Below are 45,952 nucleotides of genomic sequence, written 5' to 3'. Positions count from 1 at the left end.
TATTATCGCAATATATTCTCTCCAGATTATTTAGCGCACAAACAATTAGCACCCCAAAACCTGAACGAGGCTTTACACCATGCAGACTCTCTATACCGCAGTTGCAACCGCCACCGGTGGCCGTGACGGCCGTGCCGTTTCCAGCGACAACATCCTCGACGTCAAGTTGGCCACTCCCAAGGAGCTGGGTGGTGCGGGTGGACAGGCAACCAATCCGGAGCAGCTGTTCGCCGCCGGCTACTCGGCGTGCTTCATCGGCGCCTTGAAGTTCGTCGCCAGCCAGAGCAAGCGCAAGATTCCGGACAACGCCTCGATCACCGCCCATGTCGGCATCGGCCAGATCCCGGGCGGCTTCGGCCTGGACATCGACCTGCACGTCAATCTGCCCGGCCTGGCCCGGGACGAGGCAAAAAGCCTGGTAGATGCCGCTCACCAGGTCTGCCCCTACTCCAACGCCACCCGCGGCAATGTCGATGTTCGCCTGCACGTAAGCGTCTGAAACGACGAATTGCAGGCACAAAAAAGCCCGACTCAAGGCCGGGCTTTTTCATCTACAAGAACGGGCCAGGTTTAAACCTTGGCGCGGCCTTTGTAAGAACCGCCTTCGCGGGTATCGATCTCGATCCAGTCGCCGATCTCGATGAAGTCGGCAACGCTCAGCTCGGTGCCGTTCTTCAGTTTGGCAGGCTTCATCACCTTGCCCGAAGTGTCGCCGCGAGCGGAACCTTCGGTGTAATCGATCTGGCGCACGATGGTGGTCGGCAGGTCGACGGAAACCAGGCGGCCTTCGAAGAACACGGCTTCGCAGACGTCGGTCATGCCTTCTTCGATGAACGGCAGAACGGCCTCGATGTCCTCGGAGTTCAGCTCGTACATGGTGTAGTCAGTGGTGTCCATGAAGGTGTAGGAGTCACCGCTGATGAACGACAGGGTCGCTTCTTTGCGATCCAGGATCACGTCGTCCAGTTTGTCGTCCGCACCGTAAACGGTTTCGGTCTTGTAACCGGTCAGCAGGTTCTTCAGCTTGGTCTTCATGATCGCGCTGTTACGACCGGACTTGGTGAATTCAGCTTTCTGAACCAGCCAAGGATCGTTGTCGATACGGATCACGGTACCGGGTTTGAGTTCTTTACCAGTTTTCATTGCGAATATCCGAATTTGGATGGGATTTACAAAAATCTAGGCCGCGTATCATATCCAATTTAGGTAAAACTGAGCAATGAAAGAGCCGGGAGGCCATCCTATTGATTCTATTGGGCCCGGTAAAGCCCCTTGTGACAGCCTTGGTTCGTGCTTGGCACAGTCTTGTCCCGAGCTTGTCTCAGTTTGTGACACCGACATCCAGAGGCGCGCATGTACGCGATAAGGACCCCAGGAGGCCCCACGGGGGGAACTTTGGAAATCTGTTCCATTGAGGTGGTCATTCAGATTTTTGTGCCATTTTCCCATTGGCCCCTCTACGCCTCCTGACCGCTATCCCCACGATGTCACTCAGTACAGCCACCGAGTAAAACGCAAAGGACATCCCCAAAGGCTTCTGACAGTTCAGCACCTTGACCAACTCCGAGAGCCACAACGAGCAGACCAAGAAATCGGTAGGTGACACGGTGGGTCAGCAGGAGCCGAATGGTTGGCCACAAGGCCCTACGTCTTTCCTTCATACCAAGATGCTCCTATATGTGCCTCTTTGGGAGGTGATGCTTATCAGCATTAATCACCAACCTCTGAGGTCCTTAAAGATGGCCTTTAAGGGAGTATCTTTAGGCCCCCCTATCCTAATAGTGAGGACTTTTGGAGGCCCCGGCCTGCAAGGGCTCCAGGGCGATCAGAAAGTAACCAGCACGGACGAAATAAAGGGCCCTTTCGGACCCTTCAAGGTTGTTGATACGAATCACTTCGTGGTGTCGATGCCCCACCGCTCAAACATCTCAACGGTAGCTCGCTGACTTACTGGGTCGTTAGGGACCAGCCCACGGAACCCGTTGAAGATGCCCGTTCGATACTGCTGGGCCATGTCTGGGCTATTGGTAGTTCCTGCGAGACCTGCGAGGTTGTATCCGACCTGGGCCGCACTGCTCAGCAAACCAGCGGCTGGGACCTGCTTCAATGCGTCCGTGAAAACCTCACCCGGCTTATCGAGGTCGCTCAGCCCATATAGCCACGCCTTTTCCTTAGGATCTTTCTTGCGGGCAGCCTCTGGCAGAATCGAAGTTCGTACCATTGCAGCCTGATCGTATCCGAGAGGTGCCGCAACAATGTTAGCCAAACCGAAAGGGGTCCCGAGGTACGACCCGCGTGTCAGCGATGCATAGGCAATCATGTTGGGGTCGAGTGCGTCATTCAGGTACTTCTTGCGCTGGTGTTCTGGCAGCATTTGGGCCTTCAGGTACGCCGAAGAAACATAGAAGCTACCGCCTGCTAATGCTGAGAGTGCTGCTGTGTAGGTCTGATCCATAACCCGACCATTTAGCCGAGCCTCGTTAATGCCCCGCAACAAGCGTTCATTGAGTGACTTAACGAGAAAGCTCTTGAACTGCATCAGCATCTTGACCCCTACGCCGTAAGCCTTGGTGTCGAGGTTCGAGACTTTGTGTGGTCGAATTACCACCTCGTCAGCCATGCGGTCAGCAAGCCGCCACAGGTCCATCGAGCGGGGGTCAGCCTGGAATGCGGCCATATCACGAACTGAGTATTTACCGTCAGCATCACGAACCATGGAGCTATTGATAAGGTCCTTGATGCCGCCCCATTGAGCCGGTGTGATGCCCGCAGAACGCAGTAATGCAGGCTCAGAGATAAGAAGGTTATCCAATGGGCTCTTCCCACCTGCCACGGTGTGCCGCACGATGTCCCCAAGGATGCCTTTACGGCCAGCGTCCAGGAGGTGGTTAGTTGTCTCCGGTAGCATGTAGCCCGCAGGGGATCGACGAGCCATCGCACCAGTTGCCCATTTCAGCGACCCCACGGTTTGAGCAACCATCTCATTAGAACCCTGCTCCCTGAGACGCTCCACGATGTCCAGACGTGCCGGTCTAATAGAGTCGTCCAGCTCCCGGCCAAAGAGGCCCGCATGGAGGTCATTGAGGCTGCCAGCAGTCATCTTGTACTTCCCTGCAATCAGCTCCTTGTAGGCCGGTATGTTGTGACCGAGCATGTGTACATAACCACGGGAAACCAGTCCGGCCATCTCTGTGAAGTTCTGAAAGGGCATGAAGAAAGACTTGAGCGTGAAGGCTGTATCGTTAAGAGCGCGCCCGACTGTCGCTAAGGCACCCTCAGGGGTGTCCCTGCGCGCTTGGCCTGTAAGGACTCTTAACGCCTGATCCAAGGCGGCACGTTCATCGGGCTTCACGTCATCAGGCAGGGCCTTAATCTGGGCCTCCAGCTCTCCCACGGTTCGGCCTGTTGATCCCATTACGGCCACGTCCCCATTAACGCGGCGGTCATAGGCTTGCAGAATGCGGCCCACTGAGAAATCACGTAAATCGTTAATAGAGAAAGGGCCTGCCGGTGTGTCTATCCGAATGTCAGTGTCAAAGAGGTGCCGGCCTTTCAGGAAGTTGTTGTCCGCGACGTTTCCACCGAACTGCCCCTGATTAACATCAAAAGCTTGAGCGGTCAAAGCATTGTCCTGAGACATCCCGTAAGCCTTACCGCTCGCATATTCGCGGACCCGTTGAGCGATAGCCTGTGGAGTCACTGGCACGCCCTCAGCGTTCAGCAGGTCCGTAACATGCGCCTTCACACGGGCCATGGTGGCTGGTCTACTTCTCAGCATCGCCTGAATGATCACTTCTTGCAGCGCGTCCTTGCCCCCGAGCGCTTGAGTCCACAAAGTCTTGGCCGCACGATCCTGAACGAATGGAAAATAACGCCCCTGGTAACGTGTAGAGTCCAGCAGAGAGACAGCGTTTTGATTTCCATACTTTGATGGGTTCTTAAGGCTGTCATCTTTACGGGCCGTATGGGACACCACAGCATCCATGTAAGCCCTTTCCTCTGGACGTAACGCCTGTACAAGTGCCCTATCTGGATCTTCAAGAGCCTCAACGGCTCGCCGGTCCAGTATCTGTTGGGCCTCAGTACGTGACCCAGGCAGCGCCGAGTACCACTTAGACCCAATAGCTTCATCGGCAAGATTCGTTAGAGACTGGTAGCTCAAATGGTCCTGGCCCCTCTCCCTCTCCACGATGTCACTTGCGGTCGATGCGAAGCGGCCATTAGATCCCGAGACGGTCCCTGTAGGTGGTCGGAACAGTTGCCCCCCAATCTCACGCACCGCTTCGTTTTCACTGCGATTCAGGGTATGTCCAATCTCAGTAAAGCCACCCATGCGAGCCCCTGCCGCTGCCTGCTCGAACTGCTCCATACGGGCAACAGTAACCGGGTTCAACGGGTTAGGGCCGCTGAGAATCGTGCCGTTAGGGAGACGCACCGCCCCCTCTTCAAAAGGAACAAGTTGAAGGTCAACCCCGTTTACATTGGCAGTCGGTGTGTCGTCTGTATGAGGCATTAGGGTCGGGTCGGGGCTTCCATCTTGTGCAGCACGAACACGAGCCTCAGCGCGTATCGTTGGACCCGTAAAGGGGTCTTGGATGTGTTCAGCCGCATCATTGCCACGAGTGACCACAATGTTTTTCCCGAAGACTCCCGACAGGGCACCTCCAAGGATTACACCACCGGCCGCCGAAGCGGCTAAGTGAGACTCACCGCCGACCACACGGGATCTTAAGTGGTCACCTGTAACAGCCGTGGCGACACCATAAGCCGCACCTTTGGCAACACGAGCGCCAAGAGAACCTGTAAGACCGGCTACAGGGACATAGCTCGTTGGGTCCCCTGCTGCCCCGACAAGTCCCCCAGTTACTTGAGCCGCCCAACCAGCAGAATCAAAGTTCTGTTGATAGTCCTGTGAATCAAGGACCACCGGCAAAATGTGCTTCCACTCTTCACGCTCGGCTGAAGCAAACTGACGGTAATACTCAGGCTGTACACCGAGCTTATCGAGGGTCTCAAAGTCTTCTTCAGTCATCGGGTTGTGCTGCATACGGTTCACCGGGCGCATCATCTGAATTACTGTGCCAAGGTCTGCACCTTCTTCAGCGTAACCACGATAAGCAGCACCAATCACGGACGTAGCTAAAGCGGCCTTTGAGGCATCCCCGGTTCCGTCCCAAGCACCTACCTCCAAGTCACCGGATAGTGGCTTTCCCTGGATGGCAGCCAATTCGCCAACAGAGAGTTCCCTACCCGATGCCGGCGCAGTGAGATTAAGAGAGCCTGCTCGGGAGCTGATAGTAGGCGCACCACCTTTAAGGCCCTTGAAGTAATCGCGGTGCGGACTTACGGCAACATCCGTTAGTTTCGCCATGTAACCCCGACCCTCTTCGGAAATCTTGGAGAAGTCTCCCGCTTGCATTGCGGCAATCTGAGGGGCTCCCAGCTTCCCCCCGCCCTGGTTGTACGCCAAGGCCGCTACCAGTTCATCGCCGTCATACTTGTCTATCAACTCGCGCATGTGGCGGGCCATAGCAGGAACGGCCTTAGTGGGGTCCATACGATCCTCAGGAGTCATAAGGCCGTATGCCTTGCCAGTCGCCTCTGTGAACTGAGCGAGCCCCAGGGGGCCTGTAGGGGACTTGGCTTTGGGCTCAAAGGAAGATTCGTTGTAAATCTGCTTATGCAGAAGTTCGTAACGGACCCCCTCGGACTCTGCCGCTGAGCGGATCAGGTTGTCGTATGGGGTCCCTGCGGCTTTGATTCGTTCGTAATCTTTGGACATTTGGGGCCTCCTTTTATGGTTCTTTGAGGGAAAGCCCGTGGGCCTCCTTATGGTTTGTCTTGGCGCGGATAGTCCCGCACCTTACGGGCGCGCTCTTCTCGCTCAGTTTCGTAAGGCTTGAAGCCCTCTTGAGTGCGCTTGATGTCGTCTTGCTGGCGCCGCTTGGCGTCCTCTCGTTCCTGAGCGACCTTACGGGCGTGTTCTTCGCGGATGTCCTGCATATAAATAGGCTCCCCTGGCCCCAAGAACGTCTGGATATAAAGCTGGCCATTCCGAGACATGATGAATGGGGGGCTGTTGGCAACCAGTCCAGGGTTGGCCTGTGCGAAAGCATCAAGCTTTGCCTGAACGGCTGCCTGGCCAGGCTTCCACGAGGTGATATCGTTAGGGTCCATGAGGATGGCAGTCTTGGGGACCAGGCCCACAGGCCCACCCTCTGATTTGAACTGAACCGTATTATCATCAACAAAATCAGCCACAGCCTTTGTCGCCAAGTCTGCATTGCGTGTTACCGACATGGACGCCTTGTAGACCGTAAGCATCATCCCTTCCATATCCGCAGGCATATATTGCATAGCGCTTCGAGACCTACGAATCTCTGACAAGTAGTCTTTGTCATTCGCCATGCGCGCCTCAGGTGTAAGGTTCTTATCGAGTTGCTCAGCCTCTACAAGAACAGACGAATCGAAGCCACCACGCTCCAACACGACCATCTTCGCAATGAGTGGGGCCTTCTCTGGGAACAACATTGCAATGCCTGCCGGATTGGCTTTTACAAGGTCCCGTAGCTTTCTCATATGCGGGTAATCCCGTCCGGTATCCCCACTTACGATTGCGCCCTGCAATTCGGACTCAGCAGGGTCTATTACGGACTCAGCAAATATTTTTCGGAATGGACCGTCCTTGCGGTCGGCCATAACGTGCTGGAGCATTAGGTTAGTCTTATCGCTTTCGGGTATCTCGTAGTTCGCAATCTCACCCATAAGCAAGTTCGCTATGTCGGCTTCATCCGCCTGAGCGGACCACTTTCCGGTCTCTTCAGTCGTCGGCATAAGACTTGGATCAACAGAGACCATTTCCCCGTTCAGCTTGCGGCTCCAAGCATCGCGCAGCATCGCCATGCGCACCTGCTTCTGCCCGATCTTCACGGCCTCTGTTTGAAGCTTTACGGTCTCTGCACGTTGACGGTTTAGAAGCTGGTCCCGTGCGCTCAGAATTGCCTGACGCTCTGGGGTCATAACATCAGTTGGGGTTGCGCCCACTGTCTGAGAGTGGAGCGTATCGAGGGCCGAGAGTGCCGACACGGTGTCAGTGCGCGCCATGATTCCCGAGAGCTGCCCTTGGAACCTTTCGGCCCTGTCGGCTTTTGTGGATTGCTCGAAGTGTGCAGCCTTGGCCTTAAGGTTTTCCAAGGTGTCCGCGCCAACGTGGTCAATAACATCAACGCCAAGGATCTTTTGGTTCGCTATATTGGACAGCAACGAGACACCACCGGGACGCGCTGTAACATCCTGTAGGGCCCATCTGAGCAGCTCACCGGCTTTTTCGGCGCCTGAAATGAACCCCGACTCCACCCCGCTGTTAATGTGAGCAGCTAACGCAGGTGCCGCCTCCGGGCTCTGTAGGAAGCTCTGGTCTGAAAGCAGTGAGCCTATGTTGCTCCGGTTCTGAATGTCCGCGTTAGCCATCAAGTCCTGGGACCTCTTGCGCCCCAAAGAATCCACGAGAGCCGCATTACGTTCTGTGATGTTGCTATTGAACCCCCGCTGAAACTCTGGGTCATCGAACGACAGCCCGTTCATCTCCGCGAAGGTCTTACCGCCCTTGTCCAAGCGTTCCTGCCGAAACTCTTCGTAGGCTTTACGGTCCTTGATTTCCCCCCGAGCAATCATGCCACTGACCTCTTGGTCAATCTCATGGGCCGCGTTGAATCCTGTTGCCTGCGCAAGGTGCCTCATTGCGTATGGATCATCTTGATACAGGAGGATGCCCTGCTCTCGGGCCTCCCTGCGCTGCTCTGGCGTGAACTTGCGGATAATCTCGTCTGAGCGCTCTTTGCCCCGTCGATTCGCAAAATCATCATGGGCGCCATATGCGGCCCCTGCGCTTTGCACGAAGCTGGACATTGCAGCCGCAAGGCCTGAATCCCCTTGGTATTCGCTTTGATAGCTCCCAGGCCGTAGATTCAGCCCGCCGCCCGAGGTGCTAAACGCCTTGCGCCTGCCGGTTGTTTGGGACGCTTGTTGCAAAGCCTGCTGGATTGCGTTCTGCGCCATTTACTGACCTCCTTTTGGCTGCGGTTTAGGGGCTCCCTTAGTAGCGGAATAGCCAGACGCAACACCGCCCATTCCGGCACTAACGATATCCAGTGCGTTAGCCAGGTTATTGATCTTCATCCCCTGACCACCTCCACCACGGACCGCCGAGCGGGCGTTCTCAACGGCACCCACACGGTTCTGAAAGATTGCCGCGTAGTCCCTCTCGTAGTTATCAAGGACGTTCATTTTCTCGGCGGATGCTTCGTTATCTGCTGAGCGCCGTACCCGGTCCATGGTGTTGCCGGATAGACCCGACTCACCCACAGCGGCACTAATAAGCCCCTTGTTTCGCAGCGCCTGAAGGTTCACTTCAGTCAGTTGTCGTCGGGCCTCGTCGGCCTTATTCACCGTCTCAAGCTTTGCATCTGCATCAGCGGCGTTTGCTGCCTTGATCATTTCTTGTTGGCTCTTACGCTGGGCATCTATCTGCATACCTCGGGCTTTCGCTTGCTCAGATGCCCCCATAGCTGCACTACTCGCGGCCATAGCCCCCATAATCGCCATGGTGGCAATACCTCCTGTAGGGTCACACATTGCGACTACCTCCTATATCCAAAATTGACGAAACCTAAACCCGGCTGGGCTCATGTAATGCACCTCGCTGAAACGCGCACCGAGAGACTCCAAGAGCCTGATATGGGCGTAGTTTTCATCAGAGACGAAGTTAGTTCGTGACACGTCCGGAGCGGCCTCCTTGATGCCTCTCAGGTGGTCCTTGAGAATCCTGTAGAACCGGAATCGCTCGCCCTTCGGGAGCATCTCTACGACATTCGTAGTCACAAACCAGATAACCCCTTGAGCATGCCCACCGACAGCCAGGACGAGAGACCCGCACTTAATCGCATGGGTCGTTTCGTCGAGATACTTAGGGATAACGTCGAGGGGGTTCCGGCCTGATTGGAGCGAGTGGAATTCCGTGAGATCTCCTCGGGAGAGGTCCGCAGCGGCGGCGTATAGATCACCTTGTGTTGCCTTTACTTTTTCAATAATAAGTGCCACCTCCCTATGATTAGTAACAGCAGAGAAATTTTGCGCATTTTCCCAAACACACAGCCGATTAGACTAAAGAGGCATAGCGCTTTCTGGTTGAATCACAAGCGACATGACTCAGCACCACCTCAAAGAAGTCCTTAGCAAGGTAAAGCGCCACCCTCTTAGAGTTATGTGAATTAAGATATTGAAACTCGCCAGCTACCCAGTAAGAGCGGGTATTAACTGACTTTTGGAACCACCGCTTCAGGCCACCATCGCCGACTTCCTTACCAACAAGACCAGAGAATGTCAGTTCTTCAAGTATCACCTCTATGTCGCGATGGACGAAGTAGTGGGGGCGATTGACAAGTGCGCTTGCTTCCAGAGTCGTGACGATATTTAGCGCTGGCTGGGTCATTAGATTCCTCCATGTGGTTTCTGGGTTTCTAATAGTGAGGAGTTTTAAATCTCCGGGGCTCTCCAGGTCCAACGTTTAGCCGATTGATACGCTTAACAGTAGACGCTCAGTTCCTGGCAAACTCACCGTGGTGGCGCTTTCTGACTTGATCCAAGTAGCTCCCTGCCGTAGATAAGGATGCAAAGTCAAAATAATGCACCCCACTGTCCAGTGTCACTTGGGCACGGTACATGCCATTAGGTAGCTTGCTGATGCCTTTGGGCAGATCGCCCTTCCCTCGCTTACGGGCATTACGTAAGTTTTCCACATGAGAACACCGTCGAAGGTTTTCAACACAGTTGTTGGAAATGTCGCCATCAGCATGATCCACCACCCAATGCGAAGGATCTTCACCCGTGTGCATGAAGTAGATAATGCGGTGCGTGCGGTAATGCACACCTTTAAACTTAACTCGGTAATAGCCTTCCCGGTCTTTACTTAAGACAGGACCGACTTTTCCATTCCTGCCGCGTGACGCTTTAATACGCAAGAGCCCCGAAGGGCTACTCTGATCGATTTTGAAATAGGTATGCAGCTTATTCAATGCAGGCATCGAGAGATGCTGTTGCGGTTTGCTCGCTTGGTCCATGGAGTATCCTCATTAATGCGCGGACGGGATGTCGTTGCTAATAGTGAGGGTCTATATGTAGTTAGCCTTCCTCAGGTAATACACAACATGCAGTGTAGAAAACCAATACGCCGCCCAGCTTCGGTTAAGGGCTCGGTACGCCACATTGAGGTACTTGTCTGAAGGACCTGCCCGTATCCCCCCGCCCCCGCGAGCCTTGGGAAGCCGGAGCGTGGCCCCGTAGGAGCATCTGGTATGTGGTGGATTCGGGGGTAAGCCAGATGTCCCGCCAGCGGCGGAACTGGGCCGACTTCGGAGTGTTAATGTCTATTTTTGATAGACACTTAATCGCCTCGCCTAACTTCAGTGCCGCCTCGCTCTCAGCACGTTTCAGGATGTACTGGGAGACCGACTTACGTGGTTCCTTCAGTCCTGCCGCTTGGGCTACCTGAGTCGCTACAAAAAGCAGGTCGTGCTCAGCGCGGTAATGCCTTTAAAACAGCGTCCTGCGGGATCTGTAGGAACTGTGATGGGGCAATCACCCATGGCACTTTCAAGGTGGCGCCCGTCCTCTTCGTCCCAAAGCTTCTTAACGATCTCTTCCAGGGCCACCACGACCCGAGGAGTCGCCTTGTCGGCTGCTGGAGTGTTCAATCCCGCGAGGTCCATTAGCTCCCGTCCGAGGGCCTTTTGATAATGGAAGGGAACAGTTGTGGCCTCGGTCCCAATGTACGGACTTGGCGGCGCAATGGAATGTAAGGGAGCTGTAAGGCTCATTCCTACAAGGAGGGCTTTGAGTTCGGCAATCTCCAAGCTATGGCGCTGGTCACGCTCGGCAATCTCCTGGCGCAGGGTCTTCAGTTCGTCTATGACGCCCACAGCGATTGGGTTAGTGGACTCCTCAGCGTCGTAGCGTCCGGTCTTGCGGATGGTCGGTAAGACTTCCTCTGTGACCCACTTGCGGAATGGCTCGGAGGCCGGAGCGTGGCTGCGCAAGAGCATCTGGTAGACCATGGATTCATTCAGTAGCGCAGTATTGGCGGTGTAGGCCCGGCCGCTCGCTGCTTTAGGGACCGACCCTACAAGATTGTTGTAGGGTTCAATGGTGTCCCCAAGGGTCCGGTGCATAGCGCAAGCCTTGCTGACCTTGAAACTGCCAACCGTACTACTCGGATTCTTAAGGCCAGCTGCGCGGGCTACTTGAGTCGCTATAAAAAGCAGCTCATGCCCAGGATGGCCGGTCAGCACGTCCAGCTCTACGCCCATGAAATTACGCTTCTCGAATTGCATCGTTGCGGTCATTGCTTGTTGCTCCGTTGTGGTGGTCATTTGGTGTCTCTCTATCAGTGACCCATTTACGGAATGGCTCTGTCAGTGGCGAGTTGCCCCGTAGGACATGGTGAAGAGGAATTGCTCAGGCATAAGCCATAGCGCGGCCCAACTCCGAGTGTCCTTGCGAGAGGGCAGATTAAGAGCGGACTTTTTGTCTCCCCTACCAGCTCCCCCAGCTTGAACGACTCAGGTGCTTGGCGCTTGATTTACTTGGTAACGTTGTCTTTGGCATGTGGCAGGCCAGCCGCATAAGCATTCGGTAACCTCACCTCGGTGAACATGACTGCCACCTTTTCAGCGCCCTTCCGGCCAAGTCGGTCGGTAGTTTCATGGAGGAATCCTCCACCACACTGCCTAAACTGCGGCCCAGTTGGCCTGCAAGCTTGCACGTCTCTCGTACCGATCCTGCGGGGTCCTTATGGGCTTCTTTGATAGGTAAGTTTCCCATGACACTCAGAAGGGCTCGGCCCGGCGATCCCTAACTAATTCCGTTAGGGTAGGTCGCGGACCTTCAACAACTGAGTTAGGTTCTTTGGGACCTTAAGCCAGGTGAATGGGCTAACTGAGGCTACAAAGAACGACAGAGGTGTTCAAGGTAGCCAACCAGCAGGTCCAGCGCTATTCTCATGAATAGTAACCGTCCCGAGTTGTATTGGAATCATTGTTTACTGCCCAGATGTGGCAGATGTTCTCAACCACTCAAAAGATGGCTTTCAGTAATTGGGTGTGTAACATCCACTCTGGTACGGAAGCGCTTGTCCACAAAATATTAGCCTATACCCCAAGATCTCAACAGAAACACCAGAATTAACCAAACACAGTTAAATTCGTCTCTGAACAATCCAAAACAAGAGGGAACCATGCGAATTGAAAGCGGCATAAAACGTCCCGGTCAGTTCTGGCTGCCTGAAAGCCCAGAGGAAAAATACGCAGGAATACTAACCATTTCAGATGGAGGCGAGATAGGGCTTGAAATAACATCAAACAAGCCCCCTTTAACAAATTTTGACACAATAAAGGTCGGAAGAATTATTGGAGAATTGGAAAAAGAAGGACCCGTTACTCTTGAGGGGGGGTTCTTCAAGACGAAGAACCTTAGTTTCGGCGCACCTGCAACGTCAACCTTGAGGATTCAGAAAGCCTTTTTCGGCATGACATGCGATTCCCAGGAGCAAAACCTATTCACAAACTTCAGCTTCCATCTTGATGGACTTGATGAATGGCTTTCAGTCACTGGAATAAAAGTCGACTACAGTGAGGACTACAAAAAAGCAACGATCACATACGAGCCACTCCAGCAAATAGAAGCAACTCTTGAAACTGGAGAAAATATAAATATTGGCTTTATTCATACCTTACCAACAGCACGTTCAACCACAGAGGCAAAAATAACACAAAAAGCCTATTTTTCGATTTCCTCAGAAAAGCCCGAGCCAATAGAGCATTTCATTAAAATCACTTACAGGGTGGTAAGTCTTCTTTGTTTCGCTACTGCCCAGACTCTTTCAATCCGAGATGCAGAAGCAACATTATCTGAAATATCTTGTGATAACGGCATACCCTTTTCCGTAAAAGTTTATTATCAGAGCTTACCATTTAGCAAAAAAGATTCCAAAACACGGACACCCGAAGGACTATTCAGCTACAAAATCATAGCCCATCGCTGGGAAGAAATATTAAAAAAATGGTTCAACCTACATGAAACCATATCTCCTGCACTGAACCTATATTTCTCAACCAAAAACGGGACTCATAAATATCTGGATAGCAGATTCTTATCGCTTGCTCAAGGAGCGGAGACTCTTAGCAGACGAACAAACAGCGAACAACTGATGGATGATAATATCTTCCAAGAATTACAGAAATCACTACTAACAGCTTGCCCTCAAGAGCATAAAAAATGGCTCGAAGGGAGATTGATGTATGGAAACGAGATAAGTCTATCCAAAAGACTTCAGGCACTAACAAAGCCCTTCGCAGAGAAACTTGGGAGCTCAAAAGAAATAAAATCAATAGTCAGGAGAATCGTTGAAACACGAAACTACCTAACACACTACGATGACACTAAAAAAGAAACAATGACAGACCCATTAAAACTATGGGAACTTTGCCAAAAGCTCGAATCAATAATAGAACTAAACATATTAAGCCTATTGAATTTTGACAGTGAATCGATAGATTTAATATGCAAGCCACCGAGCGCCTTACATAGAAAACTAAATGAGACACAAACATTTAGGTGACCCACACCCCCATAACTGTAACGCTACCGGAGACCCAAATAAATTATGCAAAAGCGAAGTCAGACTTCAGGATCTGGGTGATATCCAAGGAGCCCTGAGCGGGGACCTCAGGCATATCCTCAAGCTGAGTCTCGTGGAGCTGGTCAAGGAACTGATCTCGGAAATCAGCGAGAACGTTCGTGGTCTCGTAGGTCTCTACCATGGTCTCGCGCACGGCCCGGAACATCGCCCCGGCCTTCGCTGGGATCGTCCCAAAGCTGTCATGAATGAGGCTAAAGAAACTGACCCCGTAGGCTTCGTGGGCCTTCACTACGGTCTTCCGTAGGTGGCTCCCGTCCTGGCTGTGTACGAAGTTCGGGGAGATGCCAGATTGCTGCTTAAGGCCGTCAATGACGTTGCTGTCGCGAACGTTAATCGTCGTTTGGAGGCGCATAGTGCCAAGGAACGTCAGGTCGATTCGGCGCTGTTCCTGCTTCATGTACTCCTGCCACACCGGGAAACCGTCCGGGGTGACCCAGAAGACAGGCATGCAGGGTTTGAGCTGTGCGCCGGTCTCCTTGCAAATGACCTCCTTGGCTAAGTGCTTGGCTGCAACCTGCAACCATTTCATGGCCTCCACGGCCTTCACTACGGTGACCCCTACGGCGTCCCAGATGAGGTTTGCCATGTACCGGGCACACTGCGGAACGCTCGCGAAGAACTCTTGCCCGGTCCCTCTGTCCATCGCTGGGTTGATGATGTCGCCAATCAGTTGCTCAGAGAATCCGAAAGCCTTCGAGCCGTAGGCCAGGGTCATTACGGACCGCTTCGTTACCGAACGGGTGACCCCATAGCCCAACCAGCCACGGGCCATCCCCTTAGTCCCAAGGATGCGCTTTTCTACAATCTCCCCGGTCTTCTTGTTCGTTACGGTTTCCGTGGAGTCCTCAGAGCCTTCCTCAAGATCCCGCGCAAGGGCTTCATTGACCCGATCAGCTACGAGCTTGTAGATATCCTGTACGGACTCGGAGGGGACCAAGTTGACAGCCCGACCGCCCCGCTCGTCTCGAAGCATCGCGCTGAAGTGTTGAATCCCCGAACAGCTACCATCGAATGCAATCGGCAATGCAGACTCATGAAGCGGCCCGTCACGCTTGACCCCCTCCCACTCAAAGCAGAATGCCAGGAAGCAAAAAGGACTATCCATCTGGGCCCACTCAGTGCACCCCAGAGGGTCCCGAGCACAGGCAAGAATCATCTCTTCGTTATCCCTGACCCATTGCTTACGTTGATCAAAAGAAACCTTATCGACCCCGGCACAGTTCGCCCCGTGGATCATTAACCACTCAACCCCCTCTTCCCCCACAGGCTCCGCTATGGATGCCTGCAAGAGCCCCTTGGTCATGTCGTTACCTTGAGGGTTGAATGCGGGGATCGCGTAGACCCGTCCGCGCCAGTCGAGGTTGTAGGGGAAGTAAATTGCCTCGTACTCGGAAAACTTATTGGCCTGCTCAAGGGCAAACTCGTAGCCCAGGCGCCGAGAGATACGCGCTTTATCCCGGCGATAGACGGCGGACGCTTCACGCTTCCAGGACCTCAACAGTTCAGGGTCTTCATCCATGCCTTCAGGACGTGGCGGAAGCTCTTCACGCTCGGGCAAGGGAAAACCATCGATAGGGACGTGCTTCCACTGCATCAGCGCGTTAGCTACAGACAGGACCCGCTGGTTAACACTCCAAGCGGTCTGTTGGGCCAAGTTGACGGCCTTGTAGACCTCTGGCATGAAAACCTCGCGGTATCGGTGCAGCGCCTTCTTGGAGCGGACCCGGATGAACGGGATGGGTTTACGGCCCTTAGCCCAGTAGCCACCACCGACCATCGTGGACCACTCACGGGGCGGAACAATCATCGGTTGGTACTGCGGCGAGATCCCGGCAAGGTTAAACGCCCGGTCACAGAGCTTTTTGGCCCACTCTGGATGCAGCGACACGTACTCGCCATCCTGGGATTTGATCCCTGCAAACTCACGCCTGACTTCAACCAACTGAGTGGACTCAATGAGCAGCTCAAGGAGTCGAATCCCCATGTGGTAAGTCACATCATTATCGAGCGTGTCCCACTTGACCCACTTGGTCGCCAACTGGTCCGCATCGATCATGTGGCCCTCTACGCGCTCCATAAACTTGACCTTGTAGGTGTGGCCGTTGCGCTTGTTCAGAGCTGCCTTAACGTGCTTCTGAAAGTGCGCAGCTTCTTGAACACGGATACGACCAAAGCGCGCTTCCTCTTCCAGGGACTGACCGATGCGAATAGCAAGGGCCTGAATGGTTACAGGGGAAGGTTTCGCCATGTCTCCCAGAACAATTTTTACAGTGATCGCAGCGACAGCCTCAGAGTCCATCTGTTGGAAATACGAAAGCCCTACGTGCTTACGGCGGACCTTATGAACTTGATGGTCAACCCAGGCTTCATAAGCAGCGATTAGCTTAGGGACCAAGTGAGAAAGTACAGGCTTGGCCGTGGCGTTCTCTGCGAACTCTCCCCGCTCAATTTGTCTTTCCAGTTGTTTACGGAAACGCTCCTCGCCAAGGGTGTACGCTTCATGTTCCAGACTAAGCTGAGTAGCGGCAAGTTCTTCGCCGTACATACCCGAGAGAGTTTCAAAGGCCCAGGTAGATTCATTTTTAATATCACTGAAGTCGTGCTTAGTTGGTGCAATTTGGCTTTTTACGGACATGACTATCCCTTAGAAGCCTTAAGGGCCTCTAACTAATTAATTGGTTTGTTTATTGAATTGCGGCCACGAAGGGGCCTTAGAGATATCTCTAAGAACTCTTAAAGAGGATCTCTAAGGGAGGGCCAGGAGGGCTGTTATGTTTTACCAAGCAAGGAAAATCGTGCAGTGCGCAGCACGACGCCAAAACGGAAAAAACAGCTAAGTTGTGTCGCCCAGTTGGTGTACCGCCAAACCATGCTTCCGTCCCCTGGTAGGTGCCCGCCGAGGCCATTCCCGCAAACTGACATGTGATATCTTGCGATTATGAACAGCCCTGATCTCGATTAATGTACAGAGTACATGTACTATATACACATGCCAACCACTTTCTAAGGGCTTTTATGGATATTACTGAACGGGCAGCTCTACTACTTGAGAGAGCGTCTTTAGGGGATCTTGCAGCCGCAGGATCTGTTCCCTACGTCCGCTGGCAGAATGTGAAGCGCGGCCGGGCGCGGATGGGAATTGAGGAAGTTGAGATACTGGGTAAGGTTTTTCCCGCGTATCGTTGGTGGCTACTGACTGGGGTGAGAGAACCCGAAGGTCCGTTTGAGGTTCCGACAGGAATATAAGCAAATCCAGGACACCACAACGTAAAAACCCCAGTGACTGGCTCAGAGGTCGGCCATCTGGGGTTTCTTGATATGCAATCGGGGTCATTCCGACCAGCCTTGTTCCTGGCGATTCTCGTCGGCCACATAACCCTCTTCGGCCTCGTCGCCCCATTCATCGTCACCACCGCCGAACTCGACCAGCTTCAGCAGCATCACGGAGTCCAATTGAAGCTTGACGGAAGCACCAGCGACCGCCGAGAAGCCATAGGCGAACATGGAGAAACGAGCCTTCAGCTCAGAGCCGCCAGAGATGGCCGGAACGTTGTTAATGCGCTTGCCCCTGGAGTCCACAACCTTCAGGACCAGCGGCTTCAGGTCGCCACTTTTGTCCACGTAGGAGGCGTAAGAGCTGAACTTGAAGGTCACCGTACCGTCATCATTGATGAAGTACGGCATGTTGCCCTCGTAGGGTTCTGACAGCTTCTTGCCGCGAGCCAGTTTCTTAAGCAGCTCGGGACGTTCCGCTTCGAACTTCTCGCAGATTTCGGCGTAGTTCGCCTCGTGAAGTTTGTTGATCTTGTTGATCAGCGCTTGGGCGTCCTTACTTGGGACAGTGAGGTCTACCTTGTAGACGCCTCGCGGATTACCGAAACCCTTTTCAGGGTTGCCATAGTCTGGCTTTTGGATTGCGCAGTAAGGCTCAGCGGTGCCGCGAGGGGTGAAGTGCAGTGCTGACCCATGCTACTTACGGTCGTTTCAGTAGTGTTACTGCCTGGGAGAAAGCCCGCATCTCACGCATAACTCGCTCCGACTCGACAGCATCAAAGATGGACTCGTCACAGGCGGGGCAAAAATCACCAGTTACCGCAGCAATGACGGTTGTTTCACCTTTGTAGGTGTAGGAGATATCTCGGGTGTCGTGGATCAAATCCGCTGCTCCGCAAACAGGGCATTTCATATTGTCCATAGCTCCTTCAAGGATACAATTAGAGCCTCAGCAATGACCATGCACATACGCAGACTGGTAGTATCATCTGAGTCAGACGCTTAAGGGTCATGAGTGGGCTAATGAGAGTAAGCGTCCGTTGCATGCTGTCCTCATAGGTAAACTCTTCGAGTTATACAGCCCCGTTAGCACGCCGATGATTGCCACGACGGATAAGGATGCCAAGATTTGTTAAAAGATATAATCTTAACTGAAGTCCTGAGGAGCGCTGAGAGGGCGTACATGCCAGACTTTGCATGTATCTGTAGGGAGTCTATGCGAAGCTTCGGAGTTACCATGTGCATCACCTGGGCTCAAGAGAATATCTTGTAAAATCCGAATAATGCCAAAGCGACACAAATGTAAAACGCAGCCTTGACCCACTTATTTGTCACTTTTCTGGCTATGACTCCGGCCTCATTGTAAAAGTGGCGTTCGAATTGCTCCCAACTGGTGTCCAAATACAGTCCGCGTTCATCGAATATGGCCACTGCCTTGTCATACCTAATACGCGCAACGCTCATTAAGCGGGAATTCCTATCGTCCACTTTGATTAAGTCATTTATGAACGAATTCCACGCCATGATGCGGGCGGTTTTCTCTCCATCAGATGGTAAGCGGTCCAGCGCGCGGGCCCTTTGGTGAAGTTCCTTGTTCACCTTCTCGGCCCCGTAAAGGTCAACGTTCCGCATCCGTAAAACTCCCTGGGCAAAGGCCCCGGATGATACCGTTAGGACGCCTTAAAGACCCCCTCTATGACCTCCGCCAAGGTGCCCACGGGAATAGCCGAACCGCCATAGGTGTCATACGCAAGGGTGCCCGTGGAGTGTCCTAAAAGCGCTTGAGCGAAGGCTACAGGGACGCCCGAAGTCTTGAAGGAAGAGGCCATATGGTGCCTCAGGGAGTGCAACGTCTGGTGTTCGGATTTGTTGGGGAGGATCTCGCGGATCATCACACCGAGCCGCTTTCGTGCCTGGACGTTGTTAACTCCATGGTACACAGGCAACGCTGGCTTAGGCCCCTGTAGGGCTGCCTTGAACGCTGCAAGGTCAAACCCAAGAACCCCGTCCACCAGAGGGACCACACGGACGCTGTATTTGTTCTTAACCGATTGCCCTTCGGCCTCCTCGCGGATGTTGACGCATGTATGGCCGTCAATCTCAGGGATGTCCTTGGCGGTTAGCTGTGTGATCTCCCGCGCCCTGGCCCCAGTGACCGCCAATAGGGACAGCCCCCAACGCTCCCAGCTGTCCATAGGGAGGGTCTCAGCGTGCCTCAGTAGGGTTTCCACCTGGGAGCGCTCAAAGGGGATACGCGAGCTTTCAGCGTCCTTATTGAGCTTGAGCTTTGAGGTGTAAGCCTTAGCGAGGTAGTCATTATCCACCGCCCAGGTCATGACCGTTGTGAACTGGGTTATTAGATTATTCACTGTCGAAGCCTTGCGGCTCTCTAACAGCTCGTCCCTCATGGCCACCAAATCAGCCCGCGTATGCTTCCGCAGGTCTGTGGTCCCGGTGACCTCCAACGCCTCGCTGATTTGCTTGTAGTTGCTCTCGTAGCCATCCAAGGTGGATTGCTTAACGTCCCCTTCCTTCTCCTTCAGATAAACCGGGTAGAGGTCATCCCAGTGGAGCGCCTCCTGGGCAGCCTTCAGCGACTGTGCCGGGCCATCCCCTACGATGCCTTCGAGGTTGTCCACGATGTCTACAAGGTCCGTCGAGTCGCCCCGCAGACGCTTTAGGGAAGCTTCAAGAATCCGCTGAGCCCCAGCGGCTCCCCTGTGCTGATTCAAGGACATTCCCATACTTGCGGTGGCTAAGCTGATGTTTGTTTGTAGGTCCCTGTAGATCGACTCATAGGCAGACAAGGAGGCGTCTGTATGAGCCAGGGAGAGAGCGTTAAGAGCCACAAAGGCTAAGCGCTCCTTGATGTCTGCCCATGGTGCCTCTGGGTTATCAAGATGAAACACCGCAAGGGCGGCGAGGATGTCTTTGGTCAACTCTGTGGCTCGTGGTCGTTCGGTGGTGCGCAAGGATATCGTAAAGAGTCCCGTGGTAGCCCCTACGGGCCGCATACGCAGGTAGTAGACCCCCTCCCTCCGATACAGATAGGGACAGGCCAGGATGGTTTGTAACAGTGTTGTCTCTCTCTTGGTACACATAGAGGGTTCCGCCCAGTGTTTGTTGGGCTCCCTCAGTGCTGGTTCCAATTTAGGTAAAACTGCACCAGCGCCGCAGCAAGATCGGCCTGCAAGCCCTGTTCCAGGCACCATCGTTCGGCGTGCACGGCGATTTCCGGCCAGTGTCGCAGCAGCTTTTCCCAGGGGGCGGCCATCTGCCCCTCGGTGTTCCAGGCTCGCCACAAGGCCAGCACGGCCGCCCCGGCCTCGGCTGACAGCCCGCGGGTGTAGAGCGCGAGGAACGCCTCGAGCTTGTCCAGGTGGATGTCTTCGTCCTGGCGATAGATGTGCCAGAGCATCGGCCGCCCCGCCCATTGCGCCCGCACGAAAGAGTCTTCGCCCCGTACCGCGTTGAAATCGCAGCACCAGAGCAGGCGGTCATAATCTTCCTGGCGCACGAAAGGCAGGACCTGGAGCGTCAGCGATTGCCGGGCCAGCACGCTGCCCACGACCAAGGAGTCGACGCCCAGCCAGCGTTGCACATCACCGAGGATGCGCCCTTCGGGCACCAGTAAATGGGTAGGGCGGCGATCGGCAGCCAGGGCATCCAGCCAGCCGGCCAGGCCGGCATTTTCATAGGCGAACAGCGACATCAAGCGAGCACCGCTGGCTGGCACTACCCCAAGCTGTCGAAGGAATGCCACCTGGGCCTGGGGGTCGGCCTGGAACGCCCGGCGTCGCTCCAGCAGGCCGTTCTCGCGCAGCAGCCCGCCGGTCTGCGCCTGGAATCCCGGGAAGAAGAAGTACTTCTGTACACCACGAAACTTCACCGAGGGCAGGCCATGGCAGCCTCCGACCCAGTCCTCGGCGCTCAGGTAATCCAGGTTCAACCACAAGGGCGCCCGTTCGCGATCGGCCATGGCTTCCATATAGGCATGAGGCAACTGGCAGGCGAACGCAGCGATCACCACATCGGCCGCGACTTCGGCTGACCACTGGGCCGGCCAATGCCGGACCTCGACCCCGTCCTGCTGCTGGCGGTCCTTGTCCATGTCGATCTCCGGACAGATCCGCTCGAAGGCGCGCAGGTCGTCGACCCACAAGCGCACGGCGCAACCATGTTCGGCCACCAACTGCCGGGCCAGACGCCAGGTCACGCCGATATCACCGTAGTTGTCGACCACGCTGCAAAAAATGTCCCAGGAGGCTTTCATTCCTGTCCCCAATTGGCAAAGGCGCCGATTGTCCGCATAAATGCCCCTGCGCAGAAGAGCCGACCTCGATTAATCTTCGTGCGACAATCAGCCCCCGTTCAACCTTGCCCGCCAGGAGGCAACCATGTCGCACCGTCCGCCCGCCCGCCGCCCATTGCGCATCGGCTTCAATGCCCTGGCGCTCAGTGCCAGTATCGCCCTGGGCCTGTGGCTGGGGTTCCTGGCGATCGCCCTGACCTGCTGGCTGGCCTCGCACTTTCTGTTCAGCCAGCAACTGGCGCCGGTGGCCCAGGCCGTGCAACAACTGGGCAAGCCCGCCGTGGCCGCCCCCGAACAGCCCAACCGCCTGTTCGAGCAATACCAGGAAAACCTGCGCAAGAACGAGGAACTGCAATCCCTGGAGAACGCTCGCAGCAACCCGCGCAACCTGTCCAACGCCAAGTGCCAGTTCTGGCTGCAGCAGGACCAGACCGCGCCGAGCGACAAGAGCCGGGCCAACGTCCTGCAATTCTGTAATTGACCATGAATAAACAGTCCGTCTACCCACTGATCCTGCAACAGCTCCAGGACGATCTGCAGATCGCCCTGCGAGCGGCGCAAACCGCCCACGAGACAGCGACCCACGAAGAGAACGTCGCCGAGAACAAGTACGACACCCTGGGGCTTGAGGCCGCGTACCTGGCCGCCGGTCAATCCAGGCGGGTCGAGGAAATCCGCCAGGCCCTGGGGCTCTGGCAGAACCTGGCCTTGCGCCCCGGCGATGGGCAATCGAGCATCCAGGTCGGGAGCCTGCTGGGCCTGGAAGATGAGCGCGGGCGCGAACAGTGGCTGTTCCTCGGGCCCGACGGAGCGGGGCTGAAGGTCCAGGTGGTCGGCCAGACGGTGACGGTGATCACTCCACGCTCGCCCATGGGCCAGGGCCTTCTGGGCAAGTTCGAGGGTGATGAAGTGGAAATCGTGGTTGCCGGCACCCGGCAACGGTTCACTGTCACCGAGGTGCGCTAGGCCGGCGGGAAATCAGTGGACCGGTAGCTCGACGCCGTCGAACAGCTCTTCCAGTTCTTGCTTGTTATGGCACTGGATGGCCTTGGCCATGACTTCGCGAGTCAGGTGCGGGGCGAACTTCTCGATGAAGTCGCACATGAAGCCGCGCAGAAAGGTACCGCGACGGAAACCGATCTTGGTGATGCTCGACTCGAACAGCTCGCTGGCATCCAGTACCACCAGGTCGCTGTCGAGCTTGGTATCCACGGCCATCTTGGCCACGATGCCCACGCCCAGGCCCAGGCGCACATAAGTCTTGATCACGTCGGCATCGGCGGCGGTGAATACCACCTTGGGCGTCAGGCCGCGATGGCTGAAGGCTTCGTCGAGCTTGGAGCGGCCAGTGAAGCCGAACACGTAGGTCACGATCGGGTATTCGGCCAGGGTCTCGAGGGTCAGCTTCGGCAGCTTGGTCAACGGATGGCCCTGGGGCACGACCACGCAGCGGTTCCAGCGGTAGCACGGCATCATCACCAGATCACCGAACAGCTCCAGCGCCTCGGTGGCGATGGCGAAGTCCACGGTACCGTCGGCGGCCATCTCGGCGATCTGCATAGGCGAGCCCTGATGCATGTGCAGGGCCACATCCGGGTACTGCTTGATGAAGCTGCTGATCACCGGAGGCAGGGCGTAACGCGCCTGGGTATGGGTGGTGGCGATGGACAGGGTGCCCTTCTTCTCGTTGGAGAACTCCTGGGCGATCTGCTTGATGCTCTCGACCTTGCGCAGGATCTCGCCAGCGGTGTTGATGATTCGCTCACCCGCCGGGGTCACGCGGGTCAGGTGCTTGCCACTGCGGGCGAAGACCTCGACGCCCAGTTCGTCCTCGAGCAGGCGAATCTGCTTGCTGATACCCGGTTGCGAGGTGTAGAGGCTTTGGGCGGTAGCGGAAACGTTGAGGTCGTGGTGCGCCACTTCCCAGATGTAGCGCAATTGTTGAAGCTTCATATCAATCCCTCAAAGCAGGTAGGCGCCACGGGTATCAGCGACGGTATATAACTATATTAATGGTCAGGAGAATAAATCTAGAACTTTTCTTCAGAATTTTCCATTTCATCCTCAGGCATCGCCCTGGCGTCGCCGCTGCATCAGGGGGACCAGGTAAACCGGTACTTTGGCCAGTTGCAAGACCCGCGCGGCGGTGCGGCCCAATGGCGTTTGCGCCCCCACCCCATGGCTGTGACTTCCTACAATCAACAGATCCACCGAGAGTTTCGCCGTCTGCTCGAGTATCACCTGCGAGGGGTCTCCTTGCAGGACACGCACCGACTGGATCAGGGTCAGGTCCTGCATGCCCTCGCCCAGCTCTTCGCGAAAACTGTCCAGCACCCGCTGCTCGATATTGGCCATCACCGTGTTCAGCCCCTGGCGATGGAACTCGTTCAGCGACTGCTCGTCCAGATAGCTCTGCAATACCGACTCGGCGAACAGCCCCATGGGTTCGACGGCATGCACCACGTGTAGGTCGGCATTGAACGTTCGAGCCAGTTCCAGGGCGTGCTGCATCACATAGGGGGCGTACACGCCGAGGTCAGTGGCATACAGCATCGAACGAATCATACGACCTCCTCAACTGCCAATCTGGGCGGAGATTGATTCAGCTTAGCAGTGCCTGGAGGTGTGCGAGCCCCGGATTCCGGGGGGCTCAGGCCTTGGCTTGGTTACTGATGCCATGGGGCACGTGACCGGTGGCCACCACCTCTCGCGCCAGCTCGCAGTGACCGGCCTGGTCGTCGAAAAACACATCGGCGGCGAAGGCCTCGAGGAAGGCGGCCTTTTCCAGACCACCGAGAAAGAGCGACTCGTCGAGGCGGATATTCCACTCGCGCAAAGTCCGGATCACCCGTTCGTGGGCCGGGGCCGAACGCGCGGTGACCAGCGCCGTCCGGATCGGGCAGGCATCGCCGGGGAACTCGCCCTGGAGCAGGTTGAGCGCCGCCAGGAAGCCCTTGAACGGCCCACCCGGCAGAGGCTCGCGGGCCGACTGGCGCTCGCTGGCCTGGAACGCCTCCAGACCGCCGGATTGATAGATGCGCTCCGATTCATCGGAAAACAGTACCGCGTCACCATCGAAGGCAATGCGCAGCTCGCCGTTCTCGGCCCGCCGCGTGCCACCGGAAAGAATGGTCGCCGCGGCGAAACCGGCCTCCAGCGCACTGCGCACATCCTCGGCATGGGTGGAAAGAAACAGGTCGCTGCCAAAGGCCGCCAGGTAAGGATAGGGGCTGCGCCCGCCCACGAAGGCTGCTCGGGAAATACCCAGGTCGTAGTGCTGGATCGAGTTGAACACTCGCAGGCCCGTGTCGGCGCTGTTGCGTGACACCAGCACCACCTCGACCCGCGCCCGCCCCAGGCTGGCATTCAGGCTCAAGAGTTTCTTGACCAGGGGAAAGGCATCCCCGGGCTCGAGGATCTCCTCCTCGTGCTCGATCTGGTACTGCCGGTAGGCCTCCACCCCCTGGGCCAGGTAGACCTTATGGCTGTCACTCAGGTCGAACAGCGCCCGCGAAGAGATCGCTACCACCAGTTTGCCGTCCAGTCCCTTTGCCATATTCGCTCCTGGTCAGGTGATGACCAGCCTCAGGCCGGATGCCGATCGATGAACCCCAGGGCCTGGTACAACGCCCGGATCTTCGGCAGTTCGCAACCCGCTGCCTGCGCGGCAGCCAGCGGAGCAGCATAGATGGCCTCGAGCTCCAACGGACGTCGGTGCAGGAAATCATGGTACATGCTGGGCCAATAGTCGGGCATGACCTCGGTGGACTTGAACAACTGCTGGGCATAGGCCTCCGGAATGGCGTAGCCGCAGGCCGCAGCTCCCTGCAATACCTCTCGCATCAAGTCCTGGATCAACTGCCGGCAGTCCGGGTCGGCCATCAGCGGCGTGGTACTCGCCCGCAGCAGCACCGACAAGCCGTTGTACGGCACGTTCCACACCAGCTTCTGCCAACGCGCTTGCTGCAGGTTGCCCATGGCCTGGGAATCGATCCCGGCTTCACGGAACAACCCGGCCCCCTCCTCGACGATCGCCTGGCGCAGTGCCGGGTCGCCGGCGGGACCGCTGTGATAGCCCAGGTTCACGGCGCCAAGGGCCTGATGCTCGATCTGCCCGGGGCCGGCACGATGGACACAGATGAAGCACAAGCCGCCCAATAGATGCAGCGAGTCGGGCAAAGCACCACGCAACTGGTCTTCGACACCCAGGCCATTCTGCAACAACAGGACCCTGGCTCCCGGGGCGGCCGCCTGGATGATCGCCGGTGCCAGTTGCAAGTTGCTGGTGGTCTTGGCGCCCACCAGCAGCCAATCGCAAGGCGGCATCTGCTCGGCGCGGGCGTAGGCCTGCACTGGATCGAGGGTCAAGGTGCCATATACCGCGCTGGTCAAGCGCAGCCCGTGTTCGACGACGGCCGAAAATTCACTGCGCAATAGAAAGTGCACGTCGAAACCGGCACGGGCCAGCAGCAACCCATAAAAACCGCCGATCGCCCCGGACCCGATAATGCCCACACGCGGCTTGCGAACTGCATCCATCACGGCAACTCCTCTGGTAATCGTTCAAGCGCCTGATCCAGGCCCAGGGCAAGCTCTCCAGCCGTCAGCCGCGATTCTATGCCCCCATGAAACCGAGCATCGCGCACCACGAACAATGCTGGAAGGTGGAACACCTGGTAACGCTCCACCGCGCCGCCATTGTCACCGGCATCGATCCAGCACAGACGATCGACCGGCAAATCCAGCCTGGGTAACTGCTGCCGTGCCCAACGGCAGGCGGAACAGCCGGGGCTGGTGAAGATCACCAGGGAAACCCCCGACAGCCCCAGCAAGGTCTGGTCGACGTCGAAATCGGTCAGCTCCAATTGGGCCACTATACTTCGGGAAACACTGTCAGTTGGACGACACTCGGAGTCTGCGGTCATGGGACGGTTTCTGCCTCATCCTGATGATGTTCCGGTTGAATTGACCCTGCGCAAGCATGCCTGCATTTCGCGCCAGCGGCTGCACACTATCAGCCTCGGCGGCATGGCCTGCAATTACCATCGCGCCTGGCGTCGCGGCACCGCGCTTGAAGTGCACATGCCGACCCTGGGTGAGAATGCCCGCTATAACGGCTATGTGGCCTGGTGCCTGAAGCGCAAGCGTGGCTACCTGGTGGGCATCGCCTTCGTCGACGAACAGACGCTGTTCGGCGCACGCATGAGTGAACAGGTTTGCCAGATCGCTCGCTACTGTCGCCTGCACGAGCCCCAGAGCGAACAGCAATGTATCGAGGCACTGGCCCTGGACTGGGTCGAGCGCCACGCGCAGGATTATTCCGAGGATCGGGTACACCAGGCCTTCATACAGCCATAGCCCCATAAAACCGCGCCCTGCCCATTGTCGAGCCCCCGGGTAACGCGCTAAGGTTCGGCTCCCCGACGCGCCCAAATCCGCTGTGCTCCGCCGCTCTCGGGGATCGCTGGCGGCCGGCATCCGTGACCTGACGAGTAACACGATGGCTGATTTACCGATCAACGACCTTAACGTCGCCTCCAACGAGACCCTGATCACTCCCGATCAACTCAAGCGAGACATTCCGCTGAGCGACACCGCCTTGCGCACCGTGACCCGCGGTCGCGAAGTGATCCGCAACATCCTCGATGGCACTGATCACCGTCTGTTCATCGTCATCGGGCCTTGCTCGATCCACGATATCAAGGCGGCCCATGAGTACGCCGAACGGCTCAAGGCCCTGGCCGCCGAAGTTTCCGACACCCTCTACCTGGTCATGCGGGTGTACTTCGAGAAACCTCGTACCACCGTTGGCTGGAAAGGCCTGATCAACGACCCCTACCTGGACGACTCGTTCAAGATCCAGGACGGCCTGCACATCGGCCGCCAGCTGTTGCTGGACCTGGCTGAAATGGGCCTGCCTACGGCCACCGAAGCCCTGGACCCGATCTCCCCGCAATATCTGCAGGACCTGATCAGCTGGTCGGCCATCGGCGCGCGCACCACCGAATCCCAGACCCACCGCGAGATGGCTTCCGGCCTGTCCTCGGCAGTGGGGTTCAAGAATGGCACCGATGGCGGCCTGACCGTCGCGATCAACGCCCTGCAATCGGTTTCCAGCCCACACCGCTTCCTGGGGATCAACCCAGAGGGCGGCGTGTCCATCGTCACCACCAAGGGTAACGCCTACGGCCACGTGGTCCTGCGGGGCGGCAACGGCAAGCCGAACTACGATTCGGTCAGCGTCGCGGTCTGCGAGCAGGCCCTGAACAAGGCCAAGGTCAAGCCGAACATCATGATCGACTGCAGCCACGCCAACTCCAACAAGGACCCGGCGCTGCAGCCGCTGGTGATGGAAAACGTCGCCAACCAGATTCTCGAGGGCAACCAGTCGATCATCGGCTTGATGGTAGAGAGCCACCTGAACTGGGGTTGCCAGGCGATTCCCAAGGATCTGTCGGAGCTGCAATACGGCGTGTCGATCACCGATGCCTGCATCGATTGGGAAAGCACCGAGAAGACCTTGCGCAGCATGCATGCCAAGCTCAAGGATGTCCTGCCGCAACGCCAGCGCAGCTGATATTCGCCAGATACGAAAACGCCGGGCCAAAGCCCGGCGTTTTTCATTATCACCCTGGTCAGAGTTTTGCTGCGTGGCGCTGGTGGCGCTCCATGTAGCGCTCCACATACGAGCAGGACGGGATCACTGTGTAGCCCATGCGATCGGCATACTCCAGGGCCTGCTCGGTCAGCGCCGCGGCGATGCCACGCCCCCGCAGGGCGTTAGGCACGAAAGTGCGGTAGATATCCAGGGTCTGCTTACCCAGGTCCATATAGGTCAGGTAGGCACGATGACCGTCCACATTGGTCTCGAACTGATGACCAACCTGGTCATGGTGGATGGACAACGCCTCGCTCATCACTACTCCTTGCGGGTCTGAAATGCCGACCCCTACCTTACCGATGTTTTTCCGGCGAAGGAACAACTTACGCCACCTCGTGCCTGTCGGTCGCCGAGTAGAAGCTTGCACCAGAAGCACGTTACAAAATATTAGGCGCCCTTGGCATGAATGCTCAAGCCATACCCGTCACAGATCAGCACAAAAGGACCTGGCGAGCGCTTGCCGTCCCCTGCCCTGGTTCAAGATACCTGGCAGTCATACATCGCCGGATGCTGAAACTTAAGACGAAGCAGCGCTCTTAAAGTCACCGCCGGTAGACATAAAGAGGTCGCTCGAAATCTGCACAAAAGTGTCATCGGCACAATATAGACCGACTTTAGTCTAGCGCCCGAAACTGCACCTGGAAAAATTCCCGGATCAATGCTGGCAAACAAGCAGCACTCCTGCCCGCCAAAGCCTCTGCGTTGAATATTTTTTATCCAACCGGTTTGTAGAGTTGCTCGAAAAAGATTCACCGCCTAGAATTTTTTTTGCTTCTTGCGCTACGTCAGTTTACTTACTACAAGTAATGGGTAGTATGTACGCCGGCTATTTCCTCGCTCTGAGGTGGATAGCTACTAATAGAAAGTCCTTGAAGGGGAACACGATGAACAACGTTCTGAAATTCTCTGCTCTGGCTCTGGCCGCAGTTCTGGCTACCGGTTGCAGCAGCGTATCCAAAGAAACCGAAGCTCGTCTGACTGCTACTGAAGACGCAGCAGCTCGTGCTCAGGCTCGTGCAGACGAAGCCTATCGTAAAGCTGATGAAGCTCTGGCTGCTGCTCAAAAAGCACAACAGACTGCTGACGAAGCTAACGAGCGCGCTCTGCGTATGCTGGAAAAAGCTAGCCGCAAGTAATAGTCCCTCGGGATTGTTATCGAGCCGATCCAATTTTTTGGGTCGGCTTTTTTATTGCCTGGCTTTTGCCTCGGCAATAAAAAACCCGCCGCAGCCAACAGGCCGCGGCGGGTTCTCTTGAGCCGCTTACTGCGGCATTTCAAAAGGTGTGCTGGACAACGATGTCGCGGGGGCAGCCGATGGCACGGCAATCTCCACCGGCAGGCCATCTTCGGCTGCTACTACATCGCGTACCACATCCCAGTTCATACGCAGGTTGTTAGCCAGGTCTTCGCGCTTGAGCAAGGCGTTGATTACAGCGGTGTGCTTGTCGACCACCGAAGGATTGCCTTTATCATCCAATGGCGTATGAGCCTCAAGATAGACTTTACCGGCACTGATACCGAACTTGTACGGTTCATTGATGATACGCACGGAAGTTCCCACCGGGACCATACCGGCCATTTGCAAGACGTTGTTGTTGAGCATGCGGAAACAACCATGGCTGGTGCGCATGCCAATACCGAACTTCTTGTTCGAACCATGAATCAGGTAGCCAGGGGTACCCAGGGTGAACTTGAATGGCCCCAGGGGGTTATCCGGCCCTGCCGGCACCACGCCAGGCAGCGGATCGCCATCGGCAGCGTGTTCCGCCCTGATCGAGGCAGGCGGCGTCCAGGTCGGGTTCGGCGTCTTGGCGGTGATACTGGTATGCGCGATCGGCGACCCCCAGCCTTCCCGACCGATCCCCAGCGGGAAGGTGTAGACCACGCTGCGCCCCTTTGGAAAGTAATACAACCGGTACTCCGCCAGGTTGATCACGATTCCTTCGCGCGGCCCCGGAGGCAGGATGAAGCGGGTGGGCAGAATCACCTCGGTACCCGCCCCAGGCAACCAGGGGTCGACTCCCGGGTTGGCTGCCACCATCTCCAGGTAACCCAGGTCGTTGGCCGTACCCAGGTCGGCGAAGGTGTCTTCGTACTTGGCCTTGATCACCTGTACCTGGCCAACGACATCTTCACCGGGCGGAGGCAGGGGGAACTCCAATGCGGCAACGGGACCGGCCACACACAATGCGGCAAGTGATAGGCAACGGGTGAGGACAGGGAGGCGCGGCAACATCCGGATAATCCTTCGCATGTACAACCAATGAAAGAAACACGATTGTACACCCCCGCCCCAAGGCTCCGGGAGCCAGGCCGAGGGAGACAAGCGCACATATGCAATCCCTGCCGAAACGGCTCGCTAGCGGCCGCCTACAACTCGAAGCGTAGCTCGGGCCAGATCGGCGGAGTCCCACGCTTCTGCGATTCCAGGATCGCCCGGCACAGGGGACAGAGCCGTTGGTCCTGGAAAATCATCCTGTCCACGCTCGACCAACGCGGTTGCGCCGGCAGCAACGTGCCGCACAAGGTACGGTCGGCGGAACCGCCCAACTCCAGCTGGCGCGTCACCAGGTGCACCCTGACCTCCTGACAAGCGAACAGGTCAAGCTGTTCATCAGGCTCGATCAGTTGGTAGGCAAACAGGGACCAGGCGGGACGCGGCATCGGGGGCTCCAAATCGGGGGCGCAACATTAGCCGAAACACTGCCGCTAGAAAAGCGTCAAAGCAGCGGTTTTAGCGTCGGCCAGACATTTTCCAGCAACTTGGGCTGGGCCGCTGCCGCCGGGTGCAGACCGTCCGCTTGCATCATTTCCGGGTGACCGCCGACCCCCTCCAGGAAAAACGGCACCAGGGCCACCTTCTTGTCGCTGGCCAGTTGGCCATAGACCTTGGCGAAGGCCTGGGTATAGCGCACGCCGTAGTTGGGTGGTAGCTGCATGCCCAGGAGCAGCACCTTGGCCCCCACGGCCTGGGCACTGTCGATCATCGAGGCAAGATTTTGTTGCAATTGCTGGGGGGGCTGGCCCCGCAGGCCGTCATTGCCGCCAAGTTCGAGCACCACCACCTGGGGCTTGTGCTCCGCGAGCAGCGCTGGCAGGCGCGCCTGGCCTCCGGCACTGGTATCGCCGCTGACCGAGGCATTGACCACCCTGGCGCCCAACCCCTGGTCGTCGAGGCGTTTTTCCAGCAGGGCTACCCAACCTTGGCGGGTATCCAGGCCGAAAGCCGCACTGATACTATCGCCCACGATCAGGACCGTTCCCGCCGCTGCGTTCTGGACCATGCACATCAAGGCCAGGCCGGCACTCAAAAACCATACACGCATCGGATTCTCCATGGGCGCAAGCATTCTCACTGCGCGGAACCTTAGCAAAGTGGTTCCCAGCGCGGAAGGCGAGCTGACTATCCTCCACGAGCTCAGCCTGGAGCTCGACCAGGGCGACAGCCTCGCCATCGTCGGCGCCTCGGGCTCCGGCAAGTCCACCCTGCTCGGCCTGCTCGCGGGACTCGACCTGCCCAGTAGCGGCGAGGTCATCCTCGCCGGCCAGAGCCTCGGCCAGCTGGATGAAGATCAGCGGGCCCGTGTCAGGGCCGAGCATGTGGGCTTCGTGTTCCAGTCCTTCCAACTGCTCGACAGCCTCAACGCCCTGGAGAACGTCATGCTGCCCATGGAGCTGGATGGCCGCCGCGATGCCCGCGAACGCGCCACCGAGCTACTGCGCCGGGTCGGCCTCGACCAACGCCTGAGTCACTCGCCGCGCCAACTGTCAGGCGGAGAACAACAACGCGTGGCCATTGCCCGGGCATTCGCCGCCGAGCCTGACGTGCTGTTCGCCGACGAACCCACCGGCAACCTCGATAGCCATACCGGAGAGCGTATCAGCGACCTGCTGTTCGAACTCAACAGGGAAAGCGGTACCACCCTGGTGCTGGTGACCCATGATGAGCGCCTGGCCCACCGTTGCCAGCGCCTGATCCGTCTCGAAGCGGGCTCGCTGGTCGCCCCCCTGGAGCCTTGATGGCACGTCTGTCCCTGTTGCGAGTCTTCAGCCTGGCCCTGCGCCAATTGCTACGTGATGCCCGGGCCGGTGAGCTGCGGGTCCTGTTCTTCGCCTTGCTGGTGGCTGTTGCGGCGAGCACGGCCATCGGCTATTTCGGCGCGCGCCTGAACGGGGCGATGCAGTTGCGGGCCACCGAATTCCTCGGCGCCGACCTGTTGCTCGAAGGCAGCTCGCCGGCCCGCCCGCAACAGATCGACAGCGGGCGCGCCCTGGGCCTGGAACACGCCAGCATCGTCGAGTTTTCCAGTGTCATCGCCACGGACGACGGTATCCAGCTGTCGAGCATCAAGGCCGTGGACAGCGCCTACCCGTTGCGCGGCCAGCTCAAGAGCGCCGAAGCCCCCTATGCCAGCGAGATACCTGGTGGGACTCCCGGGCCCGGCGAAGCCTGGGTCGAGCCGCGGTTGCTGGCCGCACTGGACTTGAAGATCGGCGACAGCATCGACGTCGGCAGCAAGACCCTGCGCCTGACCCGGGTCCTGACCTACGAGCCGGATCGCGCTGGCAACTTCTATAGCCTGACGCCTCGGGTGCTGATCAACCTGGATGACCTGCAGGCCACCGGCGTGGTCCAGCCCGGCAGCCGGGTCAGCTACAAGGAACTCTGGCGCGGCCCCGCACCGGCCCTGGAGGCTTACCGCCAGCAGGTCAAGCCGGGGCTTCAAGCCAACCAGCGCCTGCAGGATGCACGCGATGGCAACCAGCAGATCGGCGGCGCACTGGGCAAGGCCGAGCGTTACCTGAACATGGCCAGCCTGGTGGCGGTACTGCTCTCGGGAGTCGCGGTGGCGCTATCGGCCAACCGATTCGCTGCGCGCCGTTTCGATGCCAGCGCCCTGTTACGTTGCCTGGGGCTGTCGCGCCGGGAAACCCTGTTGTTGTTCACGACCCAATTGGTGTTGCTCGGCCTGCTGGCCAGCCTCAGTGGCGCATTGCTGGGCTGGCTGGCACAGCTGGTGTTGTTCTACCTGCTGCACGGACTACTACCTGCCGATGTTCCGCCGGGAGGCCTGCTGCCGGCCATTGCCGGCATCGGTACCGGACTGGTGGCCCTGGCCGGCTTCGCCTTGCCGCCCCTGGCCGCGCTGGGTCGCGTGCCGCCCTTGCGAGTCCTGCGTCGCGACCTGCTGCCAATCCCACCCAGCACTTGGTTGATCTATGGTGTCGCGCTGCTGGCCCTGGGCCTGATCATGTGGCGCTTGAGCCTGGATCTGATCCTGACCTTCGCCCTGCTGGGTGGCGGCCTGGTCGCCGCGCTGGCCCTGGGCGGCCTGCTACTGCTGGCGCTGCAGAGCTTGCGCCGGTTGCTGGCTCGCTCCTCCCTGCCTTGGCGCCTGGGCCTGGGCCAGTTGCTGCGCCATCCCCTGGCCGCCGCCGGGCAATCCATGGCGTTCGGCCTGATCCTGCTGTCCATGGCGCTGATCGCCCTGTTGCGGGCAGAACTGCTGGACACCTGGCAAAACCAATTGCCGAAAAACGCCCCCAACTACTTCGCCCTGAACATCCTGCCAGCCGACAAGCAGGCCTTCACCGACCGCCTGGTGCAGTTGTCCGCCCCATCGGCGCCCCTGTACCCGGTGGTCCCCGGACGCCTGGTGAGCATCAATGGCGAAGCGGTGCAGCAGGTCGTCACCAAGGAATCCAGCGGCGATCGTGCGGTGCAACGCGACCTGAGCCTGACCTGGTCTGCCGAATTACCGGCTGGCAACCAAATTACCGCAGGAAACTGGTGGTCGTCCTCGCCCCAGGCGGATGAGGCGCTGCCTGGCGTATCGGTGGAGGCCAAGGTGGCCGAGAGCCTGAAACTGAAACTGGGGGACCAGTTGACCTTCACCGTTGCCGGAGTGAACCGGCAAGCCCGGGTCACCAGCTTGCGCAGCGTCAACTGGGACAACTTCCAGCCGAACTTCTTCATGATCTTCCAGCCTGGAACCCTCAAGGACCTGCCGGCGACCTACCTCACCAGCTTCTACCTGAGCCCCGGGCACGACCCGCAAGTGGTGGAGCTGTCCAGGGCCTTCCCGGCCGTGACCATTCTCCAGATCGAGGCCTTGCTGGAGCAATTGCGCAGCATCCTGGCCCAGGTCACCTTGGCGGTGGAGTACGTGCTGCTGTTCGTACTTGCGGCAGGAATGGCGGTGCTGCTGTCCGGTTTGCAAGCCACCCTCGACGAACGCCTGCGCCAAGGTGCACTGCTGCGAGCCTTGGGTGCCGAACGACGGCTGCTGGTCAAGGCACGACGGATCGAGTTCGGCTTGCTCGGGGCCATGAGCGGCCTGTTGGCGGCACTGGGTTGCGAACTGGTCAGCCTGGTGCTCTACCGCTTCGCCTTCGACCTGCCCTGGCACCCGCACCCCTGGCTGTTATTGCTACCACTGGCTGGTGCGGTGCTAGTGGGGGCAGCCGGGGTGTTCGGCACCCGGCGAGCGCTCAACGCCAGTCCATTGAGCGTTCTGCGCGAGGGATGAGAGCTCGCCGCTGCGGTGGCGAGCCTACTTCTGGTAGTCGATCTGGTTGATCCACCAGCAGGTCTCGCCCGCCGGGGTCACGACGACGGCCTCATCCCCCACTTCCTTTTTCAGCAGGGCCCGGGCCATGGGCGAATCAATGGAAATGTAGTCCTTGCGCTGGTAGATCTCGTCATAACCCACGATACGAAAACGCTTGATTTCCGCTGCTTCGTTCTCGACTTCGACCCAGGCGCCGAAGAACACCCGGCCCTCCTGCTCCGGCGCATAGGCCACTACTCGCATGTCCTCCAGGCGCTTGCGTATGTAGCGCACCCGGCGATCGATTTCCCGCAATAGCTTCTTGTTGTACTGGTAGTCGGCGTTCTCACTCCGATCACCCAACGAAGCCGCCCAGGTGACCTTCTGGGTGATTTCCGGGCGATGTTCCCGCCACAGGTAGTCCAGCTCCTGTTTGAGAGCCTCGTAACCTTCTTGCGTGATGAGTTTGGTACTCAATTGACTTGTCATCTCCCAGCCCGGTGAGGCTGTACCGTTGTTTGAATGAAGCGCAAGGCACGGCCACCACGGAGCATCGCCGCACCGCCACTGCCGCTCTCTACAACTATCAGATTTATCCGATTTATATCTAAGAAAAATCGGCCAATCATCTGGCCAAGAAGGTAAAGCGTACAACCACAAGGCGCCTTTCTCAGCGGCGAATTCAGTATCCCCGCCTTGCTCGCCAGCTCCAGGCCTACGCACCAAGGAGTCCGTTAGGCGCCTCTCGACCCGCCGAAAATCAAAGGGAGCTACCGATGGCCAGCATCATCATCGTCGATGACCATCCACTGATCCGCCTGGCCCTCAGGTCAGAGCTGGAAGCCCGGCAGTACACCATAGTCGGCGAAACCGACAATGGCGCAGACGCCGTGCAACTGGTACGCCAGCACAACCCGGACCTACTGATCCTCGACCTGGGCATTCCCAACCTGGACGGATTTTCGGTCATCGATCACATCAGGTGCATCCAGCGACCACTCAAGATCCTGGTGGTCACCGCCAGCGAGTCGAGGAACTACGCCTTGCGCTGCCTGCAGGCCGGAGCCATGGGCTTCCTGAGCAAGACCGAAAACCTCCACGAACTGGGCCATGCGGTCAAAGCCATCTTATCCGGCTATATCTTCTTCCCCGATGACACCCTCAACCTCATGCAGCAAAACAGCCGGGCCACCGACCAGGAGAGCGTGCTGATTTCCCGTCTCAGCGACCGCGAGATCACGGTACTGAAGCTACTGGCCAATGGGCTGAATAACCAACAGATCGCCGATAACCTGTTGATCAGCCACAAGACCGTCAGCACTTACAAGATCCGGCTGTTCAAGCACTTCCATATTTCCAACCTGGTAGCCCTGGCCGAGTTGGCGAAGCGCAATTCGGTGGTATGAATGGCTGCTCGCCAGGCGAACAGGATCCATCGCCGGTGAGCCTCTGGCATCGCTGGCCGATACGGGTTCAAGCTGGGGAGCAGGCGCTCAACGACGAACGATCAACCCTTGCCGGGCGACGCGGGTCAGTTGCTTGATGACCTCAGCGGCGTCCTGCGCCTGGGGAGCGGGGATGACCGCCAAGTCGAAACTGTCACTGGCAAAGCGTGCCAGGGACTCACCATCCTCGACAAACTGGATCAGGAACGCCGCCGGTCCCGTGGAACGCCGGGGCCAGCCACCGAGATAACGCAACAAGGTAGGTTGGTGCTGGCCGCTGAGGAGGATTTTCGGGTTGCGCGGGGAAAGACTCGCCGTGATTGGCGCTAGACGTACAAGGGGGCGTGGTGCATTCATCGTATCGTGTCTCTGCCTCAAGTTTCTGCCGGGCAGGTGAGAGGCAACACCGAACCAGCGCTTTAGCGGTACTTCGAAGCCGGACTGGCTTCTGGCAGCAAGCTTTCGGCTTACCTGGCGCCCCGCAAGTAGCTGTTTAAATCGGCGCATGGGCAGCATCCTAGAGAAGCCGGCCAGTCAGTGTCAAGATTCCAGCAAGACGAAAAAAGGCCTGCATCGGCAGGCCCTTGGAACAAACTTGCAAGCGCTTGATCCGGGACAATCGCAGCTGCTGCGCCTACCCGGATCGACTGCCCGGATCACTTGGCGATGGTCGCATCCAGCGACAGCTTGCCGGCCCCTTCGATCAGCACGGCCAGGGTACCGCCGAGCAGCGCCAGGGCGAATTCATAGCCGTTGTTGGCCATGAACAAGCCATTGCTGATATGCACCGAGAAGATCGCCACCAGCAGGGTGAAGGTCAGGCCCAGGGCCGCAGGACGAGCCAGCAAACCGATGACCAGCGCCAGGCCGGCGAAGAACTCGGTACCACCCGACAGCAAGGCCATCAGGTAACCCGGGGCCAGGCCGATGCTTTCCATCCACTGGGCGGTACCCGCCAGGCCACCACCGCCGAACCAACCGAAGAGTTTCTGCGAACCGTGGGCCGCAAAGATGATGCCGACAAGGATGCGCACGACAGTCAGGCCATAACCTGCGCGGGTTCCCAGTACGTTCTTGATCAAAGTGCTCATGCTGTGTGTCCTGTGTAAGGGGGGGAAGTTGGTCGCCATATTAATCAGTTTTTATCATGTTAAAAGCGGAATTATTCCGACATAACAATCAAATTTTTAGATTATTTGCGCGATGCAACTTTTCGCTCCCGAGGCTCCAGGGAGTCCCGCTCGCGGTCGAAGGCCAGATAGTATTTGTTGACACTATTAACATAGCTGACCGCCCCCATCCCCACCTGCTCCATGGCGATGCGCTCCACCTGGAAGAACCACTGGTTCGGGTTCAACCCCCGGCGTCTGGCCTCGGTGCGCATGCCCTGGACCCGCTCGGGCCCCATGTTGTAGGCCGCCAGGATAAACGCCATCCGCTCGCGCTCATTGAGCTTGGGGCTGGCGAAGAATTTACGGCGGATCATGGCCAGGTACCTGGCTCCGGCCTGCACATTGCTATCCACGGATTGAATATTGCTCACGCCCACCCGCTGCGCCGCCGACGGTGTGATCTGCATCAGTCCGGTAGGACCGCCGCCACTCCTGGCACTGGGCTGAAGCGCCGACTCCTTGAACGCCAGGGCTGCCAGGCTCAACCAATCCATGCCCTGTTCCCCGGCATGCTTCTGCAGCACTGGCCGCAGCTTCTCCAGGCGCTGGCGATCAGCCCGGGCCAGGGGGTAATGCACCTGGTACTGGCGGCGGTAGATACGCAGGAAAGCTGCATCCTGGTCCGCCGGCGTCTTGTAGGTCTTGAGGAACCGATCGATGCTCGCCCGCAACATCGAGGCGTCACGCCGGACGAACCAGTGTTCTTCCCCGGGCTCGCTGATCTTCAGCTGCCGGTCCAGGCGCAACTTGCCGAGGATCTTGCTCCAGCGCTCGGCAATCGGCTGCTCGACTATGGTCAGGTGGAAGATGCCGCCCTGGACCATTTCCAGCACATCCTCCACCGCCAGGCTGGGATCGACCCACTCGACCTTGATCGGTGCCAGCTTGCGCAGGGCCAGCTTCTGGTTGATCTGGCTCACCGCCTCGCCGGCGGCGCTACCGGTGGTGAGGGTCAGGGTCTTGCCGGACAGTTGCTCGACCCGCGTATAACGCCGCTCCCCCTTGACTCCCACTAGCAGCAACGGAACGTTACTGGCGATCGGATCACTGGAGCTGACCGCATGCCCGGGCGGGGCCTCCAGCAACTCCCCAGGGGCCACCAGGTCCCCTTCTCCGCGCTGCAAGGCGCCCAATAGCTGGTCCTTGGCCTTGGGGATGATCTTCAGGCTGATTTCCTGGCCATCGCGGGCATGGCCATTGAGGTACTGCTCGAAAGCCCGCAGGCGATGGTACTCGACCCCGATGGACTGGCCCTGGACTTCACCAGAGCTGTTGCGGCTCTGGTTGACCAGCACCCGCAACAGCCGACTGCTACGAATTTCCGCCAGGTCGCGGACCTTGCCCTTGGCCTGGACTTCCGGAGGCCCGGCCAGGCGCGCCACCGCCGGCGACGGCAGGAACAGGGTCAGGCACAGAGCGAACAAGATCGAGGGTCGGGTCATCCGTTCTCCGCATGGATTACTGTTCAACCCTTGGTCGCTTTTCCAGGGTTGATCGCCAGAAACTAAGCGCCGTGGGCGCTGGCAAGGTGCGAAAGACAGCTGAAATGGCCGGGGCGAGCGCTGGGCCATTGCTGTTTGCGACAGCAAGAGACAGCTTCAACTCGTTGTAGTTCTTGGTTTTTCTTATTAAATCCAGAGCTCTGATATGCTTTCCGGCCGCAGGCGGAGATAGCACCATGCAACTCATCGATATCGGCGTCAACCTGACCAATCCCTGTTTTTCCGAAAAACGCCAAGCGGTTCTCGATCGAGCTTATGAAGCCGGTGTCTGCCAGTTGATCGTGACCGGAACCAGCATCGAGGGCAGCGAACAGGCCCTGGACCTGTGCCAACAACTGGACCCCGAGGGCCAGAGGCTATTTGCCACTGCCGGCCTGCACCCCCATAGCGCCAGCGACTGGAACCCCGACAGCGCCCGGCACCTGCGGGCCCTGCTGGGCGAACCGCGGATACGGGCGGTGGGCGAATGCGGCCTGGACTTCAACCGGGATTGCTCGCCTCGCCCGCAGCAGGAAAAAGTCCTGGAAGAACACCTGGCCCTGGCGGCCGAGTTGCAACTGCCGGTGTTCCTCCACGAACGCGATGCCAACGAGCGCCTATTGGCTATCCTGAAAGACTTTCGGGACCGTTTGCCGGCAGCCGTGGTGCATTGTTTTACCGGTGAGCAGCGGGCGCTGTTCAGCTATCTCGACCTGGACCTGCATATCGGCATCACCGGCTGGATCTGCGATGAGCGCCGCGGTACCCATCTGCATCCGCTGGTGCGGGAGATTCCCCGGGGCCGCCTGATGCTGGAGAGCGATGCGCCGTACCTGTTGCCACGCAGCCTGCGGCCGAAACCGAAGAACGGCCAGAATGAACCAGCCTACCTGACCGAGGTGCTGCGCGAAGTGGCCTTGCACCGCCAGGAAACACCGGAGGACCTGGCTCGCCATAGCACGGCCTGCGCCCGGGCGTTTTTTGGCCTGACAGAAATTGCTTGATGCATATCAAGATTTTTCTTAACGCATAACGGCACACTAATGGCACCTTGCCAATACTATTCCGCTCAATCAGAGAAGACCTTCTATGGGTGCCTGGCTTAGCAATATCTCGCTGAAATACAAATTCTGGGCGGTCAACGCGGTCGCCTTCGTCACCACCTTGTTATTAGTGCTGTACGCCGTGCAACTGGAACAACAGGCCCGCAGCCAGAGTGCCCAGGCCGCTGCCCAGGCCCAGGCGCGTTTGCTCGATGCCTGGCCTACCGGAAAACCACTGCCCAGTGACGAAAACCTGGTGTATTTCACCCGGGGCCAGACTCCAGCCGTGAACGAGCAGCAGCTCCCGGAGTTGAATGGCGCCAGCGGCTGGGTCGAACTCAACCACCTGCCGCTATTGGGCGATAACCCACTATTGGGCGCTGAGGTCATAGGCCGCGCCGATGGCCAGCAAGTCGCCGTGCTGGCCCATGCTCCCAGCTTCGCCCAGGTCTTCGGCGACCGCTTTACCAACTATGCGGTCGCCGTGTTCATCCTGATGTTCGCCATGCTCTGCGCTTCGCAGTTGCTGATCCGCTTTCTGCTCAGCCAGCTCAACACCCTCAAGGACGTGATGCTGCACGTTGAAAAGACCGGCGATTTGTCCGCCCGGGTACCGCTGTCCTGCAAGGATGAAGTGGGCCAGATGGCCACCGCCTTCAACGCCATGCAGGCCGGCTACCAGCGAGTGGTGAACACTGTGGCCAATACCGCGCGCCAGCTTGACCAGGGTGCCGCGCGCCTGGCATCGAGCATGAACGACGTGCGTCACGGCATGCTCGGTCAGCAAAGCGAGACCGACCAGGCGGCGACGGCAATCAATGAAATGTCCGCCACCGTCTACCACATCGCCCAGCATGCCGGGGCGACCCGGGACCTGTCGCAAACCGCCGATGCCCTGGCCGGTTCCGGACATGAGGTAGTGGGCCGGGTGCAGAAGTCCATCGCCGGGCTGTCCAACGGCGTGCAACAGACTGCCGAGATGATCCAGAAGCTGGCCGAGGACAGCCAGAAAATCAATGGCGTGGTCAACGTTATCCACAGCATCGCCGAGCAGACCAACCTGCTGGCGCTCAACGCCGCCATCGAGGCGGCGCGGGCCGGTGAGCAGGGCCGAGGGTTCGCGGTGGTGGCCGACGAAGTCCGGCAGCTGGCTTCGCGCACCAGCAACGCTACCGACGAGATCGTCGGCGTGGTGCGCCAGAACCAGGACATGGCCCGTGCCGCGGTGGAGCTGATGGTCGAGGGCAAGCAACGGGCCGAGCAGGGCCTGGCCCTGGCGGCGGAAGCGGGCACGGTGATCGTCGAGATCCAGGACGGTGCCCAGAAGGTGGTCAGCGCGGTGGGGCAGTTCGCCAACCAGTTGTCGACCTGAGTCGCCTTTCGCCAGGGGCGCTCGTCCGTGTGGCGGGCGCTTGCCAGGTCAGCCCAGCTGCGGTGAGTGACATTCGTAGTGCAAGCGATCGAACCACTGCCCGTGCAACTGGAAGCTGCGGCGTGAATGGCCGTAGCGGGAAAAGCCGGACGCTTCGAGTACGCGTACCGAACCGATGTTCTCTGGCCGGGCGTTGGCCTCGAGGCGGCTCAGGCCCAGCTCGCCGAACGCCCGTTGCAGTACCTGGGCGACCGCCGCCCTGGCGATCCCGCGCCCGATGAAGCGTTCACCCACCCGATAACCCAGCTCGGCGCAATTGAAGTAGGGCCGCTGCACCCGGTGCAAGTTGACCCGCCCCACCAGCAAGCCGTCCTGGCGAATCAGGAACTGGTAGCCACGGTCCGCCTCGGCCTCTTGCCGCGCCTGGACGATCGCCTCGGCGACGCCCTCGCGGCAGTAGTAGCCGGGCGGCCTGGCGTTGATCGAGGCTTCGAAGAACGCGCGGTTCTGCTCTTCGAAGGCCAGCAGGTCGTCCAGGTCGTCGAGCTGTGGAGCAGCGATCCGCAGGTGTGCCATGGTCCGGGTACCTCCTTCCTCTGGGGGCGCTTTCATCTCATGATTCGCCGCCCTCGGGCAAGCCTGGCGCTCATGGCTCCAGGTGCGGGCGAATCAGCTCGGCGAACCATTCGATGAACACATTGAGGCGGCGCGAGCGATGGCGCCGGTCGGGATACAGCGCGCAGATATCCATCGGTGCCACTGGTAGCCCGTGCAGCACTTGCACCAGCTCGCCACGGTCCAGCAGGTGCTGTACATCGAAGCGCGGTACCTGGATCAGGCCCAGCCCCTGGCGGCAGCAGGCGATGTAGTTTTCCACGTTGTTGACGATCACCCGGCTGGGCAGGCTCATCAGGTGCTCGCGGCCTTCGAGCAGGTATTCCCAGGGTTGCTCGCGACCGGTGTCCGGTGAGGCATAACCGATCATCCACTGGCCGTGCTGCAGGTCCTGGGGGCCGTGGGGTTCACCATGGGCGGCGAGGTAGGCGGGGCTGGCGCAGTTGATCAACCCCAGCTGGCCCAGGGGACGGGCGACCAGGCTGCTGTCAGCCAGGCTGCCGACGCGGATCGCGCAATCGACGCCTTCCTGCACCAGGTCGATGCTGCGATCGCAAGCGCCCAGGGCCAGTTGCAAGCCGGGGTATTGAGCCAGCCACTGCGGCAGGGCGGGCACGATCAGGCGCCGGGCGATGCGGCTGGGCACATCGATGTTCAGGCGACCGCTGACATCCACCTGGCGATGCTGGAACAGCTGGTTGAGCTCCGCCGCGTCGGCCAGCAGGCGCCGTGCCCGCTCCAGCAGGATGGCGCCGTCGGCGGTCAGTTGCACCTGGCGGGTGGTACGGTGCAGCAGCCTTGTGCCGAGGCCGGTCTCCAACTGCTGCACCGCCGAGGACACCGTGGCCCTGGGCAACTCCAGGACATGGGCGGCCTTGATGAAGCTGCCCATGTCGGCCACCTGGATGAACACCCGGTACTGCTCAAGTTTATCCATCGTCGCAACTGTCCTGGTTCGCGGGCATGCCTGGGGGGAATGGACCGTGGCGCCGGTCCGGCAGGCCAATGTACCCCTTGGACGCGAGGATTACTTGGTGGTGTAGCCGCCGTTGATCAGTAAGGTCTGGCCGGTGATCCACCAGCCCTCGGTCACCAGGTGGCGGATGAAGGGCACCACGTCCTCGATGTCGGTCAGGCCGGTCTTGCTCGACGGCGACAGCGCCGCGGCGCTCTTGTGATAGGCAACGGCATCGGCGCCTTCGGCCGGGTAGAAGAACGGCGTGTCCATCGGCCCCGGACCCACGGCAGTGACCGATATGCCCCGGGCGCCGAACTCCTTGGCCGCCGCCCGGGTGAAGTGCTCCACCGGCGCCTTGGCGCCGCCATAGGCGGCATAGAACGGCGTGAACGCACCCAGCAACGAAGTCACCAGGGTCACCAATTTGCCATTGTCCTCCAGGTGCTTGCCGGCCTCCTTGATGAAGAAGAATGCGCTCTTGGCATTGACCGCGAACATCTGGTCGTACTCCTCTTCACTGATCTCGACAATGGGTTTCTTCAGCACCTTGCCCACGGTGTTGATGGCGATATCGATCTTGCCGAAGCGTGCCTTGACCTCGTCGAACAGGCGCTCCACGGCACCGGCGCGGGTCAGGTCGGCCTGCCAGGCCTGGGCCTCGACTCCCAGCTCCTGGAGGGCGGCCAGGGTCGTCCGGGCATCGGCGGCGCTGGCATCGCTGTTGTAGTGCACGGCCACGGCCCGGGCGCCGTGGTGGGCGAGGTCACGAGCGATCAGGCCGCCGAGGTTCTTCACGCCGCCGGCGATCAGCACGACTTTGTCGTTCAGGGAATGGTCAGCCATGGTGCGCATCCTTCAAGTAGTGAAATGAAGGATGAGTCTAGTCTCCGGGGCATTGTGGATAAGCCGCCGAGCGCTGGACGGATAATCCAGGAAATCCTTCCAATCGACCCATCTGCACCGCCAGGGAGTGGCGCTACAATCGCTTTTTTTCAGGAGCCTGCCATGCCCGCATTTCGTCGTTCGGTCCCCCTGGACAAGGCCTATCGTCTGCTCAACCACGGTCCCACCGTGCTGGTCAGCGCCGCCCATGAAGGGCAGCGCAACCTCATGGCCGCCGCCTGGGCCATGCCCCTGGATTTCCAACCGCCGAAGGTCGCGGTGGTGCTCGACAAGACCACCTGGACCCGGCAACTGCTGGAGGCCTCCGGCAGCTTCGTGCTCAACGTGCCCTGCGTGGAGCAGGTCGACATCACCCAGAGCCTGGGCAACAGCTCCGGGCTGGAACTGCACCAGGGCGGTCGCGACAAATTCAGCGCCTACGGCCTGGCCACCTTCGCCGGCCAGGCCCTTGCCGCGCCGTTGCTGGAAGGTTGCGTGGCCTGGCTGGAGTGCCGGTTGCTGCCCGAGCCCCACAACCACCAGCAATACGATTTGTTCCTCGGCGAAGTGATTGCCGCCCAGGCCGACTCGCGGGTGTTCAGCGAGGGGCGTTGGCATTTCGACGGCCATGACCGGCTGCGCACCTTGCACCATGTGGCCGGTGGGCATTTCCTGACCATTGGCCAGGGTATCGACGGGCGCCAGTTGCCCTTGGCCGGCGAGGCCTGAACAGGAGGTTGCATGCACGAGGTGTTCCAACGCCTGGTGGCGCTGTTGGACAGTCGCCAGGCCCGTTACCGGGTGATCGAGCATCCGGCCGAAGGGCAGTCGGCGCGGGTCGCCGAGATTCGCGGCACCGAGCCGGGCCAGGGGGCCAAGGCCATGCTGTGCGGCCTCAAGGGCGGTGGCGATGCCTACGCCCTGGTGATCCTGTCCGGGGACCAGAAACTGGACATGAAGAAAGTCGGCGCGGCCCTGGGAGGCAAGAAAGCCCAGCTCGTGGCGCCGGAGTTGGCCCGGGAACTGACGGGCTGCGTGATCGGAGCCATTCCACCGCTGAGCTTCGATCCACGGATCGCGTTGATCGTCGATCCGCAGCTGACCTCGCGCTATGAACAAATCGCCTTCAATGCCGGGCGCCTGGATGCGTCCATGGTGCTGGCCACCGAGGACTACCTGCGGATCGCCCAGCCGCGCTTGCTCAGTGTGACCCAGGATGCGCCGGGTGAGGGCTGACGTGCCTTACCAGCTCACCTGGCCCAGGGCCGCGGCGAACGTGGTGAGTTTTGCCGAGCACTGGCGCGAGGGTGGGTAGACCAGCGACAGCTCGCGGCTGCGCCCGTCGTATGCCTGGAGAATAGGCCGCAGGCGACCGTCGTCCAGGGCCTCGCGCACGGCGAACTCCATCAGTTGGGCGATGCCGAAACCACCCAGCACGGCGTCCACCAGGGCGTCGCCGATATCGAAGATCAAACGTCCCGTGACCGCCAGGTCCAGGGGCTTGCCCTGGTCCATGAATTGCCATTCCACCAGCCGGCCGCTGCGCAGGTTGCGCACGGTCAGGCAGTTGTGACGCTGCAACTCGGCCAGGTCCCGAGGCGTGCCGTGGCGTTCCAGGTAGGCCGGCGCCGCCACCGTGACCCAGCGCAGCGGCGCCAGGGGCCGGGCGATCAGGCGCTGGTCCTGGATGGTTCCGGTGCGCAGCACGGCATCGAAGCCTTCGTCGACGATATCCACGATCCGGTCGGTCATCACCGCCTCGATGCTCAAGGCCGGATAACGCTCGGTCAGGCCGCCGATCACCGGCATCACCACTTTGCGTCCGAACAGTGAGGGTGTGCTGATCTTCAGCACGCCGGTGGGCGAGTCGCGGCGTTCCAACAGCAGGCTCTCGGTCTGGACCAGTTCTGCCAGCAGCGGCCCGGCACGCTCCACCAGCATCTGGCCGTCCGGGGTCAGGCTGACGCTGCGGGTGTTGCGTTGCAGCAGGCGCACGCCCAACTGCTGTTCCAGGCGCGAGATGGCCCGGGACAGGCCGGACTGGGTCAGCCCCAGGTCCCCGGCGGCGCGGGTGAAGCTGCGGGTTTCGGCCACTCGGACCAGCAGGCGCAGGGCGTTCAGATCCATGATTAAAGTCATTACTGAAAGAAAGAATGGCTTGTTTATCATTTAAAACGCATCGATGAAACTGGCCGCCGCCATTTCATCCGAGGAGTCCCGCGATGTCCGCGAACCCACTAGCCAAGCCGTCGAGCTGGATGCTGCCGTTGCTGGCCACGGCCCAGCTGATCATTGCCCTGGACGCCACCATCGTCTTCGTTGCCCTGCCGGAGATCGGCCAGTGCCTGGGCTTTTCCGCCCAGCAACTGCAATGGGTGGTCAGTGCCTATAGCGTGACCTTCGGCGGCTTCCTGCTGCTGGGCGGAAAAGCCC

The 45,952-nt window shown here is 58.8% G+C and carries 46 protein-coding genes and 1 pseudogene; 15 read left to right on the top strand and 32 right to left on the bottom strand.

Annotation, left to right across the window (positions count from 1 at the left end; all coding sequences use genetic code 11):
* The first annotated feature begins 79 nt into the window (after positions 1-79).
* Positions 80-499, top strand: a complete 420-nt coding sequence (locus ACK6AU_RS16510) for an organic hydroperoxide resistance protein (protein ID WP_409300096.1) — start codon at positions 80-82, stop codon at positions 497-499.
* Positions 500-570: 71 nt separating this feature from the next.
* On the opposite strand, the gene ACK6AU_RS16505 is transcribed toward ACK6AU_RS16510, so the two are convergent.
* From ACK6AU_RS16505 to ACK6AU_RS16465, 9 genes are all read right to left on the bottom strand, one after another.
* Positions 571-1,143, bottom strand: coding sequence for an elongation factor P (locus tag ACK6AU_RS16505; protein ID WP_053133142.1), 573 nt, complete (start codon positions 1,141-1,143; stop codon positions 571-573).
* A 344-nt stretch (positions 1,144-1,487) separates the two neighbouring features.
* The gene (locus tag ACK6AU_RS16500; RefSeq protein WP_409300093.1) at positions 1,488-1,661 is read right to left on the bottom strand and encodes a gp19.5 family protein; all 174 of its coding nucleotides are present in this window, start codon (positions 1,659-1,661) and stop codon (positions 1,488-1,490) included.
* Between the two features lie 230 nt (positions 1,662-1,891).
* Entirely contained in the window at positions 1,892-5,782 is a 3,891-nt protein-coding gene (locus ACK6AU_RS16495; protein WP_409300091.1) for a transglycosylase SLT domain-containing protein, read from the bottom strand.
* 47 nt (positions 5,783-5,829) lie between these two features.
* Entirely contained in the window at positions 5,830-8,058 is a 2,229-nt protein-coding gene (locus tag ACK6AU_RS16490) for a hypothetical protein (protein WP_409300089.1), read from the bottom strand.
* Entirely contained in the window at positions 8,059-8,604 is a 546-nt protein-coding gene (locus ACK6AU_RS16485; protein WP_409300087.1) for a hypothetical protein, read from the bottom strand.
* Between the two features lie 42 nt (positions 8,605-8,646).
* Positions 8,647-9,099, bottom strand: coding sequence for a phage protein Gp13 family protein (locus ACK6AU_RS16480; RefSeq protein ID WP_409300085.1), 453 nt, complete (start codon positions 9,097-9,099; stop codon positions 8,647-8,649).
* A gap of 58 nt (positions 9,100-9,157) precedes the next feature.
* On the bottom strand, positions 9,158-9,490 hold the full coding sequence (locus ACK6AU_RS16475; protein ID WP_409300083.1) for a hypothetical protein: 333 nt from the start codon (positions 9,488-9,490) through the stop codon (positions 9,158-9,160).
* A 106-nt stretch (positions 9,491-9,596) separates the two neighbouring features.
* A complete protein-coding gene (locus ACK6AU_RS16470) occupies positions 9,597-10,118 on the bottom strand; it encodes an HNH endonuclease (RefSeq protein ID WP_409300081.1) in 522 nt (173 codons plus the stop codon).
* A gap of 435 nt (positions 10,119-10,553) precedes the next feature.
* Positions 10,554-11,426 (bottom strand): BRO family protein, encoded by an 873-nt coding sequence (locus ACK6AU_RS16465; protein WP_409300079.1) that lies wholly within the window; start codon positions 11,424-11,426, stop codon positions 10,554-10,556.
* Between the two features lie 863 nt (positions 11,427-12,289).
* Here ACK6AU_RS16465 and ACK6AU_RS16460 point away from each other — a divergent pair.
* Entirely contained in the window at positions 12,290-13,672 is a 1,383-nt protein-coding gene (locus tag ACK6AU_RS16460) for a HEPN domain-containing protein (protein WP_409300077.1), read from the top strand.
* Positions 13,673-13,715: 43 nt separating this feature from the next.
* Here the strand turns inward: ACK6AU_RS16460 and ACK6AU_RS16455 are convergent, their stop codons facing one another.
* The 6 genes from ACK6AU_RS16455 to earP form a co-directional block, all read right to left on the bottom strand.
* Positions 13,716-16,388 (bottom strand): DNA-directed RNA polymerase, encoded by a 2,673-nt coding sequence (locus tag ACK6AU_RS16455; RefSeq protein WP_409300075.1) that lies wholly within the window; start codon positions 16,386-16,388, stop codon positions 13,716-13,718.
* Between the two features lie 695 nt (positions 16,389-17,083).
* Complete coding sequence (locus tag ACK6AU_RS16450; protein ID WP_409300100.1) at positions 17,084-17,710, bottom strand: DUF2815 family protein; 627 nt, start codon at positions 17,708-17,710, stop codon at positions 17,084-17,086.
* A 16-nt stretch (positions 17,711-17,726) separates the two neighbouring features.
* On the bottom strand, positions 17,727-17,939 hold the full coding sequence (locus tag ACK6AU_RS16445; RefSeq protein WP_409300098.1) for a type II toxin-antitoxin system MqsA family antitoxin: 213 nt from the start codon (positions 17,937-17,939) through the stop codon (positions 17,727-17,729).
* Between the two features lie 341 nt (positions 17,940-18,280).
* Positions 18,281-18,658, bottom strand: coding sequence for a hypothetical protein (locus tag ACK6AU_RS16440; protein WP_409300073.1), 378 nt, complete (start codon positions 18,656-18,658; stop codon positions 18,281-18,283).
* A 38-nt stretch (positions 18,659-18,696) separates the two neighbouring features.
* Positions 18,697-19,965, bottom strand: coding sequence for a tyrosine-type recombinase/integrase (locus ACK6AU_RS16435; protein WP_409300071.1), 1,269 nt, complete (start codon positions 19,963-19,965; stop codon positions 18,697-18,699).
* 194 nt (positions 19,966-20,159) lie between these two features.
* Positions 20,160-21,299 carry an elongation factor P maturation arginine rhamnosyltransferase EarP gene (gene earP, locus ACK6AU_RS16430; RefSeq protein WP_409300069.1) on the bottom strand — a complete coding sequence of 380 codons (1,140 nt, stop codon included), beginning with the start codon at positions 21,297-21,299 and terminating at the stop codon, positions 20,160-20,162.
* A 124-nt stretch (positions 21,300-21,423) separates the two neighbouring features.
* Between earP and ACK6AU_RS16425 the strand changes: the two genes are divergently transcribed.
* Both ACK6AU_RS16425 and ACK6AU_RS16420 read left to right on the top strand, forming a co-directional pair.
* Positions 21,424-21,819 carry a hypothetical protein gene (locus ACK6AU_RS16425; RefSeq protein WP_185701625.1) on the top strand — a complete coding sequence of 132 codons (396 nt, stop codon included), beginning with the start codon at positions 21,424-21,426 and terminating at the stop codon, positions 21,817-21,819.
* 2 nt (positions 21,820-21,821) lie between these two features.
* Positions 21,822-22,304, top strand: a complete 483-nt coding sequence (locus ACK6AU_RS16420; protein WP_185701624.1) for a GreA/GreB family elongation factor — start codon at positions 21,822-21,824, stop codon at positions 22,302-22,304.
* Positions 22,305-22,316: 12 nt separating this feature from the next.
* On the opposite strand, the gene cysB is transcribed toward ACK6AU_RS16420, so the two are convergent.
* From cysB to ACK6AU_RS16395, 5 genes are all read right to left on the bottom strand, one after another.
* Complete coding sequence (cysB, locus tag ACK6AU_RS16415) at positions 22,317-23,291, bottom strand: HTH-type transcriptional regulator CysB (RefSeq protein ID WP_022640079.1); 975 nt, start codon at positions 23,289-23,291, stop codon at positions 22,317-22,319.
* A 111-nt stretch (positions 23,292-23,402) separates the two neighbouring features.
* On the bottom strand, positions 23,403-23,903 hold the full coding sequence (locus tag ACK6AU_RS16410) for a universal stress protein (protein ID WP_185701622.1): 501 nt from the start codon (positions 23,901-23,903) through the stop codon (positions 23,403-23,405).
* A gap of 85 nt (positions 23,904-23,988) precedes the next feature.
* Positions 23,989-24,894, bottom strand: coding sequence for a 5'-nucleotidase (locus ACK6AU_RS16405; protein ID WP_185701621.1), 906 nt, complete (start codon positions 24,892-24,894; stop codon positions 23,989-23,991).
* 29 nt (positions 24,895-24,923) lie between these two features.
* Positions 24,924-25,877, bottom strand: coding sequence for a putative 2-dehydropantoate 2-reductase (locus tag ACK6AU_RS16400; protein ID WP_409300065.1), 954 nt, complete (start codon positions 25,875-25,877; stop codon positions 24,924-24,926).
* Positions 25,877-26,263: a thioredoxin family protein gene (locus tag ACK6AU_RS16395; RefSeq protein ID WP_185701619.1), complete on the bottom strand. Its 387-nt coding sequence runs from the start codon at positions 26,261-26,263 to the stop codon at positions 25,877-25,879. Before ACK6AU_RS16395 ends, ACK6AU_RS16400 begins: the two co-directional genes overlap by 1 nt.
* Here ACK6AU_RS16395 and ACK6AU_RS16390 point away from each other — a divergent pair.
* Complete coding sequence (locus ACK6AU_RS16390; RefSeq protein ID WP_152898796.1) at positions 26,262-26,696, top strand: PilZ domain-containing protein; 435 nt, start codon at positions 26,262-26,264, stop codon at positions 26,694-26,696. The genes ACK6AU_RS16395 and ACK6AU_RS16390 overlap by 2 nt on opposite strands.
* A 142-nt stretch (positions 26,697-26,838) precedes the next feature.
* Positions 26,839-27,915 (top strand): 3-deoxy-7-phosphoheptulonate synthase, encoded by a 1,077-nt coding sequence (locus ACK6AU_RS16385; RefSeq protein WP_185701618.1) that lies wholly within the window; start codon positions 26,839-26,841, stop codon positions 27,913-27,915.
* A 58-nt stretch (positions 27,916-27,973) separates the two neighbouring features.
* Here ACK6AU_RS16385 and ACK6AU_RS16380 read toward each other — a convergent pair whose 3' ends face one another.
* Complete coding sequence (locus tag ACK6AU_RS16380) at positions 27,974-28,255, bottom strand: GNAT family N-acetyltransferase (RefSeq protein WP_022640086.1); 282 nt, start codon at positions 28,253-28,255, stop codon at positions 27,974-27,976.
* A 628-nt stretch (positions 28,256-28,883) separates the two neighbouring features.
* Between ACK6AU_RS16380 and oprI the strand changes: the two genes are divergently transcribed.
* Positions 28,884-29,135, top strand: a complete 252-nt coding sequence (oprI, locus tag ACK6AU_RS16375; protein ID WP_003448337.1) for an outer membrane lipoprotei OprI — start codon at positions 28,884-28,886, stop codon at positions 29,133-29,135.
* 126 nt (positions 29,136-29,261) lie between these two features.
* Here the strand turns inward: oprI and ACK6AU_RS16370 are convergent, their stop codons facing one another.
* From ACK6AU_RS16370 to ACK6AU_RS16360, 3 genes are all read right to left on the bottom strand, one after another.
* Entirely contained in the window at positions 29,262-30,236 is a 975-nt protein-coding gene (locus ACK6AU_RS16370) for a L,D-transpeptidase family protein (protein WP_185701617.1), read from the bottom strand.
* 134 nt (positions 30,237-30,370) lie between these two features.
* Positions 30,371-30,664 carry a hypothetical protein gene (locus ACK6AU_RS16365; protein WP_409300062.1) on the bottom strand — a complete coding sequence of 98 codons (294 nt, stop codon included), beginning with the start codon at positions 30,662-30,664 and terminating at the stop codon, positions 30,371-30,373.
* A 56-nt stretch (positions 30,665-30,720) separates the two neighbouring features.
* Positions 30,721-31,326: an arylesterase gene (locus tag ACK6AU_RS16360; protein WP_185701616.1), complete on the bottom strand. Its 606-nt coding sequence runs from the start codon at positions 31,324-31,326 to the stop codon at positions 30,721-30,723.
* A 10-nt stretch (positions 31,327-31,336) separates the two neighbouring features.
* Between ACK6AU_RS16360 and ACK6AU_RS16355 the strand changes: the two genes are divergently transcribed.
* Positions 31,337-32,020, top strand: a complete 684-nt coding sequence (locus ACK6AU_RS16355; protein WP_185701615.1) for an ABC transporter ATP-binding protein — start codon at positions 31,337-31,339, stop codon at positions 32,018-32,020.
* Positions 32,020-34,530: an ABC transporter permease gene (locus ACK6AU_RS16350; RefSeq protein WP_409300059.1), complete on the top strand. Its 2,511-nt coding sequence runs from the start codon at positions 32,020-32,022 to the stop codon at positions 34,528-34,530. The genes ACK6AU_RS16355 and ACK6AU_RS16350 overlap by 1 nt, the downstream gene beginning before the upstream one ends.
* 24 nt (positions 34,531-34,554) lie before the next feature.
* Here the strand turns inward: ACK6AU_RS16350 and greB are convergent, their stop codons facing one another.
* Positions 34,555-35,028 (bottom strand): transcription elongation factor GreB, encoded by a 474-nt coding sequence (gene greB, locus ACK6AU_RS16345; protein WP_409300057.1) that lies wholly within the window; start codon positions 35,026-35,028, stop codon positions 34,555-34,557.
* A 299-nt stretch (positions 35,029-35,327) separates the two neighbouring features.
* On the opposite strand from greB, the gene ACK6AU_RS16340 reads away from it, so the two are divergent.
* Positions 35,328-35,957, top strand: coding sequence for a response regulator transcription factor (locus ACK6AU_RS16340; RefSeq protein ID WP_185701612.1), 630 nt, complete (start codon positions 35,328-35,330; stop codon positions 35,955-35,957).
* 87 nt (positions 35,958-36,044) lie between these two features.
* Here the strand turns inward: ACK6AU_RS16340 and ACK6AU_RS16335 are convergent, their stop codons facing one another.
* From ACK6AU_RS16335 to ACK6AU_RS16325, 3 genes are all read right to left on the bottom strand, one after another.
* Positions 36,045-36,353: a class I SAM-dependent methyltransferase gene (locus ACK6AU_RS16335; protein WP_185701611.1), complete on the bottom strand. Its 309-nt coding sequence runs from the start codon at positions 36,351-36,353 to the stop codon at positions 36,045-36,047.
* Between the two features lie 299 nt (positions 36,354-36,652).
* Positions 36,653-37,087, bottom strand: coding sequence for a DoxX family protein (locus ACK6AU_RS16330; protein WP_185701610.1), 435 nt, complete (start codon positions 37,085-37,087; stop codon positions 36,653-36,655).
* Positions 37,088-37,188: 101 nt separating this feature from the next.
* Complete coding sequence (locus ACK6AU_RS16325) at positions 37,189-38,610, bottom strand: transglycosylase SLT domain-containing protein (RefSeq protein WP_409300054.1); 1,422 nt, start codon at positions 38,608-38,610, stop codon at positions 37,189-37,191.
* A 236-nt stretch (positions 38,611-38,846) separates the two neighbouring features.
* Here ACK6AU_RS16325 and ACK6AU_RS16320 point away from each other — a divergent pair, with 236 nt between their 5' ends.
* Positions 38,847-39,653, top strand: a complete 807-nt coding sequence (locus ACK6AU_RS16320) for a TatD family hydrolase (RefSeq protein WP_409300052.1) — start codon at positions 38,847-38,849, stop codon at positions 39,651-39,653.
* Positions 39,654-39,738: 85 nt separating this feature from the next.
* Positions 39,739-41,064, top strand: a complete 1,326-nt coding sequence (locus ACK6AU_RS16315; RefSeq protein ID WP_409300050.1) for a methyl-accepting chemotaxis protein — start codon at positions 39,739-39,741, stop codon at positions 41,062-41,064.
* Positions 41,065-41,112: 48 nt separating this feature from the next.
* Here the strand turns inward: ACK6AU_RS16315 and ACK6AU_RS16310 are convergent, their stop codons facing one another.
* The 3 genes from ACK6AU_RS16310 to ACK6AU_RS16300 all read right to left on the bottom strand — a co-directional run bounded on the left by ACK6AU_RS16310 (position 41,113) and on the right by ACK6AU_RS16300 (position 43,480).
* Positions 41,113-41,640 (bottom strand): GNAT family N-acetyltransferase, encoded by a 528-nt coding sequence (locus ACK6AU_RS16310; protein WP_185700399.1) that lies wholly within the window; start codon positions 41,638-41,640, stop codon positions 41,113-41,115.
* Between the two features lie 70 nt (positions 41,641-41,710).
* Positions 41,711-42,616, bottom strand: a complete 906-nt coding sequence (locus ACK6AU_RS16305; protein ID WP_185700398.1) for a LysR family transcriptional regulator — start codon at positions 42,614-42,616, stop codon at positions 41,711-41,713.
* Positions 42,617-42,706: 90 nt separating this feature from the next.
* Positions 42,707-43,480 carry an SDR family oxidoreductase gene (locus ACK6AU_RS16300; protein WP_409300047.1) on the bottom strand — a complete coding sequence of 258 codons (774 nt, stop codon included), beginning with the start codon at positions 43,478-43,480 and terminating at the stop codon, positions 42,707-42,709.
* Between the two features lie 162 nt (positions 43,481-43,642).
* Here ACK6AU_RS16300 and ACK6AU_RS16295 point away from each other — a divergent pair, with 162 nt between their 5' ends.
* Both ACK6AU_RS16295 and ACK6AU_RS16290 read left to right on the top strand, forming a co-directional pair.
* Positions 43,643-44,248, top strand: a complete 606-nt coding sequence (locus ACK6AU_RS16295; RefSeq protein ID WP_185700396.1) for a flavin reductase family protein — start codon at positions 43,643-43,645, stop codon at positions 44,246-44,248.
* 12 nt (positions 44,249-44,260) lie between these two features.
* Entirely contained in the window at positions 44,261-44,755 is a 495-nt protein-coding gene (locus ACK6AU_RS16290) for a YbaK/prolyl-tRNA synthetase associated domain-containing protein (protein WP_409300045.1), read from the top strand.
* A 6-nt stretch (positions 44,756-44,761) separates the two neighbouring features.
* Here ACK6AU_RS16290 and ACK6AU_RS16285 read toward each other — a convergent pair whose 3' ends face one another.
* Positions 44,762-45,646: a LysR family transcriptional regulator gene (locus tag ACK6AU_RS16285; RefSeq protein WP_409300043.1), complete on the bottom strand. Its 885-nt coding sequence runs from the start codon at positions 45,644-45,646 to the stop codon at positions 44,762-44,764.
* A gap of 95 nt (positions 45,647-45,741) precedes the next feature.
* Between ACK6AU_RS16285 and ACK6AU_RS16280 the strand changes: the two are divergent.
* A pseudogene (locus ACK6AU_RS16280) lies at positions 45,742-45,952 on the top strand (MFS transporter); the annotation flags it as partial.

This window comes from Pseudomonas sp. KCJK8993 (genome assembly GCF_046230915.1).
GTDB classification, from domain to species: Bacteria; Pseudomonadota; Gammaproteobacteria; order Pseudomonadales; family Pseudomonadaceae; genus Aquipseudomonas; species Aquipseudomonas piscis.
This window is presented reverse-complemented; position numbering and strand designations above follow the sequence as displayed.

Excerpts from the sequence above, each read along its gene's own strand:
- ACK6AU_RS16510 (WP_409300096.1), top strand. The coding sequence starts at position 80 with ATGCAGACTCTCTATACCGCAGTTGCAACCGCCACCGGTGGCCGTGAC.
- ACK6AU_RS16505 (WP_053133142.1), bottom strand. The coding sequence starts at position 1,143 with ATGAAAACTGGTAAAGAACTCAAACCCGGTACCGTGATCCGTATCGAC.
- ACK6AU_RS16500 (WP_409300093.1), bottom strand. The coding sequence starts at position 1,661 with ATGAAGGAAAGACGTAGGGCCTTGTGGCCAACCATTCGGCTCCTGCTG.
- ACK6AU_RS16495 (WP_409300091.1), bottom strand. The coding sequence starts at position 5,782 with ATGTCCAAAGATTACGAACGAATCAAAGCCGCAGGGACCCCATACGAC.
- ACK6AU_RS16490 (WP_409300089.1), bottom strand. The coding sequence starts at position 8,058 with ATGGCGCAGAACGCAATCCAGCAGGCTTTGCAACAAGCGTCCCAAACA.
- ACK6AU_RS16485 (WP_409300087.1), bottom strand. The coding sequence starts at position 8,604 with ATGGCGATTATGGGGGCTATGGCCGCGAGTAGTGCAGCTATGGGGGCA.
- ACK6AU_RS16475 (WP_409300083.1), bottom strand. The coding sequence starts at position 9,490 with ATGACCCAGCCAGCGCTAAATATCGTCACGACTCTGGAAGCAAGCGCA.
- ACK6AU_RS16470 (WP_409300081.1), bottom strand. The coding sequence starts at position 10,118 with ATGGACCAAGCGAGCAAACCGCAACAGCATCTCTCGATGCCTGCATTG.
- ACK6AU_RS16465 (WP_409300079.1), bottom strand. The coding sequence starts at position 11,426 with ATGACCACCACAACGGAGCAACAAGCAATGACCGCAACGATGCAATTC.
- ACK6AU_RS16460 (WP_409300077.1), top strand. The coding sequence starts at position 12,290 with ATGCGAATTGAAAGCGGCATAAAACGTCCCGGTCAGTTCTGGCTGCCT.
- ACK6AU_RS16455 (WP_409300075.1), bottom strand. The coding sequence starts at position 16,388 with ATGTCCGTAAAAAGCCAAATTGCACCAACTAAGCACGACTTCAGTGAT.
- ACK6AU_RS16445 (WP_409300098.1), bottom strand. The coding sequence starts at position 17,939 with ATGAAATGCCCTGTTTGCGGAGCAGCGGATTTGATCCACGACACCCGA.
- ACK6AU_RS16440 (WP_409300073.1), bottom strand. The coding sequence starts at position 18,658 with ATGCGGAACGTTGACCTTTACGGGGCCGAGAAGGTGAACAAGGAACTT.
- earP (WP_409300069.1), bottom strand. The coding sequence starts at position 21,299 with ATGAAAGCCTCCTGGGACATTTTTTGCAGCGTGGTCGACAACTACGGT.
- ACK6AU_RS16425 (WP_185701625.1), top strand. The coding sequence starts at position 21,424 with ATGTCGCACCGTCCGCCCGCCCGCCGCCCATTGCGCATCGGCTTCAAT.
- ACK6AU_RS16420 (WP_185701624.1), top strand. The coding sequence starts at position 21,822 with ATGAATAAACAGTCCGTCTACCCACTGATCCTGCAACAGCTCCAGGAC.
- cysB (WP_022640079.1), bottom strand. The coding sequence starts at position 23,291 with ATGAAGCTTCAACAATTGCGCTACATCTGGGAAGTGGCGCACCACGAC.
- ACK6AU_RS16410 (WP_185701622.1), bottom strand. The coding sequence starts at position 23,903 with ATGATTCGTTCGATGCTGTATGCCACTGACCTCGGCGTGTACGCCCCC.
- ACK6AU_RS16405 (WP_185701621.1), bottom strand. The coding sequence starts at position 24,894 with ATGGCAAAGGGACTGGACGGCAAACTGGTGGTAGCGATCTCTTCGCGG.
- ACK6AU_RS16400 (WP_409300065.1), bottom strand. The coding sequence starts at position 25,877 with ATGGATGCAGTTCGCAAGCCGCGTGTGGGCATTATCGGGTCCGGGGCG.
- ACK6AU_RS16390 (WP_152898796.1), top strand. The coding sequence starts at position 26,262 with ATGGGACGGTTTCTGCCTCATCCTGATGATGTTCCGGTTGAATTGACC.
- ACK6AU_RS16395 (WP_185701619.1), bottom strand. The coding sequence starts at position 26,263 with ATGACCGCAGACTCCGAGTGTCGTCCAACTGACAGTGTTTCCCGAAGT.
- ACK6AU_RS16385 (WP_185701618.1), top strand. The coding sequence starts at position 26,839 with ATGGCTGATTTACCGATCAACGACCTTAACGTCGCCTCCAACGAGACC.
- ACK6AU_RS16380 (WP_022640086.1), bottom strand. The coding sequence starts at position 28,255 with ATGAGCGAGGCGTTGTCCATCCACCATGACCAGGTTGGTCATCAGTTC.
- oprI (WP_003448337.1), top strand. The coding sequence starts at position 28,884 with ATGAACAACGTTCTGAAATTCTCTGCTCTGGCTCTGGCCGCAGTTCTG.
- ACK6AU_RS16370 (WP_185701617.1), bottom strand. The coding sequence starts at position 30,236 with ATGTTGCCGCGCCTCCCTGTCCTCACCCGTTGCCTATCACTTGCCGCA.
- ACK6AU_RS16365 (WP_409300062.1), bottom strand. The coding sequence starts at position 30,664 with ATGCCGCGTCCCGCCTGGTCCCTGTTTGCCTACCAACTGATCGAGCCT.
- ACK6AU_RS16360 (WP_185701616.1), bottom strand. The coding sequence starts at position 31,326 with ATGCGTGTATGGTTTTTGAGTGCCGGCCTGGCCTTGATGTGCATGGTC.
- ACK6AU_RS16355 (WP_185701615.1), top strand. The coding sequence starts at position 31,337 with ATGGGCGCAAGCATTCTCACTGCGCGGAACCTTAGCAAAGTGGTTCCC.
- ACK6AU_RS16350 (WP_409300059.1), top strand. The coding sequence starts at position 32,020 with ATGGCACGTCTGTCCCTGTTGCGAGTCTTCAGCCTGGCCCTGCGCCAA.
- ACK6AU_RS16340 (WP_185701612.1), top strand. The coding sequence starts at position 35,328 with ATGGCCAGCATCATCATCGTCGATGACCATCCACTGATCCGCCTGGCC.
- ACK6AU_RS16335 (WP_185701611.1), bottom strand. The coding sequence starts at position 36,353 with ATGAATGCACCACGCCCCCTTGTACGTCTAGCGCCAATCACGGCGAGT.
- ACK6AU_RS16330 (WP_185701610.1), bottom strand. The coding sequence starts at position 37,087 with ATGAGCACTTTGATCAAGAACGTACTGGGAACCCGCGCAGGTTATGGC.
- ACK6AU_RS16325 (WP_409300054.1), bottom strand. The coding sequence starts at position 38,610 with ATGACCCGACCCTCGATCTTGTTCGCTCTGTGCCTGACCCTGTTCCTG.
- ACK6AU_RS16320 (WP_409300052.1), top strand. The coding sequence starts at position 38,847 with ATGCAACTCATCGATATCGGCGTCAACCTGACCAATCCCTGTTTTTCC.
- ACK6AU_RS16315 (WP_409300050.1), top strand. The coding sequence starts at position 39,739 with ATGGGTGCCTGGCTTAGCAATATCTCGCTGAAATACAAATTCTGGGCG.
- ACK6AU_RS16310 (WP_185700399.1), bottom strand. The coding sequence starts at position 41,640 with ATGGCACACCTGCGGATCGCTGCTCCACAGCTCGACGACCTGGACGAC.
- ACK6AU_RS16305 (WP_185700398.1), bottom strand. The coding sequence starts at position 42,616 with ATGGATAAACTTGAGCAGTACCGGGTGTTCATCCAGGTGGCCGACATG.
- ACK6AU_RS16300 (WP_409300047.1), bottom strand. The coding sequence starts at position 43,480 with ATGGCTGACCATTCCCTGAACGACAAAGTCGTGCTGATCGCCGGCGGC.
- ACK6AU_RS16295 (WP_185700396.1), top strand. The coding sequence starts at position 43,643 with ATGCCCGCATTTCGTCGTTCGGTCCCCCTGGACAAGGCCTATCGTCTG.
- ACK6AU_RS16290 (WP_409300045.1), top strand. The coding sequence starts at position 44,261 with ATGCACGAGGTGTTCCAACGCCTGGTGGCGCTGTTGGACAGTCGCCAG.
- ACK6AU_RS16285 (WP_409300043.1), bottom strand. The coding sequence starts at position 45,646 with ATGGATCTGAACGCCCTGCGCCTGCTGGTCCGAGTGGCCGAAACCCGC.